The following is a 57,671-nucleotide window of genomic DNA, read 5'->3' on the forward strand; positions in this document are numbered from 1 at the left end:
AATTAGATGCCGGCATCGGCTTAGTGGGCGGACCTTATGAACCAGCTATGGGTGAATTGGTTGTTAATTATCAATGGCAACAAAAGCTGGAAGACGTATTACAGGCCCATGAAGCGGAGTTTATGTTTGCGTCGCAGATTGCATCTACTTTAGATTCTCCGAGACAGCATAAAAAGCTGATTACCATTATATATCCACGGTCATTGACTTCGAAACTGCGTGGAGAAAAGCAACGGAATATGAAGTATTTTGCCACAAAATATAGTCAGTATAATTGGCAGTGGTGTGAATGGGATTCTAAGGTGGCTCAAAATATATGGTCTAAGTGGGAAGTAACTGGTTTTGTGATTGGCGATGCGAGCGATGAAGTTAAGTCGGCAAAAACTACTGAAGGACTGAACCATAGTTATATGGCGAAAAATAAAGAGAATGTGTGTTTGATTATCGATAATATTAGGTATACTGTGGTATAATAAAAGGTACGTTATTATAAGAATTTTTGACTCACAGAAAGGTGGTTAGCATGCAACTCTTACGATTAGAGTTAAAGGGATTTAAGTCCTTTGCTGATAAAACAATTGTAAAATTTTCACCAGGCATGACGGCCATTGTAGGCCCTAATGGGAGCGGCAAAAGTAATATTACGGATGCTATGCGTTGGGTCTTAGGTGAATCAAATGTACGCCAATTACGTGGTCAAAAAGCAGAAGATATTATTTTTTCAGGCACAGAAAAACGTCGTCCCATGAGTACGGCTGAAGTAACGTTAATCTTTGATAATAGTGATAAACGATTACATCCTGATTTAGCAGAAGTGGCTTTAACACGGCGTATTTATCGCAGTGGGGAAAGCGAATTTTATATTAATAAAAAAGCTTGTCGTTTAAAAGATATTCAAGCCTTATTGGCTGATACAGGCTTAGGTCGTGACTCTATGGCTATTATTGGTCAGAATCGAGTAGATGCTATTTTAAATAGTAAGCCGGAAGAACGACGTTTAATTTTTGAAGAAGTAGCAGGTATTGCTCGTTTCAAAATGAATAAAGAAGAGTCTTTGCGCCGCATGGGGCAGACTGATCGAAATATGGAGCGTGTTGCTGATTTAATGGCTAATTTAGAGGAACAAATGGGACCTCTAAAAGAAAAGGCTGATAAAACAGAAGAACATGGTCGTTTGAGTCAGCAAAAACGTCTATATGATGGGGCTTTGGCTTTTCATGATTTTAAGGTAGCTGATCGACTTTTTACTAAACAAGAGAATGAAAAGACTGCTTTAGAACAAGAAGATATTGAAATACAAACAGAATTAACGACTGTAGCTGCATCCGAACAAAGTTTGAAACTTCATAATGATGAACAGCAGTTAGCACTTCGAGCTTGTGAAGAAGCGGTAGCACAGGCGCAGCGTAAAGAAGAACGGTTGCAAGGGGAGCAGAAGCTGGTAGAGGAACAGTTACGTTCTGCTACAAAAGAGGTACAAGAGCTACAATATCGTATTCATGAAATGGAAGCGACTATTGCTGGTGATAGTCAGAAGGTATTAGTTCACCAAAAGTTGGTGGCTGATAGTGAAGCTGAATTAACTAAGCAGGCGGAAGTGGTACGTCAAAAAGAAGAGGCTTATGAGATAGCTAAAGCTACCTTGCAAGAGGTACAGCAAGCCTTTCAAGCGGTGCAAAAAGAAGCGGCTAGTCGCCATGAAGAGCAACTAAGTTTAGTAGGACGAGTTGAAAAATATCGGTCTGAATTGCAACGTGTAGCCGATGAATTAGAAGAAGGGCGGAAATTAGTAGAAGTTTTGACCCAAGAAGTAGCCGACGTCGCTACGGAAGAAGCAGCTGCCTTAGCTAAGCAACAGCGTTTAGAAGCTAGCAAGAAAGAACAAGAAGCAGTTCGTCAAACACAGCAAAATGCGTTAAATGAATTGCGGACTAGTCGTCAACAATTGGAAAAAGAAAATCAAGCGAGGCGCCGTGAAGAACAACAATTAGAAGGGCGTTTGCAAGTATTGGCCCAGTGGGCAGAGCAACATGAAGGCTATGCAGAAGGTACGCGTAATGCTTTACAAGCTAACGAAAGCTGGCGTAAGGATTTGCATGGGGCCATTGGTGATTTATTTACAGTAGAGCCTAAGTTTGTAACGGCCCTAGATATTGCTTTAGGTGGTAGTATTAATCACATAGTTGCTAGTACAAGTCGAGCCGCTGCAGATTGTATTGCTTATTTAAAACGAACACAGGGTGGTCGCGTTACTTTTTTACCTCTTGAAACGGTAAAAGGTCATGCTCTTGAGACCTCTGCATTAGCTGAAGTTGGTGTACTAGGGCGTGCCGTTGATTGTATTACTTTTGACGATACGTATAAAGGGATTTTTACATATTTATTAGGCCGTACCATCGTTGTTGAGTCTATGGAACGAGCGATAGAGCTACAAAAAAAATACAAACAACAGTTGCGTATTGTTACTTTAGGTGGTGAACAGTTTCAACCTGGTGGCTCTTTATCAGGTGGTGTGACTAAGCGTCGCAAAGCCTCTGTCATGGCTCGTAAAGAAGAGCTTACGACCCTTACAACAAAACTTACAACTTTGCAACAGAAGATAGAGGACGATCAAACTACCATACAAAAGAAAGAGCAAGACATAGAAGCGTTAACCGCTACTATGGAGGCTGAAAAAGATAGTTGGGACGAATTACATACCTTATTATTAACAGCACAGACTTTATGTCAAACCTTGGGTGAGCGTAAGGCTCGTAAAGAGCGCTTAGTGGTTGAAAATACAACTAAAGTGAAAATTTTGGAAGATACCCAGCAGACTATTGAGGGTCAGCTAAAAGCGGGGGAGGCTAGTTTACAAGCTTTGCAGACAAAATTGACTGAGGCTGGTGAAGGTAGTGTTACATTAGCTCAATTAGAAGCAGCTCAGCAGGCGCAAGGGGAAGCAAATGCCATATGGAATGAAGCCCGTTTGGCTTATGAACAAAGTCGTCAACAACAGGTATATAGACAAAGTCAAATTGCTGAATGGCAGGCTGCTATTGAGGCGAATACCGCTAAAATGAAGCCTTTACAAGAACAGTTAATGAGGCAAACTGAGTTAGTGGATATAACGTTGCCACAACAGTTGTCACATTTAACTGAAACCTATGGTACACAGGCGTCAAAGTCAGGGGCTTTGCAAAAAGAGCGACAATCCCTCTATGAATTGCATAGTACTCAAAAGCAGAATTTAGAAGAATTAGCTACTCGACGTAATGATTTAGATGTACGGCAAAAGCGTATTCAACAACGATTATTGCAGATGGAAGGACAGTTGGCTAAATATGAAATGAATAGTACCCAAGCGGTGGCTAAAATCGGTGAGTTAGGCTTTACGAAAGAGGAGGCACAATCACTTCATTTAGAGGGCGCTGTTGGGGATTGGCGTTTAGCACAAGGCCAATTACAAGCTCAATTAGAAGCGTTGGGGCCTATTAATCCTGAAGCAGTTGCTGAATATGAAGAAGCGCTAAAAAAGAAAAGTTTTTACGAAGAGCAGCGTTCTGATTTAGAATTAGCGAAACAACAGCTTGAGTCTGTTATTGCGGAGATTGATAAAGCAATGTCGACTCAACTTAGTGAAGTCTTAGATATAGTAGGGGACCGATTCCAAGCGGTGTTTAGTCAATTGTTTGGGGGCGGTACGGCACAAATTGTATTAACTGATGCAGCTAATATTTTAACTAGTGGGATTGATTTTTATATACAGCCACCTGGTAAAAAACGTCAGCAATTAACATTATTGTCTGGCGGTGAACGAGCTTTAACAGTTATTGCTTTATTGTTCTCATTCTTAGACTATCGACCTGCTCCATTTTGCGTACTTGATGAAGTAGATGCTGCTTTAGATGAAGCAAACGTAGAACGATTTGGCAGTTATTTGCAGCGTTTAGGGGCTGATACACAATTTATTGTTGTATCGCATCGTAAGCGGACTATGGAAGCGGCTTTAGTATTACAAGGGGTGACAATGGTAGAACGAGGCGTTTCACGATTATTAACAGTAGCCTTTGATGATATAGAGGAGGATATGTAATGGGATTTTGGAATCGTACAAAACAATTATTAGGCATTAGTAATGCATTAGAAAATACAAAAAAGAAATTTACAGAAGCTATTGAAACAGTAGTTATTGGTTATGCTAAGATTGATGATGATTTTCTCGATGACTTAGAAATCGCTATGATTACTGCTGATTTAGGTAGTAAAACTACTGAATTATTGATGAAAGAAATTCGTCGTGGTGTAACGGAAGGTAAAATTAATCATACCAATGAAGTAATGGGCTATATTGAAGAATACATTACTAAAATTTTGGAAGATCAGGAAGAAACTTTAGAAATGCATGCGCCAGAAGTTATTTTAGTAGTAGGGGTTAATGGCGTTGGCAAGACTACAACGATTGCTAAATTAGCGCATTATTATAAAGAAGCAGGTAAAAAAGTTGTCTTAGCAGCAGCGGATACATTCCGTGCGGCTGCCTCTGAACAGTTAACTATTTGGGCTGAACGTGCTGATGTGCCAATTGTTAAGCATCAAGAAGGGGCTGACCCAGCCGCTGTTGTGTATGATGCTTTAGCATCGGCAAAAGCTCGTAATGCAGATATTGTAATTATTGATACGGCTGGTCGTTTACATACTAAGACGAATTTAATGGAAGAATTGAAAAAAATTGGTCGTGTAGCGGACCGCCAAGTTCCTGGTGCGCCACATCAAACCTTATTGATTTTAGATGGTACTACTGGTCAAAATGCAGTAAGCCAAGCTAAATTATTTGGTCAAGCTGTGCCAATTACAGGGATTATTGTTACAAAATTGGATGGCACTGCTAAGGGGGGCGTGGTTATTTCAATTAAAGAGGAATTGGGCGTGCCTGTGCGTTGGATTGGCATTGGTGAAAAAATTGATGATTTACAGCCATTTAACGCGAAGGACTTTGCCAATGCATTGTTTGATAAAGGAATGAGTAGTAATGAAAAATGAGATGAGTCGTGAAGAATTAATAGCCTATGCAAAAGCTGAGAACCGTGCTAATAAGTATGGAGCGCCTGTAGAAGCTATTGAAACTTTAGGTGATTTATTAGCGTATGTGGGCAATGAAATGTATCGCCCTGTAACGCGCCTTATGTTGGCGAATTGGGCTGAATTAAATGAGCGCATTGATAACTTTTCAGAGGAAGAATGGGCATTTGCTACTGATGTGGCAACTAAAGTGGGCCTTGATAAACGAGTTGTTGCCTTGCTCATTGAAGTATTGGAAGGTGCTGATACGCCAAAACAATTAGAAGATAGTAAGCGTACAGAATTAAATGAAGAAGAACGTAAGGTATTACAGCAGCATATTGACCGCGTACGTGCTGAAGAAGCGACGCAAGCAGCCGCGGAAGCGGAACGTTTGATGGCTGAAGAAGGTAAATAATATGGCACATCCAAGTATTCATCGTAATTACGAAGGCCCAATGAATCCCTTTAAAGTAGAAGCCCCTTTTCAGCCTATGGGTGATCAACCAGCGGCTATACAATCGTTAGTGAAGGGTGTTGAAAATGGCGATTGGGCACAAGTTTTATTAGGTGCTACTGGCACAGGGAAAACGTATACTATGGCAAAACTGATAGAGGGCGTACAAAAGCCTACGTTAGTTATTGCTCATAATAAGACTTTGGCGGCGCAGCTAGCTAGTGAGTTTAAAAGTTTTTTTCCTAATAATGCGGTAGAATATTTTGTGTCTTATTATGATTTCTATCAGCCAGAAGCATATATTGCATCTACCGATACTTATATTGAAAAAGATGCGTCTATTAATGATGAAATTGATAAATTGCGACATTCTGCTACGATGAGTTTATTTGAGCGCCGTGATGTGATTATTGTGGCATCGGTAAGTTGCATTTATGGTTTAGGGGATCCAGAAGATTATAGTGATTTAGTGGTTTCCCTACGGTTGGGGCAAGAAAAAAGTCGCGATGATATTTTAAAGAAATTAGTAGATATTCAATACACACGTAATGATATAAACTTCACACGTGGTACATTTCGGGTTCATGGTGATACGATTGAAGTATTTCCTGCTGCTTATAGTGAACGGGTGGTACGCATAGAACTCTTTGGTGATGAAATTGATCGTTTATCTGAAGTGGATGCGTTGACTGGCGAAATCATTGTAGATCGTAAACATGTAGCTATTTATCCAGCATCTCACTATGTAACGACTCGTGAAAAACTGCAAGTTGCCATTGAGCGTATTGAAGCCGAATTAGATGAACAATTAAAACTGTTAAAATCTAAAGACCGCCTGTTAGAAGCACAGCGATTGGAACAGCGCACTCGGTATGATATAGAAATGATGCAAGAAATGGGATATTGTTCAGGCATTGAAAATTATTCACGTTTGCTTTCTAATCGTAAACCGGGGGAAGCGCCTTTTACTTTGATTGATTATTTTCCTGATGATTTTTTAATTCTTATTGATGAATCTCATGTAACTATGCCACAGGTACGAGCTATGTACAATGGGGATAGAGCACGCAAGGAAAATTTGATAGAATACGGTTTCCGTTTACCTTCAGCATTAGATAATCGTCCTTTGAAATTTGAAGAGTTTCAAGAGCGCATTAATCAGATTGTGTATGTATCCGCTACGCCAGGACCTTATGAAATGGAAGTACAAACAAATGTAGCTGAGCAGATTATTCGCCCTACAGGATTGCTAGATCCGGTTATTGAAGTACGACCTATTCGCGGTCAAATGGATGATTTATTGGGGGAAATTAAACTACGCACAGCTAAGAATGAGCGTGTTCTTGTAACAACCCTCACTAAAAAAATGGCGGAGGATTTAACAGAATTCTTAAAAGAAGTTGGTATTCGCGTTCGCTATTTACATTCTGACATTGCTACGATTGAACGAGCTGATATTATTCGTGATTTACGAGCTGGTGTATTTGATGTATTAGTCGGGATTAATCTCCTGCGTGAAGGTCTCGACATGCCAGAAGTGTCGTTGGTAGCGATTTTAGATGCTGACAAGGAAGGGTTCTTGCGTAGTGACACTTCTTTAATTCAGACTATTGGTCGGGCAGCTCGTAATGAACATGGTCGTGTTATTATGTATGCTGATCGTATTACCGGCTCTATGGAGCGGGCTATTAGTGAAACTGAACGGCGTCGTGAGGTGCAACAGGCTTATAATACAGAGCATAATATAACGCCAAAATCAATTCGTAAAGAAGTTAAAGAATTGATTGAGTTGACGAAGTTAGAAGAAGAGGCAGGTAGTAGCGCAACTGCTGATAGCAGTCAGGGGCGTACTAAACGTAAAGGACGAAGCCAAGGAGCTAGTACAGCTAAGGTTTCGAAAGCTACTACTAAAGGCTCGGGTAAGAGTAAGTCCTCACAATTGGCTGTAACAGGATTGCAAGCAGTAGCAGAAGATGGGTCTACTTATGGTGAAACAGCGGATACATCAGTAGCACCAGCTGTAACGGTTGAAGATGTATTTAATGAAATTGAAGAAACGACGCGTCTTATGAAGGCCGCGGCGAAGCAGTTAGAGTTTGAAAAAGCGGCTGAATTGCGTGATAAGTTAGGCCTATTGCGTCAACAATTATCTGATTTGCAAGATGCTCATGAGATGAAACCTAAACGTCGTAGATAATAAATATACGTTCTTTTAACCAGGAGGTTATGGTGAAAGAAGAAATTATAGTAAAAGGAGCAAGGCAACATAATTTAAAAAATATTGATGTTGCCTTGCCAAGAGATAAATTTATCGTGATTACAGGGCTTAGTGGTTCGGGTAAATCGTCCTTAGCCTTTGATACGATATATGCGGAAGGGCAACGGCGTTATGTGGAGTCGTTGTCCGCTTATGCACGCCAATTTCTAGGACAAATGGATAAACCCGATGTGGATTATATTGAAGGTTTATCACCAGCCATTTCCATTGATCAAAAAACTACCAGTCGCAACCCTCGTTCTACAGTGGGGACAGTGACGGAAATTTATGATTATTTGCGGCTTTTATTTGCCCGCGTAGGTCGCGCCTATTGTCCAGAATGTGGCAAACCTATTTCTCAGCAGTCCATTGAACAAATGACAGATGATGTAATGACTTTGCCAGAACGGACTAAAATTTTAGTTATGGCTCCTTTATTACGTGGTAAGAAGGGGGAGCATAAACAAATATTAGAACGATTGCGTAAAGAAGGATTTACGCGAGTTCAAATTGATGGTGAAATTCACACCTTAGATGAAGATATTCAGTTGGCTAAGACTAAAAAACATGATTTAGAAATTGTCATAGACCGTTTAGTTGTAAAAGAAGGCATTGAAAGTCGTTTAGCTGATTCTATGGAAACAGCGGCCAAGTGGGGCGAAGGCTTGGTGGTAGTGCAAGAAGTAGAAGGTCCTACTCATATGTACAGTCAGCATTTTGCTTGCCCAGATTGTCATATTTCACTGCCTGCTATTGAACCTCGTATGTTTTCTTTTAATAGTCCTTTTGGGGCTTGTCCGGCCTGCTCTGGTATTGGAAGCACTATGGAAGTGGACGAAGATCGCGTAATTCCTGATGGTGATATATCCTTCGCTGATGGCGCTGTTGTACCGTTAAGTTCTAATCCAAATGCTTGGTTTATGCGACAATTAGAAGGTTTATTAGTGGCTCATGGCTATGATTTGAATGCTACCTTTAATGAATTACCTAAAAAGGTACAAGATTTAGTTATGAATGGTAGTACGGATAAGGTAACTTTCGACTATGAAAATATGCGTGGGGAAGTAAAGACATTCCATACGGAGTATGAAGGTATTTTGCCTATGGTAAAACGCCGTCATAGTGAAGCTTTGAATGATTCACAGCGGGAAGCTTTTGAAGAATTTATGTCGATTAAACCTTGTAAAACCTGCGGTGGTGCTCGATTAAAACCAGAAGCCTTAGCTGTTCGTGTAGGTCCTAAGAATATTCATGAAGTGACTAATATGACTATTAGTGAAGCGGTGGATTTTTTTCAAACTGTGCCATTAACAGAACGAGAACAATTTATTGGCAATCAGATTTTGAAAGAAATCAATGCTCGTTTGATGTTCCTTAATAATGTAGGTTTGGACTATTTAACGATGAGTCGTAATGCTGGCACTTTATCGGGTGGTGAAGCACAACGTATTCGCTTAGCCACTCAGATTGGTTCTGGTCTGGTAGGGGTATTATATATTCTCGATGAGCCGTCTATTGGTTTACATCAACGAGATAATGATCGACTCATTGCAACCCTTAAAGGTTTACGTGATTTAGGAAATACATTACTTGTGGTGGAACATGATGAAGATACTATGTTGGCGTCTGACTATTTAGTGGACATAGGCCCTGGAGCTGGTGAACATGGTGGACAGATTATCGCCCAAGGCACGGCACAAGAAGTTATGGCCAATGAGCAATCGATTACTGGTCAATATTTAAGTGGTCGTAAATTTATTGCGTTGCCAGTGAAACGACGCAAGCCCAATGGTAATTATTTAGAAATTCGTGGAGCTTCTGAAAATAATTTACAGAATATTAATGTGAAATTCCCCCTTAGTGTATTTACGGTTGTAACTGGGGTAAGTGGGTCTGGTAAATCTACATTAATTAATGAGATTCTATATAAAGGCTTAGCGAATCATTTATATCGCTCCTATCATAAAGTAGGTGCTCATAAGGAAATTCGAGGCACAGAACATATAGATAAGATTATTAACATTGATCAAAGTCCGATTGGGCGAACACCACGCTCGAATCCGGCTACGTATACGGGTGTATTTGATTCAATTCGTGAATTGTATAGTCAAACGCCAGAAGCTAAAATGCGTGGCTATAAGCAAGGCCGGTTTAGTTTTAATGTACGTGGTGGTCGTTGTGAAGCTTGTCGTGGTGATGGCATTATTAAAATAGAAATGCACTTTTTACCAGATGTATATGTACCTTGTGAAGTCTGTAAAGGTGCGCGCTATAATCGAGAGACTTTAGAAGTAAAATACAAGGGTAAAACCATTGCTGAAGTTTTAGACATGGTAGTGGATGAAGCGGTTGAATTTTTTAAAGCCATTCCTAAAATTCATCGCAAGCTTGTAACTTTACAGGAAGTAGGGCTTGGCTATATTCGGTTAGGGCAGCCTGCAACAACCTTGTCTGGTGGGGAAGCACAGCGGGTGAAATTAGCTACTGAATTGGCTCGCCGTAGTACTGGTAAAACGCTTTATATTTTAGATGAACCAACTACGGGGCTTCATGCAGAAGATATTCGTAAATTGCTAGATGTGTTACAAAAGTTAGTAGATGGTGGAGATACGGTCGTTGTTATTGAACATAATTTAGATGTAATCAAGACAGCGGATTATATTATTGATCTAGGCCCTGAGGGGGGAATACGAGGTGGTACAATTGTTGGTACCGGTACACCAGAACAAATTTGTAAATTAGAAGCTAGTTATACGGGTAAATTTTTAGCACCAGTATTAGCTAAAACAAAGAAATTTATGGCAGCTGCTAATGCCTCTAGTAAAGATAGCAAGGTAGGTAACTAATGGTTACAGAGACTGTATTAGAGAAGATTAGTCATTTGCCAACTACGCCAGGGGTGTATTTATGGCGCGATCAATATAAACGTATTATTTATATTGGCAAGGCTATTAATCTGCGAAATCGAGTGCGTTCGTATGTGCGCCAAGATAGTAATCGCGCCCCTAAAGTAGCTGCTATGATGAAGCGGGCCGTAGATGTAGAAGTCATTCAGACTAAGACAGAAATGGAAGCGCTTATTCTTGAAAATACGCTTATCAAGGAACATCATCCTAAGTATAATATTATGCTTCGTGATGATAAGACTTATCCTTATGTGAAAGTTACAGTACAAGAAGAGTATCCACGAGTGCTTATGGTGCGGCGCATGGTACGGGATGGGGCTAAATATTTTGGTCCTTTTACAGATGTAACCGCCGTGCATCAGACTTTAAAGTTATTTCGTCGTCATTTTCCTTTACGCACTTGTCAGAATATGAAAGTGCCACGCCCTTGTTTACAATATCACATGGGATATTGTGAAGCTCCTTGTCAAGGTTGGGTAAGCCCTGAAACATATAGTACGTATATTGATCAGATTGTACAGGTATTAGAGGGGAAGCCAATTCCACTTTTGCAAGACTTAAAGGCGCAGATGGAGACCGCGGCCGATGAATTAAATTTTGAAAAAGCAGCTACTTTACGAGATCAATTACAGGCCTTAGAAAAACTTCGCGAGAAACAGCGTATGGTTACACAGCGTGGTGATATTGATGTAGTGGGGATAGCTATGGAAGGCCTTATGGCTTGTGTTCAAGTCTTTTTTATTCGTCAAGGTCGTTTGTTAGGACGAGAGAACTTCTTTATCAAAAATGAGGGCGATGAGGCTGTAACAATTATGACTGACTTTGTGAAGCAATATTACAGTGGTGCGTCTTTTGTACCTAAAGAAGTGCTTTTACCTTATGATACAGACGAGCGTGAACTCTTCGCTACATGGTTTTCTGAAATGAAAGGGCAAGTAGTAGAGGTATCCGTGCCGCAACGAGGTTATAAGCATGATTTGATAAAAATGGCAGCTGAAAATGCGCAAAACTTTTTAGCAGAGCGACGTCGTCAATGGCAATACGATTTAGATAAAAGTGGCGGCGCTGTTAAAAAGCTGGCCGAAGTGTTGGATTTACCACGTTTGCCAGAACGAATGGAATGTTTCGATATTTCTCATACTCAAGGGAGTGAGACCGTTGCATCTATGGTAGTTTTTGAAGATGGTAAACCAGCTAAGAAAGAATATCGACGTTTTAAATTAAAAACGGTGCAAGGCAAGCCTGATGATTTTAAGTCTATGGCAGAAATTATGGAACGACGTTATGGTAATGAAACTGATTGGCCTATGCCTGATTTGATTATTATTGATGGGGGCAAAGGTCAATTGAATGCAGCCTTACCATTAATTCGTGCTGTAGGGGTAACGGATGTGCCCGTTATTTCCTTAGCTAAGCGCATTGAAGAAGTATTTGTAGAAGGGCAGTCGGAGAGTATTATATTATCCCATCATTCTCCAGAACTACAATTATTACAGCAAATTCGCGATGAAGCACACCGTTTTGCTATTACCTATCACCGTAAATTGCGCGGAAAACGCAATTTAGAATCTATCTTAGATCATATTGATGGGATTGGACCTAAGCGGCGTAAAGCTTTATGGCAGGCCTTTGGTAATTTAGAAAGGATAAAAGCTGCTTCTGTTGAGGAGTTAGCTAGTGTGCCTGGTATGAATCAAAAAACGGCAGAGGCTGTTTTTGAGTTTTTCCGTTTGTCGAAAGAGGAAAAGCGTGCTACCATTGAAAGAGATATTCGGGGTAGTTAGTAGCAGTTAATATTTTAAAATATATAATGTAATGTGGGAGGTATTATATCTTGAATGGTAAATTGTCATTAAGTTCAGCTATTGTAATTGGGTCTATGCTATTTGGCATGTTTTTTGGAGCAGGGAATCTTATTTTCCCAGTGCATATGGGGCAAGAAGCAGGGGCTGATGTATGGCCTGCTACCTTAGGCTTTTTAATTACTGCTATTGGGTTGCCTTTTTTAGGGGTAGTGGCTATTGGTATTTCACGGAGCAGTGGCTTATATGATTTAGCTACTCGCATTCACCCGACCTATGCAAAATTATTTACCGTATTATTATATTTAACAATTGGACCTGCTTTTGCATTGCCTCGTACAGCCACGGTGTCTTATCAAATTGGTTTAGCACCTTATATTGGTGATGATATGCAAACTATGGCATTGGCAGGCTTTACTTTTGTATTTTTTGCATTGGGCTTATTTTTCTCGATGAACCCAGGGAAATTGATGACCTATATTGGCAAAATTTTAAATCCACTATTCTTAGTATTTTTGGCAATTTTATTAGCAGTCGCTTTAGTTTCTCCTATGGGAGAAATTAGTTCGGCGCCAGTTACTGGTGATTACCTAACTATGCCATTTTTTAAAGGCTTTACAGAAGGGTATAATACAATGGATGCTTTAGCTGCTCTTGCTTTTGGTATCATTGTTATTCGTGCTATGCAAGAAGTTGGCGTTAAGGAGCCTAAAGATATTGCTATTGGCATGGTAAAGGCAGGGATTGTAACTGTTATCTTAATGGTAGTTATTTATGCGTTCTTAGCCTATGTAGGGGCTTCTAGTTTAGGTGTATTACAACTTTCAGCTAATGGTGGTATTGCTTTAGCGCAAATTGCTCATTACTATTTTGGTTCTATCGGGGCTGTTTTATTAGCAATTATTGTTACCTTAGCGTGCTTGAAGACAGCGGTAGGTTTAATTTGTGCTTGCTCTGAAACCTTTGTCGAATTATTCCCAAATTCTATTAGTTATAAGAAGTATGCTTATACATTTGCTCTTGTATCATTTTTAATTGGGAATGTAGGTTTAACTCAGATTATTTCACTAGCAATCCCTATTTTAATGTTGTTGTATCCATTAACAATTACTATCATTTTATTAACCTTCTTGGCACCAGTATTTAAAGGTCGTCAAGCGGTGTATTTAATTACGACTCTATTTGCGTTATTGGCAGCGATTGGTGATGCGCTCAATACTTTACCTGCCTTTTTAGGGCAAAATGCTTTGGTGCAAAATACTTTGCAATTATATAAAAGTTTGCCTTTCTTTGAGTTAGGAATGGGGTGGATCGTACCATCAGCTATAGGTTTTGTATTAGGGCTTATTTATATAAGTGTTAAAAAATCTAACACAGTGGCTTAAAATTTTTTAGGTATAGAAAGTATTAAAGAACTAGCTAATAGCTATTGCGTAAAAACTTGTATTAGGAGGCATAGAAGTATGAATATTTGTGTAACTGGTGGGGCTGGATTTATAGGCTCACACCTTGTAGATAGACTTATCGAACAAGGTCATAAGGTACTAGTTATTGATAATCTAAGTACTGGTTGCCGTGAATATGTGAACCCTAAGGCACAGTTTGTGGAAATGGATATTCGTGATAGGGAATTAGTTAGTTTATTAGCTGAATTTAAGCCTACTTATATTTTCCACGAAGCGGCTCAGACTATGGTGCCTACTTCAATGGAAGACCCTGCTTTTGATTGTGATGTCAATTTAATGGGGCTTATTAATGTTTTAAATGCATGTCGTAGTGTGGGGGTGGCTAAGATTATAATGCCATCTTCTGCTGCTGTATACGGTGATTTAGAAACCTTGCCTTTAACAGAAACTATGATAGGTCATCCATCTTCTTTTTATGGTTTAACTAAATTGACTACTGAAAGTTATTTACGTCTCTATTATGAAGCCTTTGGCTTGCCTTATATTTGTTTTCGTTATGCCAATGTATATGGTCCTCGTCAAGGACATGGTGGTGAAGGTGGCGTGATTAGTATTTTTTGTGAACAACTTCAAAAACAACAAGATATTACAATTTTTGGTGATGGGGAGCAAACGCGAGACTTTGTTTATGTAGATGATGTGGTAGCAGCTAATTTGAAAGCTTTGGAAAAGCCAGATTTAACAGGGGTTATTAATGTAAGTACAGAAGTAGGCACATCTTTAAATGAATTAGTGGCTCAATTTAAGACGATTGTGGGACATGATTTTGCAGTTCATTATGAAGCAGAACGAGCCGGTGATATTAAACATTCCTTGTTAAGTACAAAAAAAATGATGACTGAGTTAAATTATTTGCCGAAAATTAATTTGACAACAGGCCTAGCAAACACGTATCATTATTTCGATACTAAATTATAGTTAAGCTGTACATAATTTAAAATTGTTGATTCAAATAAAATATGTAATAATAAGAATAAGGTAATTATTTTCTAAGGAGATTGACATGGAAACAAAAAAACAAGAAGAAAAAAAGATTCAGTATATTATTTGTCGCGTATGCGGCTATATTGAAACGGCTGATAAAGCAGATCAACCTTGTCCTGCTTGTGGTTTTCCAAAAACTGTTTGGGCTGAATACACACCACGTAAATTGAGCCCTACTCGTAAACGTTTATTAGATTTACATTTACATCCTATTGCTGTGCATTTTCCAATTGCTGGTTCAGCTATGACAGTAGGTTTGCCAATCTTAGGTTTATTAGTACCTTATTCTTTAAGCTATCGTTTATTTGATTTTGCTATGATGGTGTGCTTAGTAATGCCTTTATTAGTTCTTGTAGGTGCTATTTCTGGCTACATCGGAGGTAAACTTCGTTATAAAACAACGACAGCGCCTGTTTTGAAATTTAAAATTTACTTGAGTGTTGTATACTTTATCTTGACGGCTATTCAAGCTTATGTAGCCTATGCGTATACGGTGCACGCAGGCAATGCCTTAATTATTGCTATTATAGGTGTATTTGCATCATTATCAGCGGCTATTTTGGGTAAAAAAGGATCTCATTTATTTGCCGGCTTATTTGGTCCGTATGTACAAGGTTAACTATTGAGTGTGGTATAATAGTATTACACTAAGGTAAGTCTTTTAACTTGTTTTCATAATATCTTAGACAATGTAACGAGGAGTTAGCTTGAAGCTAAAGAGGCGCTTAGCGTTGTATTTATATTTACGTTGTATAAGATTCATATTAACAACTTATTGAAGTGTCTTGTTTTTGCTGTATGCTAAAACAAGGCACTTTTATCCATTTAAGGAGTGGCTATGCAAATCAATCGTGCAGTATTACAAATTTTAGATTTTTCATCCTCATTGGCAGTGTACTCAGAGAATGAATTAAATATGGGGGAAGAAGCCTTACAGGAATATGTTAGTGCTCATGTAAGTAAGGGAATTAAAGACCCAGGCTTACGAACGGGCTATTTAAATGAAACGAGTCAGTTAGGGCAATTATTAAAACAGTATAATGAAGGTGCTACTGATTTAGTAACTTTAGGCAAAGACTTAGGGGAGCGGTTGTTTAATTTTATGAAACAAGCTACAGACCCTGTAATTATTGATACGATTATTTGTGAAGCGGCTGATAATCATCGGTATTTATGCATATTACTTTGTCAAGCTCATGATGCGTATACGCATCAACTGTTTAATGAAGAAGATGGCACACTGACTACAGAGTTAATTCCAAACCGAGCTGTTTTGCCAAGTCCTACTCAAAAGTTAAGATCCTTTTGTGCTATTAATTTAGAGGACTTTTCAGTGCGTTTATTTGAGCCTAAGGGTGAATATGATGGTGAAGTTGTTTATATTCTAGGGGATAAGGTGCTACAAATTGGCACGAATCCGTCATCTCGTGATACAGTGTCTAAAGTGCGCCGTATTGTCGATAAAGTAGCTAAGGCGCATGAAGGAGACGGAGTGGAAGAATTGGTAAAAGTTCGTTCTATGATTTCTAAAAATGCAGAGGTGTCAGATACTCTAAATCCTGAAATTATTGTAGATACAGTATTTGCGAACCAACCACAACAAAAAGAAGCAGCAAAAAAAGCTTTAGCAGAACAGGATATGTTACGGCCTTTGCCAGTAAATCGTGAGTTTGCTAGTAAAATTGGTGAAAAGCATAAAATTAAAACTGATACGGGCATTGAAATTAGTTTTCCTGTTGAATATATGCAAAATAGTGAATTTATAGAAATCGTAACAAATCCAGATGGGACATTACGAATTGAGCTTAAGAATATTAATAAGATTTTAAATAAATGATTACCTTTAGAATGAACATTTTATTGGTTATCAATTAATTTTTAAAATAAAATATAGTAGAAATTGGAATAATTGTAGTAAAATATAAAAGGAACGATACGAGTGAGTAAGAAAGATCACAAAAAAACAAATGCAATGCGTATATTAGATACGCAAAAAGTCAGTTATGAAGTGCTTGCTTATGAATGGGAAGAAGGGCGTGGCGCTGGCGTACATGTAGCCGAAGAATTACATTTACCAGAAGAACAAGTATTTAAAACATTAGTAGGTCGTGGTAATGTAACTGGGCCAGTAGTTTTTTGTATTCCAGTGGCTGCGGAATTAGATTTAAAACAAGCAGCACGTGTAAGTGGTAATAAGTCAGTAGAACTTATTGCTGTAAAAGACTTGCTAGGTTTAACTGGCTATTTACGGGGCGGCTGCTCACCAGTGGGAATGAAGAAGTTATTTCCCACGTATTTTGATGCGACTATGGCTAAGTTTAGTGAGATTTATGTAAGTGCAGGTTTGCGTGGTATGCAGATTAAAGTTAATCCTCAAGCCTTGCAAACCGTTGTGTCTGCTCATTTTGAACCATTAACTATGAAATAAGTTGAAATATGAAGACCTTAGGGGGTTCTTAATTTTTGTTTTATAGTTAAATGGTATGGTATAGGGATAGATTATGGTAGAAATAGTATATGTTGATTAATGGGATGGATTGAGTCTAATTATAAGGAGTTTGTATGGGTAAAAAATATTATGCCGTAAAAGAAGGGCGAGTACGGGGGATTTTTGATTCATGGGCTGCTTGTGAGAGACAAGTTAAAGGATATGGGGGCGCAATTTATAAATCATTTACTTCTCGGCAAGATGCGGAGGACTTTATGGCTGATGAAGTAGCGCCGATTAAAGGCATGTCAATGGCGGAGTATTTGGAAACGGCTAAAGCTTCAACGCGTCGGTCGTCACGTCGTAAAAAAGTAGCAGAACCAGAAGCTACACCAGCCATAACAGCAGAAACAATTTTGGCTGAACTGGGACCTCGTTGTATGCTTGCCTACATTGATGGTAGCTTTGATAAAGTACGCAATGTAGTGGGTGCTGGGGGCATCATGTTTTATGAAGGGCAAGAAGAAACGTTTTCTTTTGGTACTGATAAAGAAATGTACACAGCCTATTGGAACGTAGCTGGTGAGTTATTGGGCGCTATGCATGTCATTAAGACAGCGATTGCAAAACAGATTAAAGAAGTTCATATTTATTATGATTATATGGGGATTGAAATGTGGGCTACTGGTCGTTGGAAGGCGAATAATCCATTGACCAAAGCGTATGCTGAATTTACTCTTAATAGTCGTCGCCAAGTTAAAACGGTATTCCATAAAGTAGCAGCTCATACAGGTGTTGTTTATAATGAAAAGGCCGATGAGTTAGCTAAGGCGGGCACGACAAAATTGATTGATTTATGAAAATAATATATAATTCATATCTCATAACCTATTGCGTCTCTTTAGTGAGCAAGGTACAATAAGAGAAGTGAATTAAAGGAGGGGTCAGAATGAAGAAAATCATCCTGCCATCAGGTTTTACATTTGATTATACAAATTTATTTACTGCTTGGGGTGTAACTGAAGCAGATGTTCATACATATTTTGATTTAATTGCTAATGCTGTAAAAGCAGCGACTCGTGTTCGTCTAACTGGGATTGTAGATGGTCATTTATCAAAAGATGGTACACCTGAAGCTGTACTTTTTCCACAATTGCCATACATTGAAGATAAAAACCTAAACAATGAAGCGGTGTTACAGCGCCTAACTGAATTAGGGCAACACGCTAAAGATTCTGTTGATGCCGTTGTAAGTTTTGGTATTGGCGGATCTTATTTAGGTGGTAAAGTTCTTTTTGATGTACATTGTGGTGAGTTTTGGAATCAAAAAACGGAAGCAGAGCGTGATGGCTATCCACAATTGTATTTCAGTGGTAACAATGTAGATCCTTTGCGGACTAATGAGTTAATTGCGACTTTAAAACGCAGTGCCGCTCAAAAAGGTTCTGACTTTACTGCTATGCTTATCTTAATTTCTAAATCTGGGTCTACTATTGAGCCTATGTCTAATTTTATGGTAGTGCAAGAAGCATTGATTGCAGCCGGCATTAATGTTGAAGTTGTGGCTGTAACAGATCCTCGCGATGATGAGAAAGAAACGCTACTTCATAAGCTAGCCGTGCAACAGGGCTGGCCTATTTTTGCTGTACCAGATGGTGTAGGCGGTCGTTTTTCTGTATTTACTGAAGTAGGGCTTATTATTGGCGCTGTTATTGGTTTCGATATTCGTGCCTTTTTAGCTGGGGCTAAAGCTATGGATGAAGCTTGTCAAAGTGGTGATATGCTTAAAAACCCAGCGTTACTTAATGCAATTTTAAAATATATAAGCTCTGAAAAATATGGTCGTATCATTGAAATTATGATGCCTTATGGAGATTCCTTAAAATCTTTAGCTGAATGGTATGTACAATTATTAGCTGAGTCTTTAGGAAAGAAACAGACTAAAACTAAAGGCCGTTATGGTCGTACTCCCGTTGTTGCTGTTGGGACTACTGATATGCATGCACAAACCCAAGAGCATCAAGAAGGGCGTCTCAATAAGATTGTTACCTTTGTAAAAGTGAAGGATTGGGAAACTAAAGCGATAGCTCCACATACTTACGATGAATTTGGAGCATTAAAAGCATTTAGCGGTTTAGATTTAGGTGTTATTTTAAATACTGCCTTAGATGCAAATAGTGAAGCTTTAACTGGGGATGAACGCTTTAATATTACCTTTGAATTGCCAACCTTATCAGCATACCATTTAGGTGAATTTATGTTTATGCTTTGCTGGTCTATCTTCTATGAAGGACAATTAGCTGGGGTTGATGCTTTTGATCAGCCTGGTGTTGAAGTTTATAAAAAATTATTAGGTCCTAAATTAGCGGAGCAACAAGTCGAAGAAGTGTAAACAAAGTGATTCTGTAGATGGGTTGTAGGAGGCGTAGTTATGAATATTTTAGTCACTGGTGGGGCAGGCTACATTGGGAGCCATACGGTACGAGCTTTACAAAAAGCGGGTCATACGCCCGTTGTATTAGATAATTTATCACGAGGGCACGTTGAATCATTACCAGCAAATGTTGAATTTATTAATATGGACATTGCTGATCCTGCTTTGGTCAATTTGTTAAAAGAAAAGCAAATTGATGGCGTTATGCATTTTGCAGCTCATTCACAAGTCGGTGAATCGATGACTAATCCTATGATTTATTATGAGAATAATGTAGTTGGTTCATTTCAACTTATTGAAGCTGTTCGTCAGGCTGGTGTAAAATATTTTGTATTTTCTTCTACCGCTGCTGTATATGGGGAGCCAGAAGTAGTGCCGATTAAGGAGGATGCTCGATTAGCACCTACTAATGTATATGGTCGCACTAAGCTAATGATTGAACAAATGCTTCAAGACTATAGTAATATTTATGGTTTACGTTATGTAGCTTTGCGCTATTTTAATGCTGCTGGGGCTGATAGTAGTGGTGAAATTGGGGAAGATCATACGCCTGAAACACATTTAATTCCTCTTATTCTAGAAGCTGCTTTAGGCAAGCGTCCTAATATTACAATTTTTGGTACTGATTATGATACAGCTGATGGTACTTGTGTGCGTGATTATATTCATGTTAATGATTTGGCATCAGCTCATATTTTGAGTATGGAATATTTGCGTGATGGTGGTGCCTCTAATTACTTTAATTTAGGGTCTGGTAATGGCTTTAGTGTTAAAGAGATTGTAGATACTACTAAGAGTGTGACTGGTGTAGATTTTCCAGTAGTTATTAGTGAACGCCGTGCAGGGGACCCAGGCACTTTAATTGCTTCCTCTGAAAAAGCACAAACTGTGCTTGGCTGGAAACCAACTCATAGCGATGTGACTCAAGTTATTAAAGATGCTTGGCAATGGCATCAAGGCCATCCGAATGGCTATAAAGCATAAAAAGGATAGTGAATATGATGAATAGACTGTCTCTACAAGATTTGCGAAATTTGTTAATTAAGAAAGGTCGCCTCTTGTATGGGGCGGTCTTTTTATTTTGCCTTGTTTGTTTTTATGGCATTAGTACGTCACAGTGGCAACGGGTAACTGAATTGAGTGATCGTACAGAAGCTACGGATGAACCAATTAGTCATAATTCTGAGGCTATTTCAGTATATGGCGCTAATAAGGGAACTCGTGGTGGGCTGATAGAAAATAACAAAGGAAAATCTTCAGTGGCTAATAGTATACATAATGATATATCTCAAACTAGCGCAAAAAATAAGGAGACTAGAGAACAATTTATTACCCCTATTATAGGGTTAACATCAGCTTTACGAAGTCATCCTTTTGATGATCCTTTTATACATCCGTTGCGAACTGAAAATATGGAGTTGGCTACTGGAGAAACCAATAGTTTAGTTAAAACAGACACTGTAAGTAAGGTTCAGAGATTCACTGATAGTTATCAAGAACATTCAGGGCAGGAGACTTGGGGAAAACGAATCGGAGGAAGTTATAGAGGCATTGATGAAGGGAGTAAGGCTATTGCAAAAGGTAGTCATTATAATCAGAAAGCATCTCAGGTTGTAACATTGGCCAATATACAAGTAACCGGTATAGTAGGAGGGAACACTAACTTAGCTATGTTACACACTGATAAGGGTGAGGCTTGTTATGGTATTGGCGAAGGTCCAGGGGAATTGATAATTCAGGCAATTACGAGTGAAGCCGTATTAATTAGTGATGGTAATACTAGTCGTTGGTTATATGTAGAGTAGTATTTGCCGGTTATATGTAGAGTAGTATTTATAGGTATAGATTAAGGGAGCGTTTGAGATGTTAAAGGGTATAAAGTTATGGATATGTATTTTGTGTTGTTTACAGTTTTATTTATGTGGTGAATCGGTGTGTGCTTTATCGATGACTGTTAATAATGGTAGTTTAGCCGGTTTAGTTCAGTCTATTGCGCGTAGTGAAGGCTTGGCTATTACAGGGGCAGAAACATTAGCTGGTACTGTTTCAATTCGCCTTAATGAGCCTAATGGGGTAGCTGCTTTACAGCGATTAGCACGGTTGAAACATTTTACTTTATATGAAGAAGATGGACTATGGATAGTTGATGGTAATGGAATGGCTGATAAAGAGGCAAGAATAGCGACTATTATAGCGCCTAAACATATATCAGTGCTAGCCCTCAGTGAGGCACTACGGGCTATTGTAGCTGAAAAGAACATTCGTATTGTAAAGGGGGCTAATCAAGTTATCGTATATGGGACAGCTGCAGAACTTAGGCAAGTTCAGACCATATTACCTACTTTAGATGTACAGCCTAAACAAGTACGTTTAGAAGTAGCAGTTGTGGCATTTGAACATTCCTATGTAAAAGAGACGGGTATTCAATGGTCTTGGCAGAGTCTTACAGGACATGGGGAAGATTCTACCAATTCATATGGCGGGATTCGTTTTGGCCGAGCCCCTTCAGGCACACCGTATACGTTTTGGTTTAAGCCTGAAATAAAGGCACAAGAAACGACGGATAAAACAGTGTTAATTGCGCGACCATCCATTATGGCTTTGAATGGTGAAGAAGCAAAGATATTGATAGGGGATCGTATTCCTGTAGTAGAAGAAGTAAAAGATGGTAATGAAAGTCGAACGACTACAAGATACGAAGAAGCGGGCATTCGCCTTACCTGTACACCTTTTATTACTGAGGATAAAGGCATTGAAGCGGAGATTCATGCCGAAGTAAGTAGTCCGGCGCTTGTATCTGAAATGAAAGCCTATCGAATTACCACTCGAGAGGCGCATACAAAAGTGCATTTGCAATCTGGCGATGTTTTAGTGATAGGAGGTTTAATGGACAATCGGGAGGGCAAGCAGTTTTCTAAAATTCCGATTTTAGGAGATATTCCTTTGCTGGGAAAACTATTTCAACATGCGCGCCGTACTAAAGATAAGGTAGAGCTATGTATTTTTGTAAAAGCTGAAGCCTTAGAAGAGCCAAGTACGTCATCTCTGTGATATAATAAAGTCATATGTAGATGAACGGAGGCAGAAGGATGGAGCGAATCCGAATAATTGGATTAGGTAAATCATTTGGGATACGTCAAGTGTTTACTAATGTATCCTTTGAAATAAAACACGGTGAGCGTGTTGGTTTAGTAGGCCCTAATGGAGCCGGTAAGTCAACTCTCATGAAATGTATTTTAGGGATTGAAGAAGCAGATGAAGGGCAAATTGTCAAAGACAGTGCCACTACAATTGGTTATTTACAGCAGGATATCAATTTAGGTGACGATAGTTTGGCTGTTGAAATTCAAAAAGCCTTTGCTGATGTGCAACAATGGGAGGTACAGTTGTTGGAGGTTTCTAAACAATTAGAAACTAGTCCACAGGATGAAAGTTTGCTTAAGCGATTGGCTCATATTCAAGATCGGTTAGATTGGCTAGGTGGTTATGATTATGAGGCACAAAGTCGCCGTATTGCTTATGGTTTAGGTTTTACAGATGAAGACTTAACTAAATCGGTGTCTGAGTTTTCTGGTGGGCAAAAGACGAGAATTAATTTGGCAAAAGCCTTAGTTCGTCGCCCAGACTTTTTATTTTTAGATGAACCAACAAACCACTTAGATATGGATATGTTAGAGTGGTTAGAGAATTATTTAAGTTCCTATGGCGGTGGTATTTTAATTATCAGTCACGACCGCTATTTTCTTGACCGTGTAACGACGCGTATCGTTGAACTAGATCATCATAAGGCAACTAGTTACCGCGGGAATTATAGTCGCTATGTAGAACAACGGGCAGCGCAATATAAGGCGCAACAGTCTGCCTATGAAAAACAGCAAGAGTATATTCGCAAAACAGAAGAGTATATAGATAAGTATAGGGCTGGGATTAAATCTAAAATGGCTCGTGGCCGCCAGTCTCAGTTAAATCGTTTAGAACGCTTAGAGGCACCGGAACATTCTGAACAGTTAAAATTTACTTTTCCGAAAGCTGAATTCAGTGCTGATAAAGTATTAACTGTGGAAGAATTGTTTTTATCCTATGGTGAACGAGATATTGTAGAAGATGTTTCCTTTATGATTCGTCGTGGGGACTCTGTAGCTTTAATTGGACCTAATGGAGCGGGAAAATCAACGCTTTTAAAAGCCATCACTGGTGAATTAGTGCCGGAAGCAGGCTTCATTGACATTGGGAGTCGTGTATCAGTAGGGTATTTTTCACAGGAACATGAGGAATTACATCCACAGTGGACGGCTGTCGAAGAAGTTATGAGTCAATTTAACTTTAGTGAAGAGAAAGCTCGTAATGTGTTAGGGATGCTTTTATTCCGTGGTGATGATGTATTTAAACAAGTTCGTGATTTATCTGGCGGCGAAAGAGCACGTTTAAGTTTGTTAAAATTATTTTTGCAAGGCGATAATTTTTTAATTCTTGACGAACCTACTAACCATTTAGACATTCCTACTCGTGAAGTTGTGGAAGAAGCACTTATGGGCTTTACTGGCACTTTGTTGGTAGTCTCGCATGATCGTTATTTCTTAGATAAAGTAGCTAAGCGAACCTTGGTATTAGAGCCAGAGGGGATTGAGGAGTTTCAGGGAAATTATTCGTATTACAAAGATAAACTAAAAGAGCAGGCACAGCTCGCTGAACAGATGGCTCTTAAAGAAGCTAAGGTAGCGGGTGAAGGGCGTAAAACTTTATCTTCAAAATTAGGTAATGAAAGACAGTCTAATTTTGAGGTTTCTTCTGATGCTTTAGAATTAAATGCTTCTAATTCTGGTGTAATATCAGCTAAGGACGCAATTAGTGAGGAGCCTAAGAAACTTAATGCATATATGCAAGCTAAGCAATTAGAGGAAACAGAAATAGAGATTGCTCGTTTAGAGGCGACTTTAAAAATGTATGAAGTGCAACTACAAAATCCAGCTTTACAAGAAGATAGTGAAGCCTTAGCTGAGGTAGCTGCACAGATGGAGACGGTTAATAGTAAGTTAGCTAGTTTGTATGAAAAATGGGAGCAATTAGCACAATGAAAGGGCGATTTGCACCAAGTCCAACAGGACATATTCACTTAGGCAATGTGTGGATTGCCATGTTGTCTTGGTTAGTAGTGAAACAACAGGGTGGTACGTTTGTCTTGCGTATGGAAGATATTGATACACAACGAGCTAAGCGCACTTTAGGGGACGATTTATTAGACGATTTAGAATGGTTAGGCCTTACTTGGGATGAAGGTCCACGAACGGGCGGTCCTGCTATCTCTTATTGGCAAAGCGAGCGCTATGATTTTTATGAGGCACAATTACAAAAATGGCAGACTGAAGGGCTAATATATCCCTGTTTTTGTAATAGAGCTCGTTTACAGTCTATTAGTTCAGCTCCTCATGGACATGAGGGGATTGCTCACTATGATGGTCATTGCCGCCACCTAAATGAAACTATGCGACACCAATTATATAGTCAAAAAGAGCCCTCTTGGCGATTAAAAGTAGCAAAGCGAAGATATGAATTTATGGACTCTTGGCAAGGTTTACAAAGTCAAGAATTATGGCCGGGGACAGATGATTTTGTTGTAAAACGAGCAGATGGTATGTTTGCCTATAATTTAGCGGTTGTTATGGATGATATTGCTATGGGCATTACGGATGTAGTTCGAGGTTATGATTTATTGCCTGCTGTTGCTTCGCAGCTCTGGTTATATGAAGTATTAGATGAGTCAGCCCCTATATATTGGCATGCCCCTTTAGTGGTAGATGAAGATGGCTATCGTTTATCAAAGAGACAACAGAGCATTACTTTGCGTGAGTTGCGTGAAAGTGGTTATAGTGCGCCTATGATATTAGGTCGTTTAGCCTTGGCAGCAGGGCTTGTTTCGCGAAAAGCGTTGGGCCCTGGGGAGACTCTTTCTTGGTCGGCTTTGCTAGATAGTAATATTGAGAATTTATCTCTTAAACAACAGCAAATCAAATTGACAAATTTCGATATTGTGATATAATTTAGTGTAGAGAGTTGAGGTGATAGTATGACACCTAAAGACGCACTTACTAAGAAAGTATGGGCTGTGTTAGGCGCTACAAGTCGTAAAGAAAAATTTGGTTACAAAATTTATGCTTGCTTGCGTGATCATGGCTATACAGTGTATCCAGTCAATCCTAATGTTACAGAGATTGATGGAGCTATCTGTTATCCATCACTTAGTGATTTACCAGAAGTGCCAGAAGTAGTGGATTTTGTAGTTCCAGAGAAAGTAGGCTTAGCCGCTTTGGAGGAATGCAAATCATTACAAATTCCGACAGTTTGGCTTCAGCCTGGTGCTGATAAACCAGCTGTAGTAGCAAAAGCTAAGGAGCTAGGACTCGCAGTCATTGAGGATTGTGTATTGGTTCAAATACGTCCAGATAATCATTAATGTAAGTTCATTTCATTGAAATATAATTTTAGACAATACATTTAGGAGGGTATTTTATTATGGCAAATATTGCAGAATTAACAACAGCAAATTTTAAAGAAACAATTACATCTAAAGAAGTGGCAATCGTAGATTTTTGGGCTCCATGGTGCGGTTATTGCGTACGTATGATGCCTGTATTTGAAGCGTTAGCTGAAGAATTAGGTGATAAAGTAGCTTTTGCTAAAGTTAACACTGATGAAGTTGTTGAATTAGCAAAAGAATACCAAGTAGAAGTACTACCAACATTTGCTATTATTAAAAATGGTGAAGTAGTAGGCCGTAAAATTGGTTATGTACCACAAAATGAATTAAAAGCAGCTATTGAAGCTCACTTATAATATAGAAAAGCCTGGTGCTGATAGTAGTCATGAGTTATATGCTCATGGTTACACTTCAGTACCAGGCTTTTTTTAGTTTTGTAATTCTTTTTGACGTGCTTTTAAAGCTTTATCTAAGGATAATGCTTTTTTACGGTCTAAGTAGCTACGAGCAAAAATGTGAGGAATGGATACGCCAATAGCTATGCAAATAATAGTCATAACGCCTGTAATTCCACTGCGTAGCGCAAAGAGGAGATTATCAGGTGTTAACGAATTAATGGTTAATAGGCCAAATAAAAAGCGGTAAAGTAAAACACCAGGAATCATTGGAATAACAGAAGGAATGGATAAAATGAGTGGCGCTGTTCGGAAAAATTTGTAAAACCGCAAGGCTAATAAACCGATAATAGCAGCAGCTACAAAGCTAGCACCGACTAAGGTAAAGTTGAAGTTTACAATTAAAATATTGCGTGTGATGACACTGATAGTCCCGCCTAGAGCAACAATCCATAATAGGCGATACGGCGTGTTAAAAATAAGGGAAAAACATACGGCTCCGATGGCTGCCGCTACCGCTTGAATCGGCGATACTACAGCGGGTGTAATATTTAGGTGGGTAAAAGTAGAGACATGATCAAAGTAGAGTGCCATGGCAATGCCTACAGACATACTACTAACTATGAGTAAGGTGTGCATAGCTCGTGTCATACCAGATACAATGTGGTTATTAATCATATCATCTACTGCATTTATAAGGGGAATGCCAGGAATTAGAAACAGTGTGCAACTAACCATAGCATAAATAATTTCAAAAGAGCCTAAGGTAGTATTGAGTAAATAGGCTGCTGAGGTGGCGGAAAAAGCGGCCGCTACTACACCAAAATAAAAGTTAATCTTGAAATGATGGCATATATAACGAACTAAAAAGCCAACGATAGCACAAATAGAAGTCATTAGAGCGGAGAAAAGAGAACCACCAAATAAAATAGTAAAAGCCCCACAAGCTAAACCAGCACCAATGGCTAGAACTGAAGTTGAATATTTAGGTGGTGCTTGGGCAATACTTTTAAGATGTGCTTCGAATTCATCTAAGGTAAAATTTTGTTCAATAGCTTTCCAGGTTAATTTTGATAAAGTGGATAAAATCGTCATATTTACGCCGTGAACAGGCGTTTTACGAAAGGCTGTATAGGAATGCTTTTCGTCATTAATATTGAGCATTAATGTCATATAGGTTATATGAATATGGACATATTCAGGAGGAATCCCCATATAGGTAGCGGCGCGCATCATATCTCGTTGTAGATGATTGGTGTTAGCGCCGTTTTCCATAAGTAGTTGTCCTAAGTCGAGTAATAAATCCATTTTACGCCGAATCGCTACAAACGGTTCGTTCATAATTTGATAATTAGAAGGACCGGATGAGCAACTATTGGCAGTATGATGATGGCGATGTTGCGGATGCATGTGATGGTTATGACTATTTCCTGTTGTCGATTCGTGAACAGTAGTCATAGCATGTTTTTTGTTGGTCTTGCGAGTCATACAATAGTCCTTTCTCTACATTGTATAATGTATGGTTTATCTTGTAATCTTAGTTTTATTTTATATTTAGTATATCATATTGGGGTGGTCACGTGATTAGGGAGTGGTAAAAAATGGAGGATGGGGGGCGAAGTGGGGACTGCTTTAAAATTGAGCCAAGATAAAGCCTAATAATGACGAACATACGAATCTTAAAATAAAACAAAAAGACGTTTAAATGCAGAAAAAATAAAGATTTGAAAATTTTTTCTGCTTTTTTTATTAAATTTCACATATTTTATTGTTATTAAGTGGGGGAATGTGGTAGAATTTACCATATAGTGGTGAATAAGATAGGGAACGTGTAAAAGGAGGTGAGACAATGATGTTCATGGGTGAATATTCACATACCATTGATACAAAAGGGCGATTAATTATTCCAGCTAAATTGCGTGAGCAATTAGGGGAGTCCTGTATTATGACCAAGAGCCTCGATAATTGTCTCGCCATTTATACGTACGAAACCTTTGAAGCCAAAGCAACTCAATTAGCGGCTCAATCTAATGGCAAGGCTAGTGTACGAGGTTTAAAACGTTCTATTTTTGCAAATGCAAATGAACTAGAGTTTGATAAACAAGGTCGTATCTTAGTGCCTGCTAGCTTACGTAACTATGCGTTCTTAAAAAAAGAAGCGGTGGTTATCGGCGCTGGTGATCATGTAGAAATTTGGAGTCGTGAACATTGGGATGCTTATTCAGCAGATATGGATGCCAATATGGAAGCTTTAACTGAAAATATGGAAGGACTTATTTTCTAAATGTTATAAGTTTTCAACAAAGTTTAGTTAGTAAAAGAAGGGAGGCCCTATGGAATTTCATCATGTCAGCGTGTTGCTTGACGAGACGGTACAAGCTGTTATTACGGATCCCCATGGGGTCTATGTAGATTGTACGCTTGGTGGTGCCGGTCATGCACACGCATTAGGTGAACAATTAGCTGAAGATGGATTACTTATTGGTCTAGACCAAGATGAAGTAGCCTTAGCTACAGCTACAGAGCGTTTGCAAGATTTGTCTTGTCAGGTTATGACCATTCCAACAAATTTTCGCCATTTAAAACAAGCTCTTACAGAGCGAGGCATTACAGCTGTTGATGGATTTATCTTTGACTTGGGCGTATCAAGCTATCAATTAGATACAGCTGAGCGAGGGTTTTCCTATATGCAGGATGGTCCTTTAGATATGCGGATGGATCAGCATAGTGATTTAACGGCCGCTAAGGTAGTTAACAGTTATAGTGAGGCTGATTTATACCGAATTATTCGTGATTATGGCGAAGAACGTTGGGCTAAACGAATTGCTCAATTTATTGTAGCTGCTAGAGAAGAAAGACCGATTGAAACGACTGGTGAATTGACGACTATCATTAAGCAGGCGATTCCTGCTGGCGCTCGTCGTGAAGGTCCACATCCAGCTAAGCGAACATTTCAAGCGATTCGTATTGAAGTGAATCAAGAGCTAGCTATTTTACAAGATAGTTTTAAAGATGCTGTTGAATTATTAAAACCAGGTGGCCATATTGGTGTAATTACCTTCCATTCGTTAGAAGATAGAATTACTAAGCAAACTTTTAAAGAGTTGAGTACGGGCTGTGTTTGCCCGCCAGGTTTACCTGTGTGTGTGTGTCATCACAAGGCTAGTGTTAAAGCGCGCAATAAAGCGATTGAGCCTAGTGAAGAAGAAGTGGCTATTAATCCGAGATCTCGTAGTGCTAAATTACGGGTAGCTCAAAAGGTATAGATAGATTGTGGGGGTTGATTGTATGTTAGCGAGAAAAACAGTTGGTGTGAGAGTGGCTCAACCGACAGCGAGACCGTATATACCGACACGTGGGCGTTCAGCTAAACGAGCTGGCGTATTTAGTAATGCATCGCCAGAATTAAAGCAAGCGATGTTATTGGTTGGTATGCTTTGTGCTATTTGTTTTTCCATAGTTGGGGCTGAAGCAATAAAAGCAGGTGCTGGCTATCAATTGGTGAGTCTGCAAAAAGAGATGGTTCAACTTTCAAGAGATAACGATGAATTGAATTTAGAGGTGGCAGAATTAAAATCACCTACAAGAATTCAACAGATTGCGCAAGATAAATTGGGAATGGTTTTGCCCGATGCTTTTGTGTACAATAGCAAAGGTACTACTGTAGAACGAGATGTGAATGTAACACAGCACATCATGGAGTAACTACGGTATGAGGCAGCTCCGTAGGTGAGCTGCTTTCCTTGTTTGAAGTGGAGGTATTATTGTGAAAACAGTTCAAGAAATTATAGATGTAATTAAAGAGGTGACCGTTACAGGGCCCATTGATGTGGCTGTTTCACATATAACAGCTGATTCTCGGGAAGTTAAGCCTGGCAGCTTGTTTATTTGTTTGACTGGAGCCCATGTTAATGGTCATGATTATATAGCAAAAGCGATTGAAGCCGGTGCAGTGGCCTTACTGGTTTCACAGCCTGTAGCGGTGCCTGCCCATATAGCCGTTTTAACAGTAGGGGATACTCGTATTGCCATGCAACAATGTGTGCCATTTTTTTATGACTATCCAGGTTGTAAAATGCGCATGATTGGCGTAACGGGGACTAATGGGAAAACGACAACAACTCATATTATTGGCCATATTTTAAAGGCCCAAGGTTATAAAGTAGGGATTATTGGCACTGTCCATGTAATGATTGGCGATAAAACATATCCCATTCACAACACAACCCCCGATGTTGTAGATTTGCAACATATTTTGGCGCGCATGGTAGCTGAAGGTGTAACTCATTGTATTATGGAAGTATCCTCGCATGCGTTAGCTTTAGGTCGTGTGGCTGGTGTAGAATACGATACGGCTGTATTTACTAACTTAACACAGGACCATTTAGATTTTCATAAGACTTTTGAAAACTATTTAGCGGCAAAGTGCAAGTTGTTTGAACAGGTAAGCATGCCTAAGCAGCATAAAACTAATAAAGGGTCGGTTATTAATATTGACGATCCTTATGGTAAACAAGTGATGGCCAAAAATTCAGCGCCGCTTATTACATATGGCACGAAGGGGCAGGGGACTTTAGAAGGTGAAAATCTTACAATTACCTCTAAAACGTCTGCTTATGATGTAGTGTACCAAGGAAAGTCATATCCTATTCATATGAGAATTACTGGGCTTTTCAATGTATATAACACATTAGCCGCTATGGGGGCTTGCTTATTTGAAGGTATTTCCATGGAAGCTATTATTGAGGCCCTAAGTGATTTCACAGCTGTTCCAGGACGCTTTGAATTAGTAGAAGAAGGACAACCGTTTGCAGTCGTAGTAGACTATGCACATACACCAGATGGTTTGGAAAATATTTTAGAAACAGCGCAAAAGATTGTTGATAATAAGATTTTAGTTGTCTTTGGTTGTGGTGGTGACCGAGATGCTACTAAGCGACCTATCATGGGGCGTATAGCGGCGCAATATGGTGATAAAATTTTTGTAACGTCTGACAATCCTCGTACGGAAGATCCTAATCAGATTGTTGAGCAGGTAGCCGTAGGGGTAAAAGAAGCACTTCGACCAGATTCATCGTATGAAATTATTGTAGATCGACGTACTGCTATTCATGAAGCTATTAAGCAAGCTGAAGCTGGCGATGTAGTTATTATTGCTGGTAAAGGACATGAAGATTATCAGATTTTGAAAGATAAAACGATTCATTTTGATGATAGAGAAGTAGCACGCGAAGCATTGAAGGAGAGATAAGGATGGCAGAATTTACGCTCCAGGAGGTGTTAACCGTTACAGGTGGTACCTATGCTGGTGATTCAAAAAAACAAACAATGTTTACGAATGTGTCAACCGATACGCGTACCATTGAAGAAGGCTCTTTGTTTGTAGCTTTAACCGGTGATACCTTTGATGGCCATGACTTCTTAGAACAGGCCAAATCTAAGGGAGCGTTAGGTGCTTTAGTTGGGAAAGGACGAGGGATTAGTGATTTAATCTGCATCGAAGTAGATTCCCCCTTGTTAGCGTATCAACAACTAGCAAATTATCATCGCCGCCGCTTTGCGATTCCTGTAGTAGCTGTTACTGGTTCATCTGGTAAGACTACGACAAAAGAAATGATTGCTACTGTATTAGAAGCTAAATTTAAAGTGCTTAAAACTGAAAAGAATTTTAATAATGAAATTGGCTTACCAAAAACGCTGTTACAATTGACAGAAGAACATGAGGCCTGCGTGGTTGAAATGGGGATGCGAGGCCTAGGCCAAATTGATGAATTAGCTCGTATTGCTGAACCAACTGTAGGCGTTATTACAAATGTAGGTAATAGTCATATTGAATTGTTAGGTTCTCGGGAAAATATAGGCAAAGCTAAAAGTGAATTAATTCGTCATATTCCGCCAGAGGGAACAGCTATTTTAAATGAAGATGATGAATTAGTGCGACAAATGGCAACTTTAACGGAAGGTAAGACTATTTTTTACGGTATCAAAGAGAATGCTACTGTATCTGGTTTTCAGTTGCGCTATAAAAAAGATGGTATTAAATTTACCTGCCGTTGTTTTGATGAAGTATTTGATATATTCTTACCTATGATTGGGGATCATAATGTGTACGATGCGTTAGCCGCTGTTGCTGTAGGTCGTGCATTAGGCGTATCTTCACAAAAAATCACTAAAGCACTAGGTAGCTTTACTGGCATTCCTATGCGTCAAGAAATAGTTTCTTTTGGAGATATTGTGGCCCTTAACGATGCTTATAATGCGAATCCAGCCTCTATGGCAGAGTCTATTAAAGCTATGGGGCAATTAGAAGGTAAGCGAAAAATTGCTATGCTAGGGGATATGCTTGAATTAGGGGATTATACCGAAGCGAACCATCGTGAGATTGGGCGCTTATTAGTAGCTGAAGGTTATGACCAAGTATATACTTTTGGGGAAGCTGCCAAATTTATTGCACGGGAAGCTAAAACAGCAGGTATTCGGGTAGCTAAAATTTGTGATAGCCATTTAGATATGGTAAATACATACTGGGATGAACGAGCTAAAGGTGACGTAATTTTAGTCAAAGGATCACGAGGCTTACGAATGGAGCGCGTAGTTTCTGAATTAAGGGATAGAGAGTCTTTGAAATAGAGACGATTGTGCATAAAACATAAATAGTAAATGATATTTTTCAAAAAGGTCGAAATCTATTTGCATTACAGCCATAGATGTACTACCATAGATAACGGCCTTTATTTTTTACAGTCCCTTAGCGACTTAGAGGCTATGTTAGTTATGTATCTTGCAAGCCTTTGTTAGGAGGCTTTACACTTATCTTTAAGGAGCGATTGTTAGAATGACCATGCAATTATTGTTTGCGTTTATTACAACTTTAGTAATAACGTTAGTATTAGGAAAAGTAGGAATCCCTTTGTTACGCCGTTTACATGCGCAGCAGAGCATTCGTGAAGATGGACCACAGGCGCATTTAGCTAAGGCTGGGACCCCGACTATGGGTGGTCTTTTTATGCTGGCAGCTATGGTGATTAGCGTATTGATATTTTCACCATTTCATATGGCTACTTGGGTATTATTATTTTTGACATTAGGGCATGGTTTACTGGGCTTCTTAGATGATTTTATTAAATCAGTAAAAAAACGCAATTTAGGTCTTACAGCTAAACAGAAGTTTTTAGGCCAGATTATTATGTCAGCTATTTTCTGTTATATTGCTACCGAAATATTAGTGATTCCTACAACGGTGTGGATTCCTTTAACTGATATTACTGTTGACTTAGGTTGGTTCTACTATGTGTTAGTATTTATGATTATTGTAGGCACGACTAATGCTGTTAATTTGACTGATGGCTTAGATGGCTTAGCTTCTGGCACTTCAGCAGCGGCAGCTATTGCGTATACAGTCATTGGCATGTTGGCCTTTCAAACGAGTGTCGCCTTCTTTGGTATAATTCTTTGTGGTGCTGTATTAGGATTCTTATATTTTAATGCAAATCCAGCCAAGGTATTCATGGGGGATACTGGTTCTTTAGCATTAGGCGGTGCTTTTGCAGGCATGGCAATCTTAACTAAGACAGAACTATTATTAGTAATTATTGGTGGGATTTTTGTTATGGAAGCACTGTCCGTAATTATTCAAGTTGCTTCTTTTAAGACACGAGGGGTACGCGTGTTTAAGATGAGTCCGATTCATCACCATTTTGAGTTATCGGGGTGGAGCGAACAAAAAGTGGTATCTCGTTTCTGGCTTGGTAGTTGTGTATTTGCTGTTATTGGTTTATTGATGTATACATTGCGATAGGTAGGCGTTATTATGGAGTACAAGGGAAAACGAATTTTAGTACTGGGAGCAGGGCGCAGTGGGATTGGCGCGGCCCATGTACTCGGCCTATTAGGGGCTCAAGTGGTGTTAAATGATTATAAAGACGTGACTTTAACTGCTGCTGAAAAAACGCTGTTAGCGCAAGGTCATGTAACCATTATTACAGGGCGCCAAGATGAAGATTTATTGGCTAATGTAGATCGCATTGTTGTGTCCCCAGGGATTGCTTTGACGATTCCTATTTTGGTGGCTGCTAAACAACGAGGTATAGATATTGTAGGAGAAGTAGAAGTGGCCTATGATATTTCCAAAGCACCTATTTTAGGGGTAACTGGCACAAATGGCAAAACTACAACAACTACCTTATTAGGTGAAGTTATGGCGCAAACGGGCAAACCAATTAAAGTTGGTGGCAATATAGGAGCCTCTTTGAGTGAAGCTGCTTATGAAATTTCGGATGATGGGTATTTAATCGCTGAATTATCTAGTTATCAGTTAGAAACAGTGAAGACTTTTAAGCCTGTAGGTGCGTTAGTGTTAAATATTACACCAGACCATTTACAACGGCATAAAACTATGGAAGCTTATCAAGCGGCGAAAGAACAAATTTTTATGCATCAAACGGCGAGTGATTGTACGGTGCTTAATGTGGATGATCCCTTAGTAGCTAGTATGCAAACACGTGTACCGGGCAAAGTACTTTGCATCAGTCAGAACCATAGTGTGACGGATGGAGCGTATTTTGAAAATGGTCAGTGCTATGCAGTGCGCCAAGGTGTAGCTGAATTAATCATCGGAACAGATGAGATTCAATTACCAGGCCGTCACAATATTGAAAATATTTTGGCGGTTATTGCTTTGGCCTATGAGTTAGGCGTATCAGCTATGCAACTCCATACTGTAATTGCACAGTTTACTGGGGTAGAACATCGGTTAGAACCAGTAGCTCATATTGCTGGAGCTAGTTATTTTAATGATTCGAAGGCAACGAATACAGACTCTGCCATTAAAGCCATTGAAGCTTTTAAAGAGCCTATTATTTTATTAGCTGGGGGTCATGATAAAATGACTGATTTAAGTGAGTTTATGCAACTCGTTAAGGCGCGTGTTCGTGATTTAATCTTAATGGGGGAAGCGGCTCAACGTTTTGCTGAGGCAGCGAAAGCAGCTGGGGTAACGAATGTTTATCAAGTTCGTTCTATGGCGGAAGCTGTAGCTAAAGGGTATGAACTAGCTAAGCCTGGGGACGTTGTTCTTCTATCGCCAGCTTGTTCTAGTTTTGACTGGTATCATTGTTTTGAAGAACGAGGCGATGATTTTAAAAATGAAGTATATGCTCTAAAAGAATTAGTTGAATCAACAGTAGAGAAGAAAGGGTCATTGTCATGAAGCGTATAATTATTTCCGGTGGTGGCACTGGAGGGCATATTTATCCAGCCATTACGATTTATAAAGAAATAGCGTCCATGACAGAGGCTGAGTTTCTTTATATTGGTACTGAAAAGGGCTTGGAAGCTACTTTAGTACCTAAAGAAGGAATTCCTTTTAAAACATTGCCCGTAGAAGGGTTAAATCGCAATCTTTCGTTCCGTGCCTTGTTAACTTTGGGTAAAACATTAGGTTCTTTAGTAAAGGCCAATCGTATTATTTCAGAATTTAAACCAGACATTGTCATTGGTACGGGTGGCTATGTATGTGGTCCTATTTTGTTAGCTGCTGCTTTACGGCATGTGCCTACTTTAATTCAGGAACAAAATACGATTGGTGGCATCACTAATAAAATTTTAAGCCGCTTTGTAGATGTAGTAGCCGTTGGTTTTGCAGAGGCTGAAAAGGCTTTTGAAGGGGCTAAACGGATTGTTTATACAGGCAATCCTGTACGACCAGAGGTGCTTGTAGATACGCGGGCAACGGGACGCGCCTTCTTTAATCTCAAAGAGGACGAATTTGCAGTGTTAATTGCTGGTGGTTCTCGCGGAGCTCGTAGTATTAATACAGCTATGATAGAGGTGCATAAGTATTTTAAAAATCGTAAAGGCATTAAGCTAATTCATGTAACAGGTACTGGTGAATATGAGCGTGTATTGTCTGCTTTAGGCATTGAGGATGGTCAAGCTTATAGCGATACGTCAGTGATTTTGCCATATTTACATGAAATGCCAAAAGCTTTAGCAGCTGCTGACTTAGCAGTGTTCCGTGCAGGGGCTGTAGGGTTAGCTGAATTAACAGTAAGAGGCATTCCCTCTATTTTAATTCCTTATCCCTATGCGGCTGAAGATCACCAAACCTATAATGCGCGAGCTTTAGTAAGTACTGGAGCAGCGCGTATGATAGTGGATAAAATGTTACAAGGAAATGATTTAATTGGGGAAATTGAATTTTTTATGGAAAATCCAGCGGAGCGTGCTCGTATGTCTGTAGCGGCCAAATCACTAGGCAAGCCACAGGCCGCACATGATATAGCTCAATTAGCCCTAGATATTGCAAAATAAATTATAAGGAGCGATTAGACCATGCTAGATGGTATTCATAAAATACATCTCATTGGCATTGCTGGCTCAGGAATGAGAGCTATTGCCAATATATTAATCAGTCAAGGTTTTGACGTATCTGGTTCTGATATTCAAGAATCAGCAGTAACTGAACGATTTCGTAAGATGGGCGCCACCATTCATATTGGTCATAATGCAGAGTATGTAAATGGGGTAGACGCTGTAGTTCGCTCAACGGCTATTCATGAGGATAATCCTGAATTAGTAGCAGCTAAAGCGCAGCACATTCTTATTTTACATCGTTCTGATATTGTAAAGGCGGTATTGGATATTACAAAGGGGATTGCTGTAGCCGGTGCTCATGGTAAGACAACTACGACTTCTATGTTAGGCCAAATCTTTGTGGAAGCAGGACTAGATCCTACTGTTATTATTGGCGGTGAAGTAGATTATTTAGGTGGTAGCAGTCAGTGGGGACAGGGCGAATACAGTATTGCTGAGGCCGATGAAAGTGATGGATCTTTCTTAAAATTGAATCCTCATGAAATCGTCATCACTAACATTGAAAATGATCATATGGACCATTATGGGACGATGGAAAATTTATTAGTTGCCTTTGGTGAATTTGTTGGTAAGTTACCTGATATTGGTGTTGCTGTTGTATGTGGTGATAATTCAAATATTCAACAGATAATGACACAAGTGGATCGTCAGTTTATCACCTATGGCTTAGAGTCAAGCAATGAATATACTGTACAGAATATTCGTTATGAAAAAGGTATTTTAGTGTATGATGCCTATCATACGTCTGAACATATAGCTACAGTTCGTTTAAAAGTGCCTGGTACACATAATGTGCTTAACTCTCTAGGGGCTTTAGTTATGGCTATTCGCTGTGGCATTCCTGTTGAGGTTGCAGTTGCTGGTTTAGCAAAATTTACAGGTGCTAAACGTCGTTTTGAAACGAAGGGACACAGTCATGATGTGTGGGTTGTCGATGATTATGCCCATCATCCAACTGAGATTGCCGCTACCTTAGGGGCCGCTAAAGCTTTGGAATCTCATCGTGTAGTTTGTGTATTCCAGCCTCATCGTTTCACTCGAACAAATCTATTGTTAAAGGAATTTGGTCAGGCTTTTCAAAAAGCCGATGTGCTGTTTATTACTGACATTTATAGTGCTGGCGAAGACCCTATAGAGGGGATTGATGGACAATCTATTCCTAAGATGGTAGAGGCAACTACTGGGCAGACCGTGCATTATATTGCTAATGTAGAGGATGTACCGCAAGTAGTAAAAGCTGTATTGCAGCCTAATGATTTAGTCATTACTATGGGGGCTGGCAGTATTAGTCAATACGGTCCTAAGTTGTTAGCAGCATTAGAAGAGGAATAATCATGAAGGATAAACAAATTATCGTATTAATGGGTGGTCCATCGAAAGAGGCAGAAGTTTCACGGCGTACCGGTGAATCCATTGCTCATGCTTTAGATGGTCTTGGCTATAAAGTTAAAACCCTAGAATTAGTACCAGAACAAGTATTGCAAGATATTAAAGCCCTTAAGGGCGATGTTGTATTTAATGCATTACATGGTAAGTTTGGGGAAGATGGTGCGTTACAAGGATTACTTGAAATGGCAGGCATCCCTTATACGGGCTCAGGTATTATGGCTCAAGCCGTAGGGATGAATAAGAAAATTAGTAAAGATGTTTTTGTTGGATCCCAGATTCCAACAGCACAAGCGGTATCATATAATCATGAACAGCAAAGTGAAGATGTTATTATAGCGCATATTAAGGCTAATTTTACGTACCCAGTTGTATTAAAACCGGCTACACAAGGTTCTAGTATTGGTGTAGTTATTGTTCGTCAAGAAACAGAGTTAGCAGCAGCGGTAAAAGAAGCGTTAGTTTTTGACCATATTTTAGTGGTTGAACAGTATTTAGATGGTCGTGAATTTACTGTGTCTGTATTAGATGGTAAAGCCTTGCCAGTGATTGAAATTCGCCCTCATTCTGGGGAATATGATTATGCTTCAAAGTATACGACTGGCGCAACCGATTATTTAGTGCCTGCACCAATTGATGAAAAGTTAACGGCTAGAATGCAATCCATTGGTGAAACTGTTTATAATGAATTACAATGTAGCGGTGTTATCCGTGTTGATATTATGACCAATAGCGCAGGTGAGCCATTTGTTTTAGAGTATAATACAGTGCCTGGTATGACGGCTACATCTTTGGTACCTAAGGCAGCTAATGCTATGGGGATTGATTTTCCAACCTTATGTGAAAAGATTTTATTATCTGCTGGTTTAGGTAAGTTTTAATTAAATGTGGAGATAACAAGATGAACGGAGAGACTCGTCAGTATTCATCTAGTTCAAATCAGCATATGCACAAAGGGCCCAATGAAACTAATTGGTCTCATTGGGCTGAGCAAAATAGTGATGATGTTGTAAAACCAAACCCTCAATCTCGCTTTATACCGCCACAGTCATCAGAGTTTGGTCAGTTGCATGATTTTCATCAGCCTAATGAGTTTGGCACTTATCAAGATGATATGGGTGGTTCTGGCAATTCAGAGGAACCGCCAGGCCCACCAAAACGACCTCATGCTTGGCGACGACGTGTTGTTTGGGGTGGTGGGGCGCTACTAATTATTTGGGCGCTATTATTTATGCTGCCTATTCCTTTTGGTACAATCCAAGTAGTCGGTAGTGATAAAGTGACGGTGTCTGATGTAATGGCAGCTGGTAATATTCGCTATCCTGTAAATTTATTACAGATTAATAGTGGGCAATTGGAAGAACGCTTACAACATGATTTACGCGTGGAAACAGCTAAAGTTACCTATGTATTACCTTTGACTTTACAAGTAAATATAACGGAACGTCAGGCTGCAGCTGTAGTGGCGACTCAATTTGGTTTTGCCACTTTAGATTCATCTGGGCGTGTTATTAATTTAGGACCAGCTATTGAAGATACATCCGCGCCCATTATTTCCGGAATTAAATTAGGAAATGTATTATTGGGAGATATGATTGATGTAGCTGTTATCAAAGGGACATTAACATATTTAGGTTCTATTAGTGCAGAGGGGCGTAAACAAATTGCTGAAATTAATGTAGGGGACACGCAACAATTAATTGCTTATACGGTAGATGGTTTACCATTGCACTTGGGGGATACGAGTGAACTAGATAAAAAAGGGCCTTTATCAGAAAATATGCTGCGAGATGTAAAGGCTCGTGGAGTAGCAGCACAATATTTAGATGTGAATGTAAAGGCGCCCTTTATTAAGACGCCTTAATATAATAATGGAAGAGGAAGCATGTTAAAGCAAGGTCGTTGGGCGATAGCCGCTGTAAGCATGTTGTTAGGCGTCATGTTGGTAGGGCAATATAAAATGACGCAAAGTATTGCGGCTAGCAACATTCATTTACAGCGTACAGGAGATTTAGCACGTGAACTGACGGCAGTTGAAAAGGAACGGGATGAACTACGTCAGCAATTAGAAGCAATACAAAAAAATAATGCCACTGCTAGTGCAGTGAGTGATATTAACTTATTAAAACAACGAGCGGGCCTCACTGATGTGAGTGGTCCAGGAGTAGTCATTACAATTAATGACAGTAAAGTTCCCGTAAAAGATAATGAAAATCCCAATCTCTATTTAATTCATGATGAAGATTTATTACGTGTTCTCAATGAATTGCGCGCTGGTGGTGCTGAGGCCATTGCTATTAATGATCAGCGCTTAGTAGGCACTTCAGAGGTACGTTGTGCAGGACCAACGGTTATGGTAAATGGTAAAGTATTTGCACCGCCTTTTGTTATTAAGGCCATTGGTGATCCAAAAACATTATCAGCCGCTTTAACCATGCGTGGTGGTGTAGTAGAATCTTTAAAATATTGGGGGATTGAATTAAAAATCCAAAAAGAAGATAACATTGTAGTACCTGCTTTTTCAGGAACCTTTAAGGAGGAACATTTAAAAGAGCTTAATCAAGGAGGCGGTAAAAAATAATGATGTATTTATTTATCGCTGGCGGGTTAATTTTGGGGATTGCTATTGGCGTGTTAACTCCATTAGAAATTTCACCTATTTATGCTAAATATACTTCGGTTGCCTTATTAGCCGCTTTGGATAGTGTATTTGGTGGCACTCGAGCAGCCTTAGAGCGTATCTTTAATTTATCTATCTTTTTGACCGGTTTCTTTTCAAATTCACTATTAGCCGCTTTGTTAGTATTCTTGGGCAATTTTGTTGGTATCGACCTCTATTATGTTGCATTAATCAGTTTTGGCTTACGATTGTTCCAAAATACCGCAGCAATTCGTCGATTACTTTTGTCAAGACGTACAAAATAAGGTATACTTTTACTTAAAAGAGTGGAAAAAATAAAAAAAATAGTGTAAAATGAAATGAAACTAGTTATAATAATATTGAATATAATCACTTAGTTTGAAATAAAGGGCATATAAATCTTACGGGCAACAGGAGGAGGAACGTAAATGTCGGAATTCGCAAGTATTAAAGTTATTGGTGTCGGTGGTGGCGGAAGCAACGCCGTAAATCGTATGATTGACAGTGGCCTTCAAGGTGTAGAGTTCTTGGTAGCCAATACAGAAACACAAGCATTAGATAATTCAAAAGCAACAACAAAAATCCAATTAGGTGAAAAATTGACTAAAGGTCTTGGTGCCGGTGCTAACCCAGAAGTAGGGGAAGAAGCTGCTCAAGAAAGTCGTGAAGAAATTACTAAAGCCCTTCAAGGTTCCGACATGGTATTTGTTACTGCTGGTATGGGTGGTGGCACTGGTACTGGTGCAGCGCCAATCGTAGCAGAATGTGCTCGTGAAATGGGTGCGTTAACTGTTGGTGTTGTAACAAAACCATTTACTTTTGAAGGTAAACGTCGTAAAAATCAAGCTGATAAAGGTATTGAAATGTTAACTAGCAAAGTAGATACAATTATTGTGATTCCTAATGATAAATTATTGCAAGTTGTGGATAAAAAGACTCCATTGAATGAAGCCTTCCGTACGGCTGACGATGTGCTTCGTCAAGGTATTAAAGGTATTTCTGATTTGATTACAGTACCAGGTCTTATTAACCTTGACTTTGCTGACGTTAAAACTATTATGACTAATCAAGGGGAAGCTTTGATGGGCATTGGTATCGGCGAAGGTGAAAACCGTGCTGTTGATGCTGCTAAAATGGCAATTAATAGCCCATTATTAGAAACTTCTATTGAAGGGGCTAAAGGCATTCTCTTGAATATTACTGGTAGCAATGATTTAAGCTTATTCGAAATTAACGAAGCGGCTGAAATCATTTCCGAAGCAGCGGATCCAGAAGCAAATATTATCTTTGGTTCCGTTATAGATGAAAACCTTGGAGATCGCGTACAAATTACTGTTGTAGCTACTGGCTTCGGGGCGCAACCTAAAACAGGTGTGACAAAATCTCCATTTGGAACCGTAGGGCCAGAAATTCCTACATTTATGAAACGCTAATTAAATAATTAGTTTTGTGTTGAGATTTGAGGAGGTACCTTATGAACAAGAAATTATTCGTGGCTACTTTAGCCTCTACTATGTTAACTGGCGCTGCTTTTGCAGCTGCTGTACCTGTAACTGACATTAACGAAGGTCAGAGCAAAGTGGGTGTTGAATACAGCTTTAACCAAAGCGTAACTGGCGAAAGCGGTCATGCTGATGGTTTTGGTGCTAACTTACAAACTGCTTTAAGCGATAAATGGGCTTTACAATATGCTTATAGCAAAGTAAATCTTGATGATCAGAGCGATTTGAAAGATCATCAATTAGCAGCTGTATATAAAATCCATCCAAATGTAAACGTATACGGTGCTGGTACATACATTAAAGCAGCTGGCGATCATGAAACTGGTATGCAAGCTGGTGTAATTGGTCATGTGCCATTAGCTGACAAACTTAATGGTTATGCTAAAATCGGTTTTGGTAATGACATCAAAAATACATATCAAATCGGTGCTGCTTATGAGTTAAACGAAGATTTAGATCTTAATGTATATTATCAATATGATAAATACAGTGTAGATGGCGATCGTGGCACTGTTAAAGGCTTACATGCTGGCGTAGGTTACAACTTCTAATATTATCTAGAGTTGTTACTACTAGGCAATAGCTAGTGATTAATCAAGTCCGTGACTATAGATTTCTATAGTCACGGGCTTTTTTAATCTAATTATTAGAAAAAATAGTATATAAAATAGACACAATAGTGTATACAATATTCTTTTGAAAAACAATGCATTTCCGCTTGTAAGAGACACCTATTTTAGTTATTATTAAGTAAGGAATTATTAACTTAAGATGGGATGGTGTTATAAATGACTATGAGTATGGCTGCTGCGCACGCCCGTGGCAAAAAAGCAAAAGATAATATTTTCGTCATGAATGCACGAGCACAGGAAGATGCTCGACAAAATGGGAAAGAAAATGTATTGAATGGCACCTTGGGTTCTATTATGGACGAAGAGGGGAATATTGTCTTCTTAAAAGCCGTAGAACATGAATACTTGCATTTACCACGCAATGAATATACTGCATATGCGCCTATTGCAGGCTTGCCAGAATTTTTAGAAGCTGCTCAAAAAGAGTGCTTTGGTGAATCAAGACCAGACGCTTTAATTTCAGCTGTGGCAACGGCTGGTGGTACTGGTGGGATTCATCATTTAGTTCATAATTATACTAACCCAGAAGATGTGGTTCTTACAGCCGATTGGTATTGGGGTGCTTATGAACAAATTTGTGGTGATAATCACCGTCGTTTAGAAACATATCCTTTGTTTGATGAAAGTTTGCATTTTAACTTCGAAGCTTTTAAAGCAAAAGCTTTAGAAGTAGCCGCTAATCAGGAAAATGTAGTGTTAATTTTCAATACACCTGGTAATAATCCTACAGGTTTTAGCTTAACGGATGAAGATTGGGATAAAGTCATTGGTTTTGCTAAGGAGTTAGTAGGCAGTGGCAAGAATAAAGTTATTATTGCTTGTGACGTTGCATATATTGATTACTCTGGTGAAAAGCAAACAGTACGTCGTTTCTTTAAAAAGTTTAGCCAATTACCAAAAGAAATTTTAGTAGTAGCTTGCTATAGTTTATCTAAAGGCTTTACTATGTATGGTCAGCGTGTTGGCGCGATGATTGGTATTACATCTGATAAAGATGTTAATAATGAATTTACAGAAATTAATGCTTTAACATCTCGTGCTACTTGGTCTAATATTTGTCGTCCAGCTATGCGCACTATGGCGAATATTGTAAATGATCCAGCTAAGTTGGCTGCTCATGAAAAAGAACGTGCTGAATATTGTGAATTGGTGCAAGAACGTGCTCATATTTTTACAGAAGAAGCGAAAGAATTGGGCGTTCCTTGCTTGCCATATTGTGGTGGTTTCTTCTTGACGATTCCTACTGAACATAGTAAAGAAATTGTTGAGGAATTAACAAAAGATCATGTGTATGTCATTGCTTTAAAACATGGTATTCGTATTGCTGCTTGTAGCATTCCTAAGCGTCAAATGCATGGTTTAGCTAAAACTGTATATAATGTAATGCATCGATTAGGTCATTTATAAAAGTAGTTATAAGTGAATTGATGTAAGATTTTCTCTATGTTTTCTATGGATATAGAGAAGATTTGAGAATATACAATGTAAGTAAGATGTTAATATAAAAATCCGGTAACTAATTTTTATAGGTTAGTTACCGGATTTTTTTTATGTTTATATAGTTTAATGAGTCTGTTTTTTAGCCTTAGCAGCTGCTAAATCTTTGGCCGGTGTAATAGTTCCCGTTTCTTCGTCGACAAATTGAACGCGGTCCAGTTGTGATTTTACTTGGCCCCGAATAAAGTCGAGATAAATACGGTATAATTCTTTTTTTTCAACCAATTCTGCCTCTGTTAAGGCTTGACCGGACTTCTTTTTATGAGCTAATTCATTGATACGAGCTAACACATCATTAATTTCCATACAATCCTCCCAAGTAGTAATATGTAATTATTATATCATATCGGTCAATGAGGTTCTATGCGAAACTATAAGATATAGGGGGCAATAGAAGGGGCTTTTTAGAAGGTGTGTTGTTTGATGTTTCCCTAATGTTAGTGATATAATTGTAAAAGTATGAGGTTTACTGATTGTTTATGGTACAATATGAATTAGAAGATTATATGCTATCAGTGTTAGAGATAGATTTTTAAAAGTATCTAATTTTTATTTTTAGAAGCAATTAATTCTTTAGCGGTCATGTAAGATATGAGTGATAGCACATAGTGAATAGGTATTCGATAATGGCATTAGGAGTCTATAATAATGCGTGTAACTAAAGCTATTAAAGCAGAACAAATTGAAATATTAGAAACTATATATAAAGATGCCAAGCCGGCACTACATTATAATAGTCCTTTTGAATTATTAGTGGCGGTTGTATTATCGGCACAGTGTACGGATGAGCGAGTTAATATTATTACGAATCGTTTATTTCCTACTTATAGTGATCCAGCTGACATGCTTGCCTTAGGTACTGCAAAGTTAGAAGTACTAATTCGTGATTGTGGTCTCTATCGGGCAAAAGCTGCTAATTTAATTAAAACTTGCGATATTTTGGTGCATACCTATGGTGGTGAAGTACCAGCAGATTTTGACAAATTGGTACAATTGCCAGGAGTAGGGCGTAAAACAGCGAATGTACTAATTTCTGTTTTGTTTGATATACCAGCTATTGCTGTAGATACGCATGTGTTTAGAGTGTCTAATCGCTTAGGCTTAGCACGTGGCAAGACACCTGAAGCGGTAGAAGAAAAACTTAAAAAAGCGATTCCCATGGAAAAATGGAGTGCGGCACATCATTGGTTGATTTGGCATGGTCGTAAAATATGCAAGGCCCGCAAACCTGTATGTGGTGAATGTCCGTTGGCTCATGTATGTCCGTCAGCGGGTAAGGAGGCATAAAATTGAAAGAAGCAATGCAAAGTATAATTAATAAATTTAAAGAGCTAGGAGTTACGGGAAGTGACGTAGTAACAGAACTTTTGCGCTTTCGTGTATTGGATCAAATATTACAAGGTAGTTCTGAAGTTCGTCAATGGGGGATTACTGGTGAAAAGCTATATGAATTAGCTACGCAGAGTACAGTAGAGGTTTTTGGTCCCATTCCTTATGATCAAGCGGGTTTTGAACGAGTGTATGGCCCATCGTTTGCAATAGAAGTGATGGATTTTATTAGTGAAACTGGTTATGTGGAAGGGATTGTAAGTGGTGAACAATGGCGTTTGCCATTTAAGGAAATTATTGAAACACATAAATCCACGGAAGGTATTATTTTACTTGCCTTTATTGAAGAATATGCTAGCTTAGCTGAAGAGATTCTACAAACTCTGCCAGTAGAGCGTTTATTATTGTATACGCCATCAGAGACATGCTATAACTTATTTAAGCAATTATATCCATTGGCACCAGTCATAAATGAATGGCCAGACGATGTAATTTTTGACCATATTATTGCGGCATCGACTGGTTTATTCCGAGCACCTGTACAGATAATGGAAGAGTTAGCAACCCGTGTAGGCAATATTACAGAATTAGGCACGGCTCATTATTTTATTCCTATTAGTGCGATTCAGGACCAGGTAGGCATGAATCGTATGGCAGTACAATATATGCTTTTACAAAAGCGTTTGCAAACTGTACGGGAATGGGCTCCTTTAGGGACATATGAGTTTGTATATACTAATTATGATGTAAAAAAAGTAGGATTGGAGATTCGTGAGGTTATAGACGATGGCTGGCGCAGTACACCATTTATTGCCTTGCCACATGAAGTATTAGCCTCTATGGATACGTTTTCGTTAGTGCAGTATGGTTTATCACTATGTGGTGTAGAACCTGCTATGAAGGCGCAATTGCCTACGTTAGGTGAAGATGGCTTTACCTCATTAGATCCTAAAGTGCCTTTATATGTGCAGAAGATTTTTAGTGCTTATGAAGCGACTCGTCTAGTAGTAGAACGTCAGGGCTTAGATGTGCAGTTAAAACTTGTTGAACAGCCTGGCCGTCCTAGCGGTGAAGCTTTGGATGAAGTGGCGTATGCAGAATTAGTCGAACAGGTGGATGTATCTCAGGACACAGACGCATATTGGTTATTTACGAATGCGCAAGCTGCCTATATTTGGTATACCTATTTCCGTAGTGAAAAAGGGAAAGCTGTATTAACTAAATTAGCTCAGATGGTTTTATCATCAGCGGCCTTATTGCAGTTGATGGGCAGTGTACGGCGTAGTGTTATTAAGGAAGAGGCCCTAGCTGAATTAGCCGGACAATTTGAAACAGCGCGAGAAGCACGTAAACAAGCCTTAGAAAAAGCAGACAAGGATTGGCAGACTGCTATTGAAACTATGGCGGCTGAAATTGTGCCACCGGCTGAAGTAACGAATTGACAGGATTGAGGAATTGGGATAAAGTAAAGGAATAGACTAGGAGGTACGTAATGGCTGTAGTAAATTTTGAGATTTATAAAGTACTTGGCACTTTATCTGAAAATAAAGATGGCTGGAAAAAGCAGTTAACTTGTACTAGTTGGGGACGTTATAACCCTAAATTTGATCTTCGCTCTTGGGACAGTGAGTACAATGGTATGACTAAGGGGATTACTTTGTCTCTAGAAGAAATTTTGGCGCTTCGCGATTTATTAAATGAAGTAGATTTAGAAGCGGCTTATGAAGAATCTGTAGCGGAACGTCAAGTTGCTAAAGCTGCTGAAAAGGCAGCTGAAAAAGATGGGGCCGACGAATAAGAAAAATTTTATCATTTTCAGTTGAATAAGTTGCATTAACTGATTCTCCATGATATAATCAATAAGCATAGTTTTGGACAGTGGAAAGAGGTGTATAGAATGAAAGAAGGAATTCATCCTAATTATGGTGAAGCTACCGTAACTTGCGGTTGTGGCAATACGTTTAAAACTGGTTCTGTTAAAAACGACCTTCGTGTAGACGTATGTTCCAAATGTCATCCGTTCTTCACAGGACAGCAACGTACTGCTCAGGCTCGCGGTCGTATCGAACAATTCAACAAGCGTTACGGTAAATAATTACTGTAGTCTAGCTATACAAATAATACGGCAGAGCTTCGGCTCTGCCTATATTTGTTTGAGAGAGGAGACGCTTTGGAAACAAAACGAGTTAAAAAATTTGTAGGTGGACAGGCGGTCATAGAAGGTGTTATGATGCGCGGCCCTAAGTATACAGCCACAGCGGTTAGAGAACCGAGTGGCCAGATTGTAGTCGATAGGACTACAACTAGTTCAATTAGTGAACAATATCCTATATTAAAGAAACCTTTATTGCGTGGTTGTGTAGCTTTATATGAGTCTTTAGTGATTGGTATGAAGGCGTTATCTTTTTCAGCTAAAGCGGCCGGAGAAGAGGAAGAAACAATGACGAATAAGGAAATAGCCATTACTATGGTTATTTCTACCTTATTAGCTATTGGATTATTTTTGGCTTTACCAACATATGCAGCTAAGTGGATTCCTGGTGTAGGAGATAATCATTTTGTATTGAATTTAATAGAAGGTGCTATCCGCTTACTTCTATTTTTGCTTTATATATGGGTTATTGGACAGACTAAAGATATTCGTCGAGTATTTCAATATCATGGTGCTGAACATAAGACCATTCATACCTATGAAAGTGATATGCCTTTAACGGTAGCGAATGTGCGTAATCATTCCCGGTTACATGCTCGTTGTGGCACTAACTTTTTACTCATTGTTATGGTAACAAGTATCTTTGTATTTGCTTTTTTAGGATGGCCTAGTTTATGGGAGCGTATCCTTTCACGGGTTGTTTTAATGCCCGTAGTAGCAGGGATTGCTTATGAAATGATTCGCTTAGCTGGTCGCAGTGATAACGCCTTGGTAAAACTCTTAATAACACCAGGCTTATGGTTGCAGTATATGACAACTCGAGAGCCCGAAGATGATCAAATTGAAGTGGCTATTCGCGCTCTTGAAGAAGTAAGACCTAGCGAAGAAGATGCTTATGAAGTGTAACTTTGTCTAGATAACGATAGTAGCTTATTAGTTATTAAGTAGAATATCAATTATTAATTAGTTATTAATTAGTTATTAATTCGTTATTAAGATGAAGAAATTGATAGAATTAACCTGAAAGGGGTACCCATTCATGGTATTAGTAGATAAATTACAAGTTATTGAAGATAAATATATGGACTTGGAGCAACGCATTAGTGACCCTGAAGTGATTGCTCGTCAACAAGAGTGGCAAAAATTAACACGTCAGCATGCTAGTCTTACTGAAACAGTACAAGCTTTTCGCGAGTATAAACAAGTGTTAACTGGCATTGATGAAGCACTTGAAGTATTAGAAGATAAAAGTCTTGATGAAGAGTTTCGTGAAATGGCACAAGAAGAATTAAAAGAGCTAAAAGAGCGTAAAGAAGATCTAGAAGAGCGTCTTCATATTCTATTGTTGCCTAAAGATCCTAATGATGAAAAGAATGTTATTGTGGAAATTCGTGGCGGTGCTGGTGGCGATGAAGCTGCTTTATTTGCTGGCGATTTATTCCGCATGTACACGAAATATGCAGAAGCACAGGGCTGGCGTTGTGAAATTATTGATGCGAATGCACCAGAATTGGGAGGCTTTAAAGAAGTCGTATTCTCCGTTGATGGCAATAGTGCGTATTCTAAATTGAAATTTGAAAGTGGTGTACATCGTGTGCAACGCGTACCAGAAACAGAATCGTCTGGTCGTATTCATACATCGACTGTAACAGTAGCTGTTTTACCAGAAGCAGAAGATGTAGACATTGAAATTAACGACAAGGACCTTCAAATTGACACTTATTGTGCCAGTGGCGCTGGTGGACAGCACGTTAACCGTACTGAATCAGCGGTTCGTATTACTCACAAACCAACTGGTATTGTAGTAGCTTGTCAAGATGAACGTTCCCAATTAAAAAATAAAGATAAGGCAATGCGCGTTTTACGTGCAAAGTTGCAAGATAAAGCAGAACAAGAAGCAGCTGCTAGTGTAGCCGCTGATCGTAAAAGTCAAGTAGGTACTGGTGACCGTAGTGAACGTATCCGTACCTATAATTTCCCTCAAGGCCGTGTTACTGATCATCGCATTAATTTAACTTTGTATAAGTTAGATGCCGTGCTTAATGGGGATTTAGACGAATTGATTCAAGCTTTAGTTGCGGCAGATCAAGCTGCTAAAATGCAGGAGGCTGATCAAAATGCCTAAGGAGCTATGGACGATTGGTCGTTTGCTCCAGTGGACAGAGCAGTATTTTCTCGGCAAAGGCGTCGAATCAAGTCGCCTTGATGGGGAAGTGCTGCTTTCTCATATATTGGGGAAAGATAGGATATATCTTTATACACATTATGATAAGCCGCTAACTAAGGCTGAATTAGATGCTTATCGTCCTTTAGTCATAGAGCGTGGTAAGGGTTATAGTGTAGCTGCTATTATTGGTGAAAAAGAATTTATGGGCCTTACTTTTTCAGTTACAAAAGATGTACTCATCCCAAGACCAGACACAGAAACGTTGGTAGAGGATATTTTAACAATTATCCCTAAGGAAGAAAGTTCTTATATTTTAGATGTATGTACAGGACCTGGGACTATTTTATATAGTTTGTTACATTATCTTCCTGAAGCGACTGGTTTAGGCCTTGATATTAGTAAAGAGGCCTTAACCGTAGCAGTGTCTAATCGGGAGCGATTACAGTTAGAAGAACGGGCTAAATTGTGCATGTCTGATTTATTTAGTGCTTTACAACAGGACTCACAATATGAAGAGGCTTTTGACATTATTGTGTCTAATCCGCCTTATATTCCTACTGAAGAAGTGAAAACATTAGCACCAGAAGTATTGCACGAGCCTATATTAGCGTTAGATGGAGGTGCTGATGGGCTTGATTTTTATCGGCGCTTAGTAGTAGAAGCTCCTCGGTATTTGAAAAAAGGCGGCTATTTAGCTGTTGAAATAGGGTATGATCAAGCGGAGAAAGTGATTGCTTTAGCTAATGCAGTAGGCTGTTATAGTGAAGTAGTGGCTAATGCGGATATTGCAGGGATTGTACGTGAATTACGGTGGCAGAAAATAGGTGATTAAAATGGCATTAGAAACTAAAATATATAGACAATTAGAAGACGCTGATATTGCTGAATTGGGCGCCCGCTTACGGGACGGTCAATTAGTAGCGATTCCGACGGAAACCGTATATGGCTTAGGGGCTAATGGGTTTGATGAAGTAGCTATGGCTCGTATTTATGAAGCCAAAGGTCGTCCGTCTGATAATCCATTAATTTTACATGTTCCTAATCAGGCTAGTGTTCTACCTTTAGTAAAGGAAATTCCACCTATTGCGAAACAATTAATGGATGCCTTTTGGCCAGGACCATTAACAATCATTTTGCCTAAGTCTGATAAAGTGCCACTTCGAGCTACTGGTGGTCTTGATAGTGTAGCAATCCGTTCTCCAGACCATGAAGTCTGTCGGGCTATTTTAGAAGCGGCTGGCGTGCCTATTGCGGCTCCTAGTGCTAATATTTCAGGCCGACCTAGCCCGACTACGGCTGAAGCTGTATACCACGATATGAAAGGGCGAATTGAGGCGATTGTTGATGCAGGTCCTTGCGAGGTAGGTGTGGAATCTACGATTGTAGAATGTGGTGAAGACAGCGTGACCATATTACGACCCGGTGGTGTAACTGACGCTATGCTACGTCAGGTGGTTAGTCAGGTAAATTTTGATGAAGCGTTGACAGCACCAGATGTGGCACCCAAAGCACCGGGAATGAAATATAAGCACTATGCACCAGATGGAGAAATGACTACTTATGTAGGCGTTCCTAAATTAATTAGTGAAGCTATGATTGAAGCTATGGAATCAATTCAAGCTGAATATAAAGCAAAGACGCAAGCTATGGCGGGTGAGCATAATATAAAACCATTACGATTTGGCTTCTTAATTAATGAGGAAGTGGCTCAATTCTTAGACATATATTTGGCTGATTTATCGGTGCCATTTGAATTTACTATTTATGGCAATGCGGCAGATTATCGAGGGTTAGCACGTTCATTATATGCCTCCTTATTGATGTTCAATGATGCTGGTGTGACTCATATATTTGCTACGGGCGTACCACGGCAAGGTTTTGGGCGAGCTATCATGAATCGCATGGATAAGGCGAGCGGCTATAAAATTGTAAATGCTATTCCTAAGCGATAATAATCAGGGCTTTAGTTATTAGGAAATGAGGTTTATTATGAATATTTTATTTGTTTGCACAGGCAATACTTGTCGCAGTCCAATGGCAGAAGGTTTATTGCGTGTAATGGCGGAAAAAGAAAATAAAGATATTACTACACTATCAGCGGGCTTATTTACAGCACCAGGGGGGCGGGTATCACCATATGCTGAAACGGCAGTTAAAGATATGGTAGATATTTCGATGCATCAGTCTCGACCACTCACTAAAGCGTTAATTGATGCGGCTGATTTAATATTAGGTCTTTCCTCTGATCATAAAAACGTATTACTTCGTCAATTCCCTGATTTGAAAGATAAAATAATGACCTTAGGTGAATGGGCTGGCACTCAGGAAGATGTAGCAGACCCATTTGGTGGCACACAAGAAGAATATGATGCCTGTGCCGCTCAAATTAAAACCTTATTAGCAAAAGGGTTAGCTAATTTAAAATAAGTTTACCTTAACTTTCATTGGTTAATTAATTTCTAATAATGTTACTTTTTAGAGATATTTATAGTTGTTGGTTAGTATTGATATTTTTAAATATAAATACTATTTTCTATAAATTGACAAGTATCTTTAGAATATGTACAAATGTCGTTGCTTGATTTAATACGACATAGTAAAATAGTGTGAGAGATATTTATATTTCAAAGTAGCGATTAGGAGGGATAGGATGAAAGTAGCCATTGGTGCAGACCATGGTGGAGTTCATTTAAAGGCTGCTGTAAAAGCGGTTCTTGATGAGCTTAACGTGGACTATACTGACTTCGGAACTGATTCTGAAGCATCAGTAGATTATCCAGACATTGCAGCTCCAGTAACTAAAGCGGTAGCAGCGGGTGAATATGATCGGGGCATTTTAATTTGTGGCACTGGTATTGGTATTGGTATTGCGGCTAATAAAGTAGCGGGTATTCGTGCGGCACTTTGTCATGATACATTTTCCGCGCATGCTTCGCGAGAGCATAATAATGCAAATATTCTTACTATGGGTGAACGGGTTATTGGCCCAGGTCTAGCAACAGATATCGTAAAAATTTGGCTAACTACTGAATTTGAAGGGGGCCGTCATGAACGGCGTGTTGCTAAAATTGCTGAATTAGAGGCGTAAGCCTTTATAATTTGGGAAACAACTTTTATTTCATAGGCACTATGAGTTGAGTGTGTAGGAGGTAATGCTATGAGCATTCTTAAAGGTCAAGATCCAGAATTAAAACAATGTATTGATTTAGAGTTGAGCCGTCAGCGTAATAAATTGGAAATGATTGCGTCTGAAAACTTTGTTTCAGAAGCCGTTATGGAAGCGCAAGGCAGTGTATTAACTAACAAATATGCAGAAGGTTATTCTGGTAAACGCTATTATGGTGGCTGTGAATATGTTGATATGGTAGAAGATTTAGCTATTGCACGAGCTAAAAAATTATTTGGCGCTGATCATGTAAACGTACAACCTCATTCTGGTTCTCAAGCTAACTTTGGGGTATATTTTGCACTATTAAAACCAGGTGATACTATTATGGGGATGAACTTATCTCATGGTGGTCACTTGACTCATGGTTCTCCTGTTAATGTATCAGGCACATATTTTAACATTGTACCGTACGGTGTGAATGCAGAAACACAACAAATCGACTATGATGAAATGCGTAGTATTGCTTTAGAAACTAAGCCAAAAATGATTATTGGCGGTGGTAGTGCATATTCCCGCATTATCGACTTTAAGAAAATGGCTGATATTGCTCATGAAGTAGGGGCTATTTTCATGGTTGATATGGCTCATTTTGCTGGTTTAGTAGCTGCTGGCTTACATCCAAATCCAGTGGAATATGCTGATGTAGTAACAACTACAACACATAAAACATTACGTGGTCCACGTGGTGGTATGATTCTTTGCAAAGAAGAATATGCAAAAGCTATTGATAAAGCAATCTTCCCTGGTATTCAAGGGGGGCCTTTGATGCATGTTATTGCAGCTAAAGCCGTTGCTTTTGGTGAAGCCTTACAGCCAGCTTTCAAAGAATATGCACAACAAGTTATCACTAACGCTAAAGTATTAGCAGCAGCACTTGAAAAAGAAGGGTTCTTAATTGTTTCTGGTGGTACAGATACTCATGTAATGTTAGTAGATGTACGTAGCTGTGGCTTAACTGGTAAAGTGGCAGAGTTCTTACTTGATGAAGTAGGGATTACTTGCAATAAAAATACAATTCCATTCGATCCAGAAAGTCCTTTTGTAACAAGTGGTATTCGTTTGGGTACACCAGCGTTAACAACTCGTGGCTTAAAAGAAGCTGATATGGAAGAAATTGCGTCTATTATTGCTTTAGTTCTTAAAAACTCAGAAGATAAAGCAAAACATGAAGAAGCGGCTAAACGAGTAGCTGCTCTTTGTGAAAAATATCCTATGTATCCTAATCTATAATACGAGTAGCAGAGAGAGAGAGTTTCACATAGTGTGAGCAGGTTATACATTAGAGACTAGATTGTAGTATAATGTATAGTACACACAAAGTAATGCACAGTATTTAGGCATAAGGAGGCACTAAATTTTATGAATGTTAATGTAATGACTCATCCCTTGATTCAACATAAAGTAACCTTGATTCGCAATGTAGAAACAGGGTCAAAAGATTTTCGTGAATTATTGGAAGAAATTACACTATTAATGGGTTACGAAATTACTCGTGACTTACCTTTGGAAGATGTAGAAGTTCAGACACCATTAGTAAAAGCAATTGGTAAACAAATTGCTGGTAAAAAATTAGGGATTATTCCTATTTTACGTGCTGGCTTGGGCATGGTTAATGGCTTGTTGGAATTAATGCCAATGGCTAAGGTGGGGCATGTAGGTTTATATCGTGATCCTGAAACCTTAAAACCAGTTGAATATTACTGCAAATTGCCTTCTGATTTAGCAGGTCGTCGTATTATTGTGACTGACCCTATGCTTGCTACTGGTGGTAGTGCATCAGCAGCTATTACGCTTTTAAAAGAAAAAGGGGCTCGTGATATTCAGTTGATGTGTCTTGTTGCGGCCCCACAAGGGGTAGAAGTAGTCAATAAAGAGCATCCTGATGTGCGCATTTATGTGGCAGCTCTTGATGAAGACTTAAATGAACATGGCTATATCTTACCTGGTCTTGGTGATGCAGGGGACCGTATTTTTGGTACTAAATAATGTTCCTACAATACGAGAAATAGCTGTTAGCGTATATAGTGTATAAAATTAAATAGTTTGACAATAGAACAAGAATTGGTAGCCAATTCTTGTTCTATTTGTATATATAGGTCTTAAAGGCAGGTGTCTTATATGGATTTTACAAAGATTACTGAGAATTTAAAAACTCGTGGCTATACAGTTAAAAGATTTGCTACTGGTAAAGAAGCAGCACAATACTTAAATGAGGTTATTAATGGGGTGTCAGTTGGCATTGGTGGTTCTGCTACAGTAAGAGATATCGGGTTATTTGAATTATTAGAAACACATAATATTGTATATTGGCACTGGCAACAAGAACCAGATAAAGCACGGCATGGGGCAATGGATACAGAGATTTATATTGCTTCTGTGAATGGGATTGCTGAAACGGGTGAGATTGTTAATATTGACGGCAATGGAAATCGCTTAGCTTCCATGATGTTTGGACATAAAAAGTTATATCTAGTTGTTGGTAAGAATAAAATTACAAAGACTTATGAGGATGCTGTATGGCGAGCTAGAAATATTGCAGCGCCACAGCGAGCTCAACAATTGAAGGTAAAAACTCCATGTGCCATTAAGGGAGATCGGTGTTATGATTGTAAAAGTCCAGAACGAATTTGTCGTGGTATGGTAACTATGTGGGGCCCTACTAGCAGTATGGCTTGTGAAATTATTTTTATTGATGAAGAGTTAGGTTTATAAGAAGAGCAGTTAGCTGTGAATAACTTTCTGTAAAAAACATAGCTTAAAAAATAATTAATCATTACTTAAATGCATAGAATATGATTTTTTATCATTGGACATATATCTATATATCGAATATAATAGATGTATAGAAAACAGTAAATAACATAATATATTTATGCATAGTTTATATTTGATGTTTAACGTAAAGAGAGGTAACTAATGAAAATGAACAAGTCTTTAAAAGTATTAACATTATCTTTGGTAGCTGCAGGTGCATTTACGTTTGCACAAGCTAATGGTGAAATTACTTTAGATCAAGCTACAGAAATCGCATTGGCAAAAGTGCCTGGTGCTAATGCATCTCATGTTTATAAAGCACATCCAGATTGGGAAGATGGCCGTAAAGTATATGAAGGTAAAATCTTCTTCAATGGCGTAGAATATGAATTTGAAATTGATGCAGCTACAGGCCAAATTACAGAGTGGGATATTGACCGCGACTAATAGAATAAAAGATAATTTTAATTCTAATTTATAAATAATAAAAGAGCCCCTAATTAGGGGCTCTTTTATTATTTGTTATTTTTTGTAAGGATATTTAGTGTTATAGGATTAAAACATTAATGTTAAGAAACGCATAATAAACATGGCAACTATAGCATTAACTACACTTAGTAATATAAGAAGAGGCCAATATTTAACAGGTATATCAGCAACGCCTAACAAGCGTCCCATATATTGTAATTGAGAGCCTATTAAGAAGATTGCCGGCATTAAGATAGTTGCACCTGTACCATCTAGTATGCCTTGTCCCATTAAACTTACCGCTATTCCTACGCCAGCAGAAGAAGATAACCAAGAGGTTAGTAATACCGTAATAGCTTCACCAGGGAGACCAAAGACAGCCATAATTGGCCCAAATATAACACCTACTAAATCTAATATGCCTAATAGTTTTAATATAAGCGCTAGGGTATAGGCCATTAATACATTTGGTAATAAATTAGTGGTACCTACTGTAAATCCTTTACGGGCACCAATGATAAAAATATCGAAAGGATTTTTACTTGTTTTATTGTTGCTCATTAGTGAAGTCCCCCTTATAAATGGTATTTAAGGCGATACGGCAAAGTACTGCACCTAAGAATTTTAAAATAAAAATACATACTAATGGTATTGATAAAGGGAGAACTAATACTCCAAAAAGAGCGGCTCCATTTGAAAAGTAATTTGATATCATACCAGCTCCACTATATTGCCATTGAGCAATGATTATGAGTTCTTTTAAAGTAACTTGTTTATTATCGAAAAGTTCTTTAGTGAGGGCTGCGCCAGCATCAGTGCTTTGTAAATCAGTGATTAAAGCTAAGCCAGTTCTACCTGGTACTCGCATAATAGGATATAAGAGCGGAGTTAATAGTTTGTGAGCAGCACGGATTGCACCATATTCAGTTAATACTTCTAGAATACCAAGGGCAAGC

The 57,671-nt window shown here is 38.9% G+C and carries 55 protein-coding genes (2 of these 55 cut by a window edge); 51 read left to right on the forward strand and 4 right to left on the reverse strand.

Going from position 1 to position 57,671, the window contains the following annotated elements:
* The 21 genes from NFR27_RS04465 to trxA all read left to right on the forward strand — a co-directional run.
* Positions 1 to 473: the final stretch of an elongator complex protein 3 gene (locus tag NFR27_RS04465; protein WP_479266834.1), read on the forward strand. Its footprint begins 805 nt before the window's first position; 473 of the gene's 1,278 nt are visible here — the last part of the coding sequence; its start codon lies beyond the left edge, outside the window; the stop codon is at positions 471 to 473.
* A gap of 50 nt (positions 474 to 523) precedes the next feature.
* Positions 524 to 4,075: a chromosome segregation protein SMC gene (smc, locus tag NFR27_RS04470; protein WP_251454575.1), complete on the forward strand. Its 3,552-nt coding sequence runs from the start codon at positions 524 to 526 to the stop codon at positions 4,073 to 4,075.
* On the forward strand, positions 4,075 to 5,022 hold the full coding sequence (ftsY, locus tag NFR27_RS04475; protein WP_251440974.1) for a signal recognition particle-docking protein FtsY: 948 nt from the start codon (positions 4,075 to 4,077) through the stop codon (positions 5,020 to 5,022). The genes smc and ftsY overlap by 1 nt, the downstream gene beginning before the upstream one ends.
* On the forward strand, positions 5,012 to 5,458 hold the full coding sequence (locus tag NFR27_RS04480) for a hypothetical protein (RefSeq protein ID WP_251454577.1): 447 nt from the start codon (positions 5,012 to 5,014) through the stop codon (positions 5,456 to 5,458). Before ftsY ends, NFR27_RS04480 begins: the two co-directional genes overlap by 11 nt.
* Position 5,459: 1 nt before the next feature.
* The gene (gene uvrB / locus NFR27_RS04485; protein WP_251454579.1) at positions 5,460 to 7,694 is read left to right on the forward strand and encodes an excinuclease ABC subunit UvrB; all 2,235 of its coding nucleotides are present in this window, start codon (positions 5,460 to 5,462) and stop codon (positions 7,692 to 7,694) included.
* A 32-nt stretch (positions 7,695 to 7,726) separates the two neighbouring features.
* Positions 7,727 to 10,600 carry an excinuclease ABC subunit UvrA gene (uvrA, locus tag NFR27_RS04490; RefSeq protein WP_251454663.1) on the forward strand — a complete coding sequence of 958 codons (2,874 nt, stop codon included), beginning with the start codon at positions 7,727 to 7,729 and terminating at the stop codon, positions 10,598 to 10,600.
* Positions 10,600 to 12,444: an excinuclease ABC subunit UvrC gene (uvrC, locus tag NFR27_RS04495; protein WP_251454581.1), complete on the forward strand. Its 1,845-nt coding sequence runs from the start codon at positions 10,600 to 10,602 to the stop codon at positions 12,442 to 12,444. Before uvrA ends, uvrC begins: the two co-directional genes overlap by 1 nt.
* 50 nt (positions 12,445 to 12,494) lie before the next feature.
* The gene (gene brnQ / locus NFR27_RS04500; RefSeq protein WP_251454583.1) at positions 12,495 to 13,847 is read left to right on the forward strand and encodes a branched-chain amino acid transport system II carrier protein; all 1,353 of its coding nucleotides are present in this window, start codon (positions 12,495 to 12,497) and stop codon (positions 13,845 to 13,847) included.
* A 78-nt stretch (positions 13,848 to 13,925) separates the two neighbouring features.
* Positions 13,926 to 14,846 carry an NAD-dependent epimerase/dehydratase family protein gene (locus NFR27_RS04505; RefSeq protein WP_251440961.1) on the forward strand — a complete coding sequence of 307 codons (921 nt, stop codon included), beginning with the start codon at positions 13,926 to 13,928 and terminating at the stop codon, positions 14,844 to 14,846.
* An 85-nt stretch (positions 14,847 to 14,931) separates the two neighbouring features.
* Entirely contained in the window at positions 14,932 to 15,531 is a 600-nt protein-coding gene (locus NFR27_RS04510) for a rubredoxin-like domain-containing protein (protein ID WP_251440959.1), read from the forward strand.
* Positions 15,532 to 15,750: 219 nt separating this feature from the next.
* Positions 15,751 to 16,749, forward strand: coding sequence for a nucleoid-associated protein (locus tag NFR27_RS04515; protein WP_251454585.1), 999 nt, complete (start codon positions 15,751 to 15,753; stop codon positions 16,747 to 16,749).
* 102 nt (positions 16,750 to 16,851) lie between these two features.
* Positions 16,852 to 17,340 carry a Cys-tRNA(Pro) deacylase gene (gene ybaK / locus NFR27_RS04520; protein ID WP_251454587.1) on the forward strand — a complete coding sequence of 163 codons (489 nt, stop codon included), beginning with the start codon at positions 16,852 to 16,854 and terminating at the stop codon, positions 17,338 to 17,340.
* A 134-nt stretch (positions 17,341 to 17,474) separates the two neighbouring features.
* Positions 17,475 to 18,200: a ribonuclease H1 domain-containing protein gene (locus NFR27_RS04525; protein ID WP_251454603.1), complete on the forward strand. Its 726-nt coding sequence runs from the start codon at positions 17,475 to 17,477 to the stop codon at positions 18,198 to 18,200.
* An 89-nt stretch (positions 18,201 to 18,289) separates the two neighbouring features.
* Positions 18,290 to 19,732 (forward strand): glucose-6-phosphate isomerase, encoded by a 1,443-nt coding sequence (locus NFR27_RS04530; RefSeq protein WP_251454606.1) that lies wholly within the window; start codon positions 18,290 to 18,292, stop codon positions 19,730 to 19,732.
* Positions 19,733 to 19,771: 39 nt separating this feature from the next.
* Positions 19,772 to 20,758 (forward strand): UDP-glucose 4-epimerase GalE, encoded by a 987-nt coding sequence (galE, locus tag NFR27_RS04535; protein ID WP_251454610.1) that lies wholly within the window; start codon positions 19,772 to 19,774, stop codon positions 20,756 to 20,758.
* Positions 20,759 to 20,772: 14 nt separating this feature from the next.
* A complete protein-coding gene (locus tag NFR27_RS04540; protein WP_251454613.1) occupies positions 20,773 to 21,579 on the forward strand; it encodes a hypothetical protein in 807 nt (268 codons plus the stop codon).
* Between the two features lie 58 nt (positions 21,580 to 21,637).
* A complete protein-coding gene (locus tag NFR27_RS04545) occupies positions 21,638 to 22,825 on the forward strand; it encodes a type II secretion system protein GspD (protein WP_251454615.1) in 1,188 nt (395 codons plus the stop codon).
* 38 nt (positions 22,826 to 22,863) lie between these two features.
* The gene (locus tag NFR27_RS04550; protein ID WP_251454617.1) at positions 22,864 to 24,849 is read left to right on the forward strand and encodes an ABC-F family ATP-binding cassette domain-containing protein; all 1,986 of its coding nucleotides are present in this window, start codon (positions 22,864 to 22,866) and stop codon (positions 24,847 to 24,849) included.
* Entirely contained in the window at positions 24,846 to 25,811 is a 966-nt protein-coding gene (gene gluQRS, locus NFR27_RS04555; protein ID WP_251454619.1) for a tRNA glutamyl-Q(34) synthetase GluQRS, read from the forward strand. The genes NFR27_RS04550 and gluQRS overlap by 4 nt, the downstream gene beginning before the upstream one ends.
* A gap of 27 nt (positions 25,812 to 25,838) precedes the next feature.
* Positions 25,839 to 26,225, forward strand: coding sequence for a CoA-binding protein (locus tag NFR27_RS04560; protein WP_251454621.1), 387 nt, complete (start codon positions 25,839 to 25,841; stop codon positions 26,223 to 26,225).
* A 59-nt stretch (positions 26,226 to 26,284) separates the two neighbouring features.
* Positions 26,285 to 26,605 (forward strand): thioredoxin, encoded by a 321-nt coding sequence (gene trxA, locus NFR27_RS04565; protein WP_251454623.1) that lies wholly within the window; start codon positions 26,285 to 26,287, stop codon positions 26,603 to 26,605.
* Between the two features lie 72 nt (positions 26,606 to 26,677).
* Here the strand turns inward: trxA and NFR27_RS04570 are convergent, their stop codons facing one another.
* Entirely contained in the window at positions 26,678 to 28,132 is a 1,455-nt protein-coding gene (locus NFR27_RS04570) for a threonine/serine exporter family protein (protein WP_251454625.1), read from the reverse strand.
* Between the two features lie 364 nt (positions 28,133 to 28,496).
* On the opposite strand from NFR27_RS04570, the gene mraZ reads away from it, so the two are divergent.
* The 16 genes from mraZ (at position 28,497) to NFR27_RS04650 (ending at position 44,586) form a co-directional block, all read left to right on the forward strand.
* Entirely contained in the window at positions 28,497 to 28,928 is a 432-nt protein-coding gene (mraZ, locus tag NFR27_RS04575) for a division/cell wall cluster transcriptional repressor MraZ (protein ID WP_251441362.1), read from the forward strand.
* A gap of 49 nt (positions 28,929 to 28,977) precedes the next feature.
* Positions 28,978 to 29,910 (forward strand): 16S rRNA (cytosine(1402)-N(4))-methyltransferase RsmH, encoded by a 933-nt coding sequence (rsmH, locus tag NFR27_RS04580; protein WP_251454628.1) that lies wholly within the window; start codon positions 28,978 to 28,980, stop codon positions 29,908 to 29,910.
* A gap of 22 nt (positions 29,911 to 29,932) precedes the next feature.
* Complete coding sequence (gene ftsL, locus NFR27_RS04585; protein ID WP_251440930.1) at positions 29,933 to 30,349, forward strand: cell division protein FtsL; 417 nt, start codon at positions 29,933 to 29,935, stop codon at positions 30,347 to 30,349.
* Positions 30,350 to 30,410: 61 nt separating this feature from the next.
* Complete coding sequence (locus NFR27_RS04590; RefSeq protein WP_251454631.1) at positions 30,411 to 31,895, forward strand: UDP-N-acetylmuramoyl-L-alanyl-D-glutamate--2,6-diaminopimelate ligase; 1,485 nt, start codon at positions 30,411 to 30,413, stop codon at positions 31,893 to 31,895.
* A gap of 2 nt (positions 31,896 to 31,897) precedes the next feature.
* Positions 31,898 to 33,274, forward strand: coding sequence for a UDP-N-acetylmuramoyl-tripeptide--D-alanyl-D-alanine ligase (locus NFR27_RS04595; RefSeq protein ID WP_251454633.1), 1,377 nt, complete (start codon positions 31,898 to 31,900; stop codon positions 33,272 to 33,274).
* Positions 33,275 to 33,479: 205 nt separating this feature from the next.
* Positions 33,480 to 34,442 carry a phospho-N-acetylmuramoyl-pentapeptide-transferase gene (gene mraY / locus NFR27_RS04600; RefSeq protein WP_251454635.1) on the forward strand — a complete coding sequence of 321 codons (963 nt, stop codon included), beginning with the start codon at positions 33,480 to 33,482 and terminating at the stop codon, positions 34,440 to 34,442.
* Between the two features lie 12 nt (positions 34,443 to 34,454).
* Positions 34,455 to 35,852 carry a UDP-N-acetylmuramoyl-L-alanine--D-glutamate ligase gene (murD, locus tag NFR27_RS04605; RefSeq protein ID WP_251454638.1) on the forward strand — a complete coding sequence of 466 codons (1,398 nt, stop codon included), beginning with the start codon at positions 34,455 to 34,457 and terminating at the stop codon, positions 35,850 to 35,852.
* Positions 35,849 to 36,955, forward strand: a complete 1,107-nt coding sequence (murG, locus tag NFR27_RS04610; RefSeq protein WP_251454640.1) for an undecaprenyldiphospho-muramoylpentapeptide beta-N-acetylglucosaminyltransferase — start codon at positions 35,849 to 35,851, stop codon at positions 36,953 to 36,955. The genes murD and murG overlap by 4 nt, the downstream gene beginning before the upstream one ends.
* Before the next feature lie 21 nt (positions 36,956 to 36,976).
* Positions 36,977 to 38,350, forward strand: coding sequence for a UDP-N-acetylmuramate--L-alanine ligase (gene murC, locus NFR27_RS04615; protein WP_251454642.1), 1,374 nt, complete (start codon positions 36,977 to 36,979; stop codon positions 38,348 to 38,350).
* Positions 38,351 to 38,352: 2 nt separating this feature from the next.
* A complete protein-coding gene (locus tag NFR27_RS04620; RefSeq protein WP_251454644.1) occupies positions 38,353 to 39,285 on the forward strand; it encodes a D-alanine--D-alanine ligase family protein in 933 nt (310 codons plus the stop codon).
* Between the two features lie 20 nt (positions 39,286 to 39,305).
* On the forward strand, positions 39,306 to 40,268 hold the full coding sequence (locus NFR27_RS04625) for a cell division protein FtsQ/DivIB (RefSeq protein WP_251440911.1): 963 nt from the start codon (positions 39,306 to 39,308) through the stop codon (positions 40,266 to 40,268).
* 21 nt (positions 40,269 to 40,289) lie between these two features.
* A complete protein-coding gene (locus NFR27_RS04630; RefSeq protein ID WP_251440908.1) occupies positions 40,290 to 40,985 on the forward strand; it encodes a DUF881 domain-containing protein in 696 nt (231 codons plus the stop codon).
* The gene (locus NFR27_RS04635) at positions 40,985 to 41,329 is read left to right on the forward strand and encodes a small basic family protein (RefSeq protein ID WP_251440906.1); all 345 of its coding nucleotides are present in this window, start codon (positions 40,985 to 40,987) and stop codon (positions 41,327 to 41,329) included. The genes NFR27_RS04630 and NFR27_RS04635 overlap by 1 nt, the downstream gene beginning before the upstream one ends.
* A gap of 144 nt (positions 41,330 to 41,473) precedes the next feature.
* The gene (gene ftsZ / locus NFR27_RS04640) at positions 41,474 to 42,478 is read left to right on the forward strand and encodes a cell division protein FtsZ (protein ID WP_251440903.1); all 1,005 of its coding nucleotides are present in this window, start codon (positions 41,474 to 41,476) and stop codon (positions 42,476 to 42,478) included.
* A 41-nt stretch (positions 42,479 to 42,519) separates the two neighbouring features.
* Positions 42,520 to 43,098, forward strand: a complete 579-nt coding sequence (locus tag NFR27_RS04645; protein ID WP_251440900.1) for an outer membrane beta-barrel protein — start codon at positions 42,520 to 42,522, stop codon at positions 43,096 to 43,098.
* Positions 43,099 to 43,335: 237 nt separating this feature from the next.
* Positions 43,336 to 44,586 (forward strand): pyridoxal phosphate-dependent aminotransferase, encoded by a 1,251-nt coding sequence (locus tag NFR27_RS04650; protein WP_251440897.1) that lies wholly within the window; start codon positions 43,336 to 43,338, stop codon positions 44,584 to 44,586.
* A gap of 156 nt (positions 44,587 to 44,742) precedes the next feature.
* Here the strand turns inward: NFR27_RS04650 and NFR27_RS04655 are convergent, their stop codons facing one another.
* On the reverse strand, positions 44,743 to 44,982 hold the full coding sequence (locus NFR27_RS04655) for a DUF896 domain-containing protein (RefSeq protein WP_251440895.1): 240 nt from the start codon (positions 44,980 to 44,982) through the stop codon (positions 44,743 to 44,745).
* Positions 44,983 to 45,324: 342 nt separating this feature from the next.
* Here NFR27_RS04655 and nth point away from each other — a divergent pair, with 342 nt between their 5' ends.
* From nth to NFR27_RS04725, 14 genes are all read left to right on the forward strand, one after another.
* Positions 45,325 to 45,963 carry an endonuclease III gene (gene nth / locus NFR27_RS04660; protein WP_251440893.1) on the forward strand — a complete coding sequence of 213 codons (639 nt, stop codon included), beginning with the start codon at positions 45,325 to 45,327 and terminating at the stop codon, positions 45,961 to 45,963.
* 2 nt (positions 45,964 to 45,965) lie between these two features.
* Positions 45,966 to 47,447: a hypothetical protein gene (locus tag NFR27_RS04665; RefSeq protein ID WP_251440890.1), complete on the forward strand. Its 1,482-nt coding sequence runs from the start codon at positions 45,966 to 45,968 to the stop codon at positions 47,445 to 47,447.
* Between the two features lie 50 nt (positions 47,448 to 47,497).
* Positions 47,498 to 47,803, forward strand: coding sequence for a YdbC family protein (locus NFR27_RS04670; RefSeq protein ID WP_251440888.1), 306 nt, complete (start codon positions 47,498 to 47,500; stop codon positions 47,801 to 47,803).
* Between the two features lie 99 nt (positions 47,804 to 47,902).
* Complete coding sequence (gene rpmE / locus NFR27_RS04675; RefSeq protein WP_115309447.1) at positions 47,903 to 48,100, forward strand: 50S ribosomal protein L31; 198 nt, start codon at positions 47,903 to 47,905, stop codon at positions 48,098 to 48,100.
* 132 nt (positions 48,101 to 48,232) lie between these two features.
* Positions 48,233 to 49,063 (forward strand): DUF1385 domain-containing protein, encoded by an 831-nt coding sequence (locus NFR27_RS04680; RefSeq protein WP_371875174.1) that lies wholly within the window; start codon positions 48,233 to 48,235, stop codon positions 49,061 to 49,063.
* 133 nt (positions 49,064 to 49,196) lie between these two features.
* Positions 49,197 to 50,282, forward strand: a complete 1,086-nt coding sequence (gene prfA, locus NFR27_RS04685; protein WP_251440883.1) for a peptide chain release factor 1 — start codon at positions 49,197 to 49,199, stop codon at positions 50,280 to 50,282.
* Positions 50,275 to 51,156, forward strand: coding sequence for a peptide chain release factor N(5)-glutamine methyltransferase (gene prmC, locus NFR27_RS04690; protein ID WP_251440881.1), 882 nt, complete (start codon positions 50,275 to 50,277; stop codon positions 51,154 to 51,156). Before prfA ends, prmC begins: the two co-directional genes overlap by 8 nt.
* Before the next feature lies 1 nt (position 51,157).
* Entirely contained in the window at positions 51,158 to 52,276 is a 1,119-nt protein-coding gene (locus tag NFR27_RS04695; RefSeq protein WP_251440879.1) for an L-threonylcarbamoyladenylate synthase, read from the forward strand.
* A gap of 37 nt (positions 52,277 to 52,313) precedes the next feature.
* Positions 52,314 to 52,751, forward strand: a complete 438-nt coding sequence (locus NFR27_RS04700; protein WP_251440877.1) for a low molecular weight protein arginine phosphatase — start codon at positions 52,314 to 52,316, stop codon at positions 52,749 to 52,751.
* Positions 52,752 to 52,974: 223 nt separating this feature from the next.
* On the forward strand, positions 52,975 to 53,412 hold the full coding sequence (rpiB, locus tag NFR27_RS04705; RefSeq protein WP_251440874.1) for a ribose 5-phosphate isomerase B: 438 nt from the start codon (positions 52,975 to 52,977) through the stop codon (positions 53,410 to 53,412).
* Positions 53,413 to 53,481: 69 nt separating this feature from the next.
* On the forward strand, positions 53,482 to 54,723 hold the full coding sequence (gene glyA, locus NFR27_RS04710) for a serine hydroxymethyltransferase (RefSeq protein ID WP_251440872.1): 1,242 nt from the start codon (positions 53,482 to 53,484) through the stop codon (positions 54,721 to 54,723).
* 129 nt (positions 54,724 to 54,852) lie between these two features.
* On the forward strand, positions 54,853 to 55,479 hold the full coding sequence (gene upp / locus NFR27_RS04715; RefSeq protein WP_251440869.1) for a uracil phosphoribosyltransferase: 627 nt from the start codon (positions 54,853 to 54,855) through the stop codon (positions 55,477 to 55,479).
* 132 nt (positions 55,480 to 55,611) lie between these two features.
* On the forward strand, positions 55,612 to 56,205 hold the full coding sequence (locus NFR27_RS04720; RefSeq protein WP_251440867.1) for a lactate utilization protein: 594 nt from the start codon (positions 55,612 to 55,614) through the stop codon (positions 56,203 to 56,205).
* A 204-nt stretch (positions 56,206 to 56,409) separates the two neighbouring features.
* Positions 56,410 to 56,694: a PepSY domain-containing protein gene (locus NFR27_RS04725; protein ID WP_251440864.1), complete on the forward strand. Its 285-nt coding sequence runs from the start codon at positions 56,410 to 56,412 to the stop codon at positions 56,692 to 56,694.
* A 108-nt stretch (positions 56,695 to 56,802) separates the two neighbouring features.
* On the opposite strand, the gene NFR27_RS04730 is transcribed toward NFR27_RS04725, so the two are convergent.
* Together NFR27_RS04730 and NFR27_RS04735 are read right to left on the reverse strand one after the other, a co-directional pair.
* Positions 56,803 to 57,276 carry a YjiG family protein gene (locus NFR27_RS04730; protein WP_251440860.1) on the reverse strand — a complete coding sequence of 158 codons (474 nt, stop codon included), beginning with the start codon at positions 57,274 to 57,276 and terminating at the stop codon, positions 56,803 to 56,805.
* On the reverse strand, positions 57,263 to 57,671 hold the 3' portion of the coding sequence (locus NFR27_RS04735; protein ID WP_251440857.1) for a nucleoside recognition domain-containing protein. 269 nt of this gene lie beyond the right edge of the window; the window shows 409 of its 678 coding nt (coding positions 270-678); its start codon lies beyond the right edge, outside the window; its stop codon occupies positions 57,263 to 57,265. Before NFR27_RS04735 ends, NFR27_RS04730 begins: the two co-directional genes overlap by 14 nt.

This window comes from Veillonella intestinalis (assembly GCF_943192895.1).
In the GTDB taxonomy this organism is placed as follows: Bacteria; Bacillota; Negativicutes; order Veillonellales; family Veillonellaceae; genus Veillonella_A; species Veillonella_A intestinalis.

What these genes read in the sequence shown, in the direction of transcription:
- NFR27_RS04620 (WP_251454644.1), top strand. Translation starts at nt 38,353, where the DNA reads ATGAAGGATAAACAAATTATCGTATTAATGGGTGGTCCATCGAAAGAG.
- NFR27_RS04560 (WP_251454621.1), top strand. Translation starts at nt 25,839, where the DNA reads ATGACACCTAAAGACGCACTTACTAAGAAAGTATGGGCTGTGTTAGGC.
- NFR27_RS04505 (WP_251440961.1), top strand. Translation starts at nt 13,926, where the DNA reads ATGAATATTTGTGTAACTGGTGGGGCTGGATTTATAGGCTCACACCTT.
- ftsY (WP_251440974.1), top strand. Translation starts at nt 4,075, where the DNA reads ATGGGATTTTGGAATCGTACAAAACAATTATTAGGCATTAGTAATGCA.
- NFR27_RS04630 (WP_251440908.1), top strand. Translation starts at nt 40,290, where the DNA reads ATGTTAAAGCAAGGTCGTTGGGCGATAGCCGCTGTAAGCATGTTGTTA.
- uvrB (WP_251454579.1), top strand. Translation starts at nt 5,460, where the DNA reads ATGGCACATCCAAGTATTCATCGTAATTACGAAGGCCCAATGAATCCC.
- NFR27_RS04525 (WP_251454603.1), top strand. Translation starts at nt 17,475, where the DNA reads ATGGGTAAAAAATATTATGCCGTAAAAGAAGGGCGAGTACGGGGGATT.
- NFR27_RS04650 (WP_251440897.1), top strand. Translation starts at nt 43,336, where the DNA reads ATGACTATGAGTATGGCTGCTGCGCACGCCCGTGGCAAAAAAGCAAAA.
- trxA (WP_251454623.1), top strand. Translation starts at nt 26,285, where the DNA reads ATGGCAAATATTGCAGAATTAACAACAGCAAATTTTAAAGAAACAATT.
- smc (WP_251454575.1), top strand. Translation starts at nt 524, where the DNA reads ATGCAACTCTTACGATTAGAGTTAAAGGGATTTAAGTCCTTTGCTGAT.
- galE (WP_251454610.1), top strand. Translation starts at nt 19,772, where the DNA reads ATGAATATTTTAGTCACTGGTGGGGCAGGCTACATTGGGAGCCATACG.
- prmC (WP_251440881.1), top strand. Translation starts at nt 50,275, where the DNA reads ATGCCTAAGGAGCTATGGACGATTGGTCGTTTGCTCCAGTGGACAGAG.
- NFR27_RS04670 (WP_251440888.1), top strand. Translation starts at nt 47,498, where the DNA reads ATGGCTGTAGTAAATTTTGAGATTTATAAAGTACTTGGCACTTTATCT.
- prfA (WP_251440883.1), top strand. Translation starts at nt 49,197, where the DNA reads ATGGTATTAGTAGATAAATTACAAGTTATTGAAGATAAATATATGGAC.
- NFR27_RS04625 (WP_251440911.1), top strand. Translation starts at nt 39,306, where the DNA reads ATGAACGGAGAGACTCGTCAGTATTCATCTAGTTCAAATCAGCATATG.
- NFR27_RS04510 (WP_251440959.1), top strand. Translation starts at nt 14,932, where the DNA reads ATGGAAACAAAAAAACAAGAAGAAAAAAAGATTCAGTATATTATTTGT.
- NFR27_RS04700 (WP_251440877.1), top strand. Translation starts at nt 52,314, where the DNA reads ATGAATATTTTATTTGTTTGCACAGGCAATACTTGTCGCAGTCCAATG.
- rpiB (WP_251440874.1), top strand. Translation starts at nt 52,975, where the DNA reads ATGAAAGTAGCCATTGGTGCAGACCATGGTGGAGTTCATTTAAAGGCT.
- murC (WP_251454642.1), top strand. Translation starts at nt 36,977, where the DNA reads ATGCTAGATGGTATTCATAAAATACATCTCATTGGCATTGCTGGCTCA.
- NFR27_RS04655 (WP_251440895.1), bottom strand. Translation starts at nt 44,982, where the DNA reads ATGGAAATTAATGATGTGTTAGCTCGTATCAATGAATTAGCTCATAAA.
- nth (WP_251440893.1), top strand. Translation starts at nt 45,325, where the DNA reads ATGCGTGTAACTAAAGCTATTAAAGCAGAACAAATTGAAATATTAGAA.
- NFR27_RS04545 (WP_251454615.1), top strand. Translation starts at nt 21,638, where the DNA reads ATGTTAAAGGGTATAAAGTTATGGATATGTATTTTGTGTTGTTTACAG.
- NFR27_RS04725 (WP_251440864.1), top strand. Translation starts at nt 56,410, where the DNA reads ATGAAAATGAACAAGTCTTTAAAAGTATTAACATTATCTTTGGTAGCT.
- murD (WP_251454638.1), top strand. Translation starts at nt 34,455, where the DNA reads ATGGAGTACAAGGGAAAACGAATTTTAGTACTGGGAGCAGGGCGCAGT.
- rsmH (WP_251454628.1), top strand. Translation starts at nt 28,978, where the DNA reads ATGGAATTTCATCATGTCAGCGTGTTGCTTGACGAGACGGTACAAGCT.
- NFR27_RS04680 (WP_371875174.1), top strand. Translation starts at nt 48,233, where the DNA reads ATGATGCGCGGCCCTAAGTATACAGCCACAGCGGTTAGAGAACCGAGT.
- ftsL (WP_251440930.1), top strand. Translation starts at nt 29,933, where the DNA reads ATGTTAGCGAGAAAAACAGTTGGTGTGAGAGTGGCTCAACCGACAGCG.
- ftsZ (WP_251440903.1), top strand. Translation starts at nt 41,474, where the DNA reads ATGTCGGAATTCGCAAGTATTAAAGTTATTGGTGTCGGTGGTGGCGGA.
- NFR27_RS04515 (WP_251454585.1), top strand. Translation starts at nt 15,751, where the DNA reads ATGCAAATCAATCGTGCAGTATTACAAATTTTAGATTTTTCATCCTCA.
- NFR27_RS04730 (WP_251440860.1), bottom strand. Translation starts at nt 57,276, where the DNA reads ATGAGCAACAATAAAACAAGTAAAAATCCTTTCGATATTTTTATCATT.
- NFR27_RS04645 (WP_251440900.1), top strand. Translation starts at nt 42,520, where the DNA reads ATGAACAAGAAATTATTCGTGGCTACTTTAGCCTCTACTATGTTAACT.
- NFR27_RS04540 (WP_251454613.1), top strand. Translation starts at nt 20,773, where the DNA reads ATGATGAATAGACTGTCTCTACAAGATTTGCGAAATTTGTTAATTAAG.
- uvrC (WP_251454581.1), top strand. Translation starts at nt 10,600, where the DNA reads ATGGTTACAGAGACTGTATTAGAGAAGATTAGTCATTTGCCAACTACG.
- rpmE (WP_115309447.1), top strand. Translation starts at nt 47,903, where the DNA reads ATGAAAGAAGGAATTCATCCTAATTATGGTGAAGCTACCGTAACTTGC.
- NFR27_RS04720 (WP_251440867.1), top strand. Translation starts at nt 55,612, where the DNA reads ATGGATTTTACAAAGATTACTGAGAATTTAAAAACTCGTGGCTATACA.
- murG (WP_251454640.1), top strand. Translation starts at nt 35,849, where the DNA reads ATGAAGCGTATAATTATTTCCGGTGGTGGCACTGGAGGGCATATTTAT.
- NFR27_RS04480 (WP_251454577.1), top strand. Translation starts at nt 5,012, where the DNA reads ATGAAAAATGAGATGAGTCGTGAAGAATTAATAGCCTATGCAAAAGCT.
- glyA (WP_251440872.1), top strand. Translation starts at nt 53,482, where the DNA reads ATGAGCATTCTTAAAGGTCAAGATCCAGAATTAAAACAATGTATTGAT.
- NFR27_RS04695 (WP_251440879.1), top strand. Translation starts at nt 51,158, where the DNA reads ATGGCATTAGAAACTAAAATATATAGACAATTAGAAGACGCTGATATT.
- upp (WP_251440869.1), top strand. Translation starts at nt 54,853, where the DNA reads ATGAATGTTAATGTAATGACTCATCCCTTGATTCAACATAAAGTAACC.
- NFR27_RS04570 (WP_251454625.1), bottom strand. Translation starts at nt 28,132, where the DNA reads ATGACTCGCAAGACCAACAAAAAACATGCTATGACTACTGTTCACGAA.
- mraZ (WP_251441362.1), top strand. Translation starts at nt 28,497, where the DNA reads ATGTTCATGGGTGAATATTCACATACCATTGATACAAAAGGGCGATTA.
- NFR27_RS04530 (WP_251454606.1), top strand. Translation starts at nt 18,290, where the DNA reads ATGAAGAAAATCATCCTGCCATCAGGTTTTACATTTGATTATACAAAT.
- NFR27_RS04550 (WP_251454617.1), top strand. Translation starts at nt 22,864, where the DNA reads ATGGAGCGAATCCGAATAATTGGATTAGGTAAATCATTTGGGATACGT.
- NFR27_RS04595 (WP_251454633.1), top strand. Translation starts at nt 31,898, where the DNA reads ATGGCAGAATTTACGCTCCAGGAGGTGTTAACCGTTACAGGTGGTACC.
- mraY (WP_251454635.1), top strand. Translation starts at nt 33,480, where the DNA reads ATGACCATGCAATTATTGTTTGCGTTTATTACAACTTTAGTAATAACG.
- gluQRS (WP_251454619.1), top strand. Translation starts at nt 24,846, where the DNA reads ATGAAAGGGCGATTTGCACCAAGTCCAACAGGACATATTCACTTAGGC.
- NFR27_RS04635 (WP_251440906.1), top strand. Translation starts at nt 40,985, where the DNA reads ATGATGTATTTATTTATCGCTGGCGGGTTAATTTTGGGGATTGCTATT.